Below are 56,486 nucleotides of genomic sequence, written 5' to 3' on the forward strand. Positions count from 1 at the left end.
CGTGCCGTCGACGAGCACCAGCGGCCGGTCACCGCCGACGGGCGCGACCGCCTCGACGTGCACGCCCGCCGGCCAGCGCCGGGAGAACAGGTCGAGCTCGGCGATCGCCTCGACCGCGAGCGGCATCGACCCGAGCGCGAGGACGTCGTGCGAGCGGTGGCGGCGCATGCCGGCGCGGCCCTCGGCGTCCGTCACCAGGTCGATGCGCGTGCGCCACGCGAGGCCGCCGCGCTCGTCGTCGCCCGGCGCGGCGTGCACGACGACGTCGCGCTCGACGTGCCCGAGGCGCTGCAGCTGCTCGCGCAGCACCGCGGCCTTCCACGCCCGCTGCGCCGGGAGCGCGACGTGCGCGAGCTCGCCGCCGCCGACCCCGTCCGGCCCGGCCGCCGGCCACGCACTCGCCACGCGGTCGGGCGAGGCGTCCAGGACCTCGACGGCGTCCGCGCGCCAGAACGTGGCGTCCGGCTCGGCGTCCGTGAGCCGCGCGCGCACGCGCTCGCCCGGCAGCGTGTGCCGCACGAACACCACGCGCCCCTCGTGCCGTGCGACGCAGTGGCCGCCGTGCGCGACCCGCTCGATCTCGAGCTCGATGACGGTCTCCTTCTGGTCCTCGGCGCGCGTGTCGGCGCCGTCGGGTCGGTCGGGCAGCTGCCCGTTCGGGCGGTCAGTCACGCGGCACCGCCGGACGCACGTGGTCCTCGAGGCCCGTGTGGCCCTCGGACGACGCGAGCTGCCACGGCACGGACGCGACGACCACGCCCGGCGTGAACAGCAGGCGCCCCTTGAGCCGCAGCGCGCTCTGGTTGTGCAGCAGCTGCTCCCACCAGTGCCCGACGACGTACTCGGGGATGTACACGACGACGAGGTCGCGCGGACTGTCGCGACGCACCGAGCGCACGTACTGCAGCACCGGGCGCGTGATCTCGCGGAACGGCGAGTCGAGCACGCGCAGCGGCACGGGCAGGTCCATCGCGTCCCACTGCTCGCGCAGCCGCGCGACGTCCTCCTCGTCGACACCCACGGTCACGGCCTCGAGCACCTGCGGCCGCGCCGCGCGCGCGTACGCGATCGCGCGCATCGTCGGGCGGTGCAGGTGCGAGACCAGGACGATCGCGTGCACCCGGCTCGGCAGGGCACGTGCCGCGGCCGCGTCCGCCCCGAGGGCGAGCTCGCGCCGCACGGCCGCGTAGTGCCGGTGGATCGCCTGCATGAGCACGAACACCACGATCATCGCGAGGATCGCGATCCAGGCGCCGTGCGTGAACTTCGTGACCAGCACGACCAGGAGCACGGTCGCGGTCATCCCCAGCCCGATCGCGTTGACGACGCGCGAGCGCTTCATGCGTGCACGCGTCGTCGGGTTCGGCTCGGTGCGCAGCGCGCGCGTCCAGTGCCGGACCATGCCGAGCTGGCTCAGCGTGAACGAGACGAACACGCCGACGATGTAGAGCTGGATCAGGCGCGTGACCTCGGCGTCGAACGCCCAGATGAGCCCGATCGCGACGACGGAGAGCGTGACGATGCCGTTGGAGAACGCGAGCCGGTCGCCGCGCGTGTGCAGCTGGCGCGGCAGGTAGCCGTCGCGCGCGAGGATCGAGCCGAGCACCGGGAACCCGTTGAACGCCGTGTTCGCCGCGAGCACGAGGATCAGGCCCGTGACGATCGCGATGACCGCGACCATGACCGGCATCCCCTCGAACACCGCCGACGCGAGCTGGGCGATCACGGGGTGCTGCTCGTAGTCGGGTCCCACCGGCACGCCGTCGCGCAGCAGCTGCTCGTGCGGGTCGTCGACGAACTTCACGCCCGTGGCGCGCGCGAGCATGAGGATCGACAGGATCATCGTCACCGAGATCGCACCGAGCAGCGCGAGCGTGGTCGCCGCGTTGCGGGACTTGGGCTTGCGGAACGCGGGCACGCCGTTGCTGATCGCCTCGACACCCGTGAGCGCCGCGCATCCGGATGCGAACGACCGCAGCACCAGGAAGAACCCGGCGAGGCCCGTGAGCCCGTTCTCGAACCCGGCCTCGGGCGCCACGTCGAAGCCGGCGCTCTCCGCGACGGGCAGCGTGCCGAGCGCGTAGCGCACCGACCCGACCACCGCGATCAGGCCGATCGCCAGCATGAACAGGTACACCGGGACCGCGAACGCGCTGCCCGACTCCTTGACGCCGCGCAGGTTGACGAGGGTCAGCAGCACGACGAGCCCGATCGCGAGCATCGCCTCGTGGCCCTTGAGGGCCGGGAACGCCGCGGCGGCGTACTGCGCACCCGACGAGATCGACACCGCGACCGTCAGCACGTAGTCGACGAGCAGCGCGCTCGCGACCGTGACGCCCGCGTTCGGCCCGAGGTTGACCGTCGCGACCTCGTAGTCCCCGCCGCCCGACGGGTACGCGTGCACGTTCTGCCGGTAGCTCGCGACGACCGTCAGCATGACCAGCGCGACGGCCACGCCGACCCACGGCGAGATCACGAGCGCCGACATGCCGGCCAGCGAGAGCGTCAGGAGGATCTCGTCGGGGGCGTACGCGACGGACGAGAGGGCGTCGGACGCGAACACCGGGAGGGCGATGCGCTTCGGCAGGAGCGTGTGGCCGAGCCGGTCGCTGCGGACCGGGCGTCCGAGCAGCAATCGCTTTGCGGCATCCGCGAGGTCCGACACGAGGCACCATCGTAGGCGCACCACGCGCGGCGCGTGCGGTGCGGACCCGTGGCTGCGGGCGCGCGAGCAGGGGTATAGCGTGACGCGCTGTGCACTTCGTCATCATGGGCTGCGGCCGGGTGGGCGCGAACCTCGCGCAGACGCTCGAGGAGCACGGCCACTCCGTCGCCGTGATCGACCAGAACCCGGAGGCGTTCCGACGCCTGTCGGGCTCCTTCGCGGGCCACAAGGTCACGGGTCTCGGCTTCGACCGGGACACCCTCGTGAAGGCCGGTATCGACGACGCGTACGGCTTCGCGGCCGTCGCCGACGGCGACAACTCGAACATCCTCGCCGCGCGCGTCGCGCGCGAGACCTACAAGATCGAGAACGTCGTCGCCCGCATCTACGACCCGCACCGGGCCGAGATCTACCAGCGGCTCGGCATCCCGACCGTCGCGACCGTCCGCTGGACCGCGCACCAGGTGCTGCGCCGCCTGCTGCCGCTGGGCGCGACGGACGAGTTCCGCGACTCGTCGGGGCAGCTCACGCTCGCGCAGGTCGACGTGCACAGCGGCTGGGTGGGCCGTCCCGTCACGCAGCTCGAGGCGGCCGCCGGCGTGCGCGTCGCGTACCTCACGCGGTACGGCGACGGCGTGCTCCCGGACACGACGACCGTGCTGCAGGAGAACGACGTCGTGCACGTCATGGCGCGCGTCGACGCGCTCCCGCACGTCGAGCGCGTGCTGACCGCCGAGCCGGGGGTGTCCGAGTGAGGGTCGTCATCGCCGGGGCCGGCTCGGTGGGCCGGTCGATCGCGCGCGAGCTGCTCGCGCACGAGCACGACGTCACACTCATCGACCGGCAGCCGACCGCGATGCGCGTCGCGCAGGTCGCGGAGGCCGACTGGCTGCTCGCCGACGCGTGCGAGCTGCCGACCCTGCGCGAGGCGCGGGCCGACGAGTGCGACGTCATGGTCGCCGCGACGGGCGACGACAAGGCCAACCTCGTCATCTCGCTGCTCGCGAAGACCGAGTTCGGCGTCCCCCGCACCGTCGCACGCGTGAACAACCCGAAGAACGAGTGGATGTTCGACGAGGCGTGGGGCGTGGACGTCGCGGTGTCGACGCCGCGCATCATGACGGCGATGGTCGAGGAGGCCGTCGCGGTCGGCGACCTGGTGCGCATCTTCACGTTCCACCAGTCGGGCGCGGACATCCTCGAGATCACCCTCCCCCAGGACGCTCCGCTCGTCGGCGTCCGCGTGGGTCAGGTCGCCTGGCCCACCGAGGTGGTGCTCGCGTGCATCGTGCGCGACGGCCGCCCGATCGCCCCGAGCGTGGACGACACGCTGGAGGGCCGCGACGAGCTGCTGTTCGTCACGAGCCGCGACGCCGACGAGGGTGCGCTCGAGGCGCTCCTCACGGGTGCGACGAAGGTTCCTGCTCCGGGTGCTCCTGCGCAGCCCGCGCCCTGACGAGCTGTTGCGCGGGGCGCACCAGCACCCAGCTGATCCACAGCACGAGCGCGGTCAGCGGGACGCCCATCGCGAGCTTGGCCGTGCCGAGCCACGCGACGTCGTCGTTGAGGTAGAGCGGGACCTGCACGACGAGCCGCAGTGCGAACATCGCGACCCACGGCAGCGTCGCGAGCGTGTAGATGCGACGCAGCTCGCGGTCCTCACGCCACGCGACGACGTTGCGCCACGGCCCGCCCGACAGCGGCCCGTCCGCGGCGAACAGCCCCATGACGAGACCGACGAGCGGCCAGCCGACCAGGACGGTCGCGAGCGTCCCGACGAGGTACGCCGCGTTGACCCACAGCCCGTACGCGAAGTAGTCGCTCGCGTCGCCCGTGCGCCACGCCCACACCACGCCGATGCCGACGCCGATCACGCCCGACAGCGCCTGCGTGACCGGCGTGCGCTGCACGAGCCGCACGACGACCGCGAGCAGCGCGGCACCGGCCGCCGCGATCAGGGCGGGCCGCAGCTGCTGACCCGTCGCGAGGTACACCACGACGAACAGCAGACCCGGCGCGACGGACTCGACGACGCCGCGCGCACCGCCGATCGCGTCCATCGCGGAGAACGTGTCGGACGTCAGCGCGCGCATGCCGCGGCCGCCCTCCTCGGGCGGGACCACGCCGTCGACCACGCCGTCCACCTTGCCGTCCACCGCGCCGCCCACCGTGTCGTCCACCTTGTCGAGCGGTGCGGCCGGCGGCCGCTCGTCGGGCGTGCTCACTCGCCCGGCCGGGGACGCAGCTCGTAGCGGGGGTTGAAGATCGTGCGCCGACCGTCGACGAGGCACACCATGCCCTCGGCCGTCAGACGGCGCCCGGGCACGATGCCCGCGATCTCGCGGCGACCCAGCCACACCAGCGACAGCGAGCCCGAGCCGTCGTACAGCTCGGCCTCGAGCGCGGGCACGCCCTGCCGGGGTCGGAACGTCACGGAGCGCAGCACGCCGCTCACCTTGGCGCGACGCCGCAGCGCGGCGCTGTCGACCGAGGTGCAGCCGACGGACCGCCCGGCCTCGACGCGCTCCTCGGCGGCCTCGACCTCGGCCTGGGAGGCCGAGAGCGAGTGCAGCAGCTCCTTGAGCGTCATCGGATCTCCGTGATCTCCGGACCCCGCGTCAGCGGGTCGAAGTCGGGCTCCTGCGCCGCGGGCGGCTCCTCGACCGCCGGGGCACCCGGCCCCTGCCGGTTCGGCAGGGTGAGGGTCAGCAGGTCGCGCGGCGGACGCGCGTCGGTCCCGCGCACCACGACGACCTCGCCGAACACGCGCTCGAGCACCTGCGCGGCGTCCGGCTCGACGGCGGCACGGCCCGTGATGACCCCGCGCAGGAACCAGCGCGGACCGTCGACGCCCAGGAACCGCGCGGGGCGGTGGGCGGTCCGACCCTCGGGTGTGCGCGCGGGGAGCCGCGCGAGCAGCTCGCGCCCGAACGGGCCGGGCAGGTCGTCGGCGGCACCGCCCTGCTGCACCACCGACTGCTGGATCTCCTGACGGATCTCGTCCCAGATGCCCTCGCTGCGGGGCGCGGCGTACGCCTGCAGCTGCAGCGTCGACCCGTCGATCGAGACGGCCGCGGCCGAGACCGCGTTGGTGGTCTTGTCGACCTCCATGCGCAGCTCCATGCCGGGCACCCCGGGGATGTGCAGCGCGCCGAGGTCGAGCCGCGGCAGCGCCGTGGCCTCGTCGGCGGCGTCCCACGGTCCGTGCGCCGGCCGGCCGTCGGTGCCGGTGCCCGCGGCCGTGGCCTCAGCGGCGTCGTCGTCGACGCCCTCGGCCTCCTGGCCCGCGCTCGCCTGCGCCTCGACCTGCTCCTCGGTCACCTGAGGCTCGTCGTCGCCCTTGGGGCGGCGCCGGAAAATCGCCACGTGTCACTCCTCCTCGAGCGCTCGCGCGCCCGTCGCGTGCCCGCGCCGTCCAGCGGCGGGCAGCCTGCACCGGTGCTCCTCGTTCGACACTAGCCCGCGCGGCGCCACGAACCTAGCCGCCCGCGGGGCCACGGTCAGGCGTCCGAGCCCGCGGCCTGCTCCGCGGGTGCCGAGCCCCCGACCTTCCAGCCGCCGCTCGACCCGAACCCGCCCTCGCCGCGGTGCGAGCCGGGCAGACGCTCGACCTCGACGAAGCGCACGCGCTCGACCTTCTGCACGACGAGCTGCGCGACACGGTCGCCGCGGTGCAGCTCGACCGGGTGCTCGACGTCCGTGTTGAGCAGGGTCACCGCGATCTCGCCGCGGTAGCCCGCGTCGACGGTGCCCGGCGCGTTGACGATCGTCAGGCCGTGGCGCGCCGCGAGCCCCGAACGGGGGTGCACGAACGCCGCGTACCCGTCGGGCAGCGCGATCGCCGTGCCCGTCGGCACCGTGACCCGGCCCTGCGGCGGGATCACGACGTCGACCCTGGTCACGAGGTCGGCACCCGCGTCGCCCGGGTGGGCGTACGACGGGACGGGCAGGTCGGGGTCGAGGCGCACCAGCAGCACCTCGAGCGCGGGGTCGGTCGTCACGGCGCCGACCCTACCGGCCCGGGTCTGGGATGCTGGTGCCATGTCCGCTGCCACGCCCGCGAGCCCCGACCCCGCACGCCCGGCACCTGCCGACGCGACGCGGAGCCCGCACACCCCGCGCACCCCTGCCGCGACGGGCGCGTCCTTCGACGAGGCGCTGAGCCTCGCCCCGCTGGGCTGGGTGGCGGTCGCCGGGCTCGTCGTGACGGTGTGGATCGCGCTGCTGCCGGTGGACCTCGTGCTCGCGACGGTCGTCGCGCTCGTCGTCGCGGTCGTCACGGTCGTGCTGGTGCTGCGGTGGACGCCGCGCGTGCGGGTGCACGGCGGCGAGCTGCACGCGGGACCGGCGCACATCCCGCTCGACCTCCTGCGCGACCCGGTCGCGCTCGAGGGACCCGCGCTGCGCGAGGCCCTCGGCCCCGGTCTCGACGCACGCGCCTACGTGTGCCTGCGCGGGTGGATCCGCACGGCGGTGCGCGTCGACGTCGACGACCCGGCCGACCCGACGCCGTACTGGGTCGTCTCGACGCGTCGCCCGGCGGCGCTCGTCGCGGCGCTCACGCGCGACTGACCCGCGACCGCGGGCGGGCCGGGTACGACGAGGGCCCGGTACGACGACGGCCGGCCCCGTCGGGACCGGCCGTACGTGTACGGAACGCGTGACGCCTGAGGTCAGGCGGCGCACTCCGAGCAGACCTGCTGGCCGTCGCGCTCGTACGCGAGCTGGCTGCGGTGATGGACGAGGAAGCAGCGCGAGCACGTGAACTCGTCCGCCTGGCGCGGCAGGACGCGGACCGAGAGCTCCTCGCCGGACAGGTCGGCGCCCGGGAGCTCGAACCCTTCCGCGGCCTCGGTCTCGTCCTCGTCGACCACGCCCGAGTTCTTGTCCGCACGTCGCGCCTGGAGCTCCTGCAGGGAGTCCTCGCTGAGGTCCTCCTCGGTCTTGCGCGGGGCGTCGTAGTCGGTAGCCATGTGGGGCGTCACACTCCGTCTTGGTGTTGCTTGGCTGATGAGTACGCGTGATCAATGCATGACTGGAGCCGTTTGTTCCCGCGCGGAGGGGATTGTGCACCACTTCCGGGACCGGTGCGAGTGCAACCTGCGCACTCGGTATCACTCGGACGAGTGATACCGGTCACGCCGTCGTGTCGGCACCCTTCGCCGCGAGGAACGCTACCAGCGGCTCCACGCCGCCGCGCGGCCCGGCGACGGTCATCTCCTGGTCCGCCGGACGCCCTCCCAGACCCGTGACGACCGCGCCCGCCTCCTGCGCGACGAGCGACGCCGCGGCGAGGTCCCACGGCTGCAGCCCGCGCTCGTAGTAGAGGTCGAGACCGCCCGACGCGACCGCGCACAGGTCGAGCGCGGCGGAGCCGAGCCGGCGGATGTCGCGCACGAGCGGGAGCAGCTCCGCGACGATCGCGGCCTGCGCCCGGCGCCGCTCCACGAGGTACCCGAAGCCCGTCCCGATGAGGCAGCGCTCGAGCGGCCTCGCCTCGTTCACGCGCACCGGCACGCCGTCACGCGTCGCGCCGAGCCCGCGCCCCGCGAGGAACGTGCGCCCCTCGACCGGTGCGTGCACCGCGCCCGCGAGGACCGTCCACGTCCGAGGCGTCGGCGCGACGTCGAGCGGCGCCCCGGGCTCGCCCACGACCGCGGCCACCGACACCGACCACGACGAGAGCCCGTACAGGTAGTTCACGGTCCCGTCGATCGGGTCGACGACCCACGTGACGCCCGTCGTGCCGGGCTCGTACCCCTGCTCCTCGCCGAGGATCCCGTCGCCGGGCCGCAGCTCGGCGATCCGGCGGCGCAGCAGCGCCTCCGACGCCAGGTCCATCGCGGTGACGACGTCCACCGGGCTCGACTTGGTCGCGTGCACCTGGACGGTGTCGGGGCGTCCGTCGTGGACGAGCGCGCCGGCCTCGCGCGCGAGGGTGGCGGCCGTGTCGACGAGGGCCTGGACGTCGTGCGGTGCGGGTGTCGTCATGGCGACCATCCTGCCTGCCCGCCCGGCCGCCCCCGCCACGGTCCCGGAGCGTGCAGCTTGAACCGCAGCGACAGCACGCGCAGCGCGAAGATGCCGACGACCACGGCGGACAGGACGACGGGCGAGCGCCACCCGGCGAACCAGCACGCCGCGACGACGACCGCGCCGAGCATCGAGGGGATCGCGTAGAGCTGGCGGTCGTGCAGCACCACGGGCACCTCGCCCGACAGCACGTCGCGCAGCACTCCCCCGCCCGCACCCGTCATGACGCCGACGATGACCGCGGCGACGGCCGTGGTGCCGTACTCGAGTCCCTTGACGGTGCCGACGACCGTGAACACGGCGAGCGCACCCGCGTCGAGCACCACGATGAACCGGCGGGCCCGCTGCAGGCGCGGGTGGAAGAAGTACATGACGAACGCGCCGAGCACGGCCGTCGTGATGAGCCGCCAGTCGGAGATCCCCACGGGCGGCACCGCGCCGATCAGGACGTCACGCAGCATGCCGCCGCCGAGTCCCGCGGCCCAGCCGAGGACGACGATCCCGAACACGTCGAACTGCTTGCGCACCGCGGCGAGGGCCCCGGACATCGCGCCGACGAGCACGCCGATGATCTCGAGCACCGGTTCGAACGGGATGTCCTGGACCACGAGGGCATGATGGCAGTCGGGGGGCGCGGGCGGCGTGACGACGCGGGACGTCGGCCGTGCCCGGGCCGACGCGAGGTGTGGCGAGATGTGACGATCGCGACGACCGGCGGCACACCGGGCGCACCTCCGCCGCGAGGCGTGCAGAAGGTGGCACCCTCGACCGTGACGCAGTAGGAGGACGCATGGACGAGCTCGAGCTGGTGGGCCTGCACGACGACGGCGAGCACCTGGTGCTCGCGCGCGCGGACGGCCAGCGCTTCCGCGTCCGCATCGACGAGCCGCTGCGCGCCGCGGTGCGCCGCGACCGCCCGCAGCTCGAGCAGCTGCGCGCCGAGGGCGCGGGCACGCTCAGCCCGCGCGAGATCCAGGCGCGCATCCGCGCAGGCGCGACCACGCAGGAGGTCGCCGACGCGTCGGGCCTGCCCGTCGCGCACGTGCGCCGCTACGAGGGCCCGGTCATCGCCGAGCGCGAGTACGTCGCGGAGCAGGCGCGCGCGACGCGTGTCGGCCGCGACCACGGCGCCCCGGTGCTGGGCGACCTCGTCACCGACCGCCTCGCGGCGCGCGGTGTGGACCTCGGCTCGCTCGCGTGGGACGCGGCCCGCGAGCCGCACGGGCCGTGGTACGTGCTCGCCCGGTTCACGGTCGACGACACGCCGCGCGAGGCGCGCTGGACGTTCGACCCGGGCGCGCGCACGCTCGTCGCGGACGAGGACGAGGCGCGGTGGCTGTCCGAGACGGAGCTGCCCGACGAGCCCGTCGCGCGCCGGCACCTGTCGGCGGTCCGCGACGTCGTGTTCGACTTCGAGTCGGTCGGCTCGGTGCGCCACGTCGGCGACGGTCCGTTGGACGACGACACGCACGAGCAGCCCGCGGTGGACGCGGACGCGCGCACGCACGCCCTGCTCGACGACCTGCAGGCGCGCCGCGGCGTGCGGCAGACCGTCGCCGAGGGTGAGGACGACGAGGAGGACGGCGCGTTCGAGGGGTTCGGGCCGCAGCACGCGTTCGACTTCACGCGCCTCGACGACGTCCCGGGCGCGCACCCGGCGGACGCCGACCCGCAGCGCGAGGCCGTCGTGCTGCACCCGCGTCGCCCCTCGATGCCTCCGGTGGGCTCGCCGGACGACCGCTCCGCCACCGAGGCGTCCGAGCGGTCGTCGGACAGGGCGCCGGACAGGGCGTCGGACAGGCCGTCGGGCGGGTCGCGGGCGAAGGCGCCGGGCAGGTCGACGGGTACGGCGGCGGGCAAGGCGTCGGACGAGGCCGCGTCGTCGGTGGCGGTGGCCGACGAGACCGCGCCCCCGGAGCCTGCCGAGACCGAGCCGGTCGCCGAGGAGCGCCCCCGCGCGCGCAAGGGCCGCGCGAAGGTGCCGAGCTGGGACGAGATCGTGTTCGGGGCCCGCCCCGAGTGACCCGACGCCCGGGGCGCTGACCCGGGCGCACGTCGTCAGACGTCGAGCGTCGGCTGCTCCGCGAGGAACGGCTCGGGCGTGGGTGCCGCGTCCGGAGCGAGCGCGCGCGACGCCGCGGCCGTCATGCGGCGCATGTGGTGACGGCGGCACAGCACCTCGTACTGCACCTCGCCGTGGTGCGGGTCGGACGCCCCGGCGACGTCACCGACGACGACCTGCTCGCCCTCGACGACCATGACGCCGTCGACGGTGCGCGCGTTGTGCGTCGCCCGCGCGCCGCACCAGCACAGGGCGCGCACCTGGAGGATCTCGACGCGGTCCGCGAGCTCGACGAGCCGCTGCGCCCCCGGGAACAGCCGCGCGCGGAAGTCCGAGGAGATGCCGAACGCGTACGCGTCGACGCCGAGCTCGTCGACGACGCGCGCGAGCTGCTCGACCTGCGCCGCGGTGTAGAACTGCGCCTCGTCGCCGATGAGGTAGTCCACGGGCCGGCCCTGCGTGCGCCGCCCGAGCACCTCGGCCCAGAAGTCGGTGCGGTCGTCGACCTCGTACGCGCGCTTGGTGAGGCCGAGGCGCGACGAGATCGTCGCGGAACCCGCGCGGTCCTGCCGCGTGAACAGCAGGCCGTCACGCCCGCGCGCGGCGTGGTTGTGGTGCATCTGGAGCGCGAGGGTCGACTTCCCGCAGTCCATCGTGCCCGAGAAGAACACCAGCTCGGCCACCGCTACGCCCACCCCTCGTGCCAGTCCTGGTCCGGGACGCACCGCGCGCGTCCCGGGTGCGCCGCACATCCTCCCAGACGCGCCGCGCCCGTCGTCATGCCACGACGATGCACGGCACGAGCATCTCCTGCGGCGTGAGCGACCCGTGCACGCCGACCATGTCGAGCGACGCGGCGGTCTGCGTGCGGGTGTCGACGACGGTCGCGGCGCCCGTCATGGCGACCATGAGGTCCCCGACGACGGGCAGCACGCGGTCCGTGACGGGGCCGAGCAGCCCGGCGCCCACGACCTCGTCGCGCGTGAGGACGAGCGCGGCGTCGCCGAGCACGTCGCGCCACGTGTCGCGCACGCGCTCGAGGGGCACACCCGGCTCGACGTGCACGTGGCTCGCGCGCGGCTCACCCGCGACGAGCGCGACGTCCGCGGCCAGGCGCGGGTCGGTCGCGACGTCCCAGCGCTGCGCCGGGTCGACGTCGACCATGCCGTGGTCGGCGGTCACGACGAGCACGGTGCCGCGCGGGAGCGACCGCGCGAGCCGGGCGATCTCGGCGTCGGCGTCCGCGAGGGCGTCGCCCCACGCGTGGGACCCGACGCCCTGGTGGTGGCCGACCTTGTCGACGTCCCCCCAGTACAGGTACGCCAGCCCGGGTTCGCGCAGCGCCCGCAGCGCGGCGTCGACGCGGTCGGCGAGCGACTCGGCGGGCACGTAGTGCGCGCCGCGCAGCGCGGCGCGCGTGAGCCCCGACCCCGCGAACCGCGCGGGTCCGACGCTCGTGACCGGTACCCCGGCGCCCACGAGCAGCTCGAGGGTGCTCGCGTGCGGCTGGAACTCCTCGGGCTCGGGCGCACCGCTCCACTGCACGAGGTTCGCGAGCGCACCGGTGCCCGGCACGCGCACGGTGTAGCCGAGCATCCCGGTGCCGCCGGGTGCGACGCCCGTGCCGAACGTGCCGAGCGCCGTGGCGGTCGTCGAGGGGAACGTGCTGGTGACGGGCTCGCTGCCCGCGCTCGCGCGGCGCAGGAACGGCGCGTGCCCGCTGCGCTCGGCCAGGTTGAGGTGGCCGAGCCCGTCGACGAGCACGACGCACACGCGCGGCGCGGTCGGCACGCCGAGGCGTTCCTGCGCGGTCGTCCACGCGCCGACGACGCCGTCGAGCGACGCCGCACCCGCGGGCGACGTGCCGGTCAGCACCGAGCCGGCGGCGGCGACGAGGACCGAGCCCAGCCCGGCACGCGCGTCGGCGCCGGGCAGCACGAACCCGTGCCGCTCGACGGCCTGCACGAGGGCCGTGGGCAGCGCACGGCCCTCCACGTCGGTCACCACGTCAGCGCCGCGCGCTCGCCGCGGACAGCGTGCGCGCGAACTGCGTCGCGGCGCGCACGGACTCGGAGCCCTCGGCCGCGGCGCTCACGCGGACCACGACGTCGTCGGGCGCGAGCGTGCCGGTGTAGCCGTGGTCCGCCTCGCACGCGGGGTCACCGCACGACGCGGGCTCGAGGTCGACGCGGGACACCGCACCCCACCCGATCGCGAGCGTGAGCTCGAGCGTCGGCTTGCCCGCGCTGTGCCGCTCGGGCCGCTCCACGACGTGCGTGAGGACGACCGAGCGCAGCTCGCTCAGCGGCACGGACTCGGTGGTGGCGGACGCCGCGGACGACGGGTGCTCGGAGTCGGCGGGGTGGTCGTCCACGTGCGCGCACACGAGGCGCGTGGGCGTCAGGACGAGCACCGTCACGTGCCGGCGCACCTCGGCGGAGTCGAACGTCGTCTCGGGGTGGACGAGGTGCGCCATGACCGGCTCGTCGGCGAGCGCGACGTCGAGGACGTCGGCGACGAGCTCCGGGTAGTACCCGGCGCGGTACAGGTCCTCGTGGAGGGAGCGAGAAGCTGCGGGCATCTGCACATCCTCGCACCGGTCGGCCGCTGCGCCCCAGCGTCCGGGACGTGCGTGTGGACACACGGGGGTCAGCCGCGCTGCAGGCGGCGGGTCGTGTCGGCGCGGTCGGCGTGCGCGAGCGTGGCCCGGGCCGCGAGCGCGACCGCGCCCCGTTCGGCGACGACGACCGGGTTGAGCTCGAGGCCGCGGATCTCGGGCAGCGCGTCGGACAGCACCGCGACGCGTGCGACGACGTCCTCGAGCGCCGCGACGTCGAGCGGCGGCAGGCCGCGGTACCCGAACAGCCGCGGCGCGGCGCGCGGCGCCCGCACGAGGTCGGCCACGTCCACGTCGGTGAGCGGCGGGATGCCGTAGGACACGTCCCCGAGCAGGTCGGACGCGTCGCCCGACATCCCGAGGCTGAGCACCGGCCCGTACAGCGGGTCCTCGACGGTGCGCAGCACGCACGACGAGCCGCGCGGCGCCATCGCCTGCACCTCCAGCGGCGCGGCGCCCGGCTCACCGCGGTGCTGCGCCGCGAGCGCGAGCACCTCCGCGACGTCGGCGCGCAGCTCCACGTCGTCGGCCACGTCGAGCCGGATGCCGCCGAGGTCGGCGCGGTGCCGCAGCGCCGGGACCGTCGTCTTGAGCGCGACGGGGTACCCGATCGCCCGGGCGGCGGCGACCGCCTCGTCGGCGTCGTGCACGGGGGTCGACGGCAGGACGTGCACGCCGACGGTCGCGAGGAGCTGCGCGGCCTGCGGTGCGGTCAGGACGACCTCGCGCTCCCCCGCCACCTCCGTCGCCGTGGCCAGCCACCCGCGCACGAGACGGCCCGCGGCGCGCAGGTCCGCGCCCTCGGGGTGCAGCGGCAGGCCGTGGTCGCGTGCGCGCCACGCGGCGTAGCGCGCGGCGCGGCCCAGCGCGAGCGCGGCGTCCTCGGGGGTCGCGTACGCCGGGACGGTGCGCGGCGTCCCGTCGGCGTCGGGTGCCGTGAGCGCGTCGGTCACGCCGTGCAGGCCGAGCATGCACGCCACGACGGTCTTGCCGCTGGTCGCGGCGACGCGTGCGACGGTCCGCGCGAACGCGAGGTCGGGCCCGCCGACGAGCGGGATCCGCACGACGATGACGACGTCCACGTCGTCGTCCTCGAGCGCGGCCCGCACCTGGGCCTCGGCGGCCTCGTCGGTCGCGTCCTCGGGCAGCACCTGGGCGCCCGCGACGACGAGCCCGGCGGAGGACGCCGCCTCGGCGACGAGCGCCGCGACCGACGACGAGCTCGACACCACGGCGACGCGCCGGCCGGCGGGCAGCGGCTGCGCGGTCAGCACCTGCGCGACGTCGAGCATCTGGTGCGTGTTCTCGACCCGGATCACGCCCGACTGGCGCATGAGCTCGTCGACGACGCGCGCGGGCGCCTGCGTCGCGCGGACCGCGTGCCCGGGCGGCACGACGTGCCCCGAGCGTCCGGCGGTCAGCACGATCACGGGCTTGGCGAGCGCGAGGCGCCGCGCGACGCGGGAGAACTTGCGCGGGTTGCCGATCGACTCGAGGTAGAGCCCGACGACGTCCGTGCCCTCGTCGTCGGCCCAGAACTGCATGAGGTCGTTGCCCGACACGTCCGCGCGGTGCCCGGCGGAGACGAACTCGGCGAGCCCGAGCCCCCGGCGACGCACGGCGGCCAGCAGCGGCACGGCGAGCGCGGCGGACTGGCTGAACAGGCCGAGGCGTCCGGGCTGCGGCAGCTCGTCGGCGAGCGAGGCGTTGAGCGCCCCGTCCTCACCGAGCGACACGACGCCGTAGGAGCCCGGCCCGATGACGCGCAGGCCGGCGCCGTGCGCGGCGGCGAGCACCTCGCGCTGCAGCGCGAGCCCGTCGGGTCCCGTCTCGGCGTACCCCGTGCTCGTCAGGACCACCGCACGCGCGCCCGTCTGCGCGACCGCGCGCACGACGGCGGGCGCGCTCGCCGCGGGGACCGCGAGGACGGCGAGGTCGACGGGTCCGGTGACGTGCGCGAACGCGGCAGCGATGCCTGCGGACCGGCCGGCGTCGGTGTCGGCGTCGCTCGGCTCGTCCGGCAGCGGGTCGGTGCCCACGGACTGCACGCGGACGTTCGGGTCCGCGAGCGCGAGGTGCGCGACGAGCGCGCGGGCGATCCCCACGTGCAGCGGCCGCGGGTGCGCGGTGCCCGGCAGCACGGGTCCGACGACGAGCACCGAGCGCGCGCCGAGCACGGCGCGCATCGAGCGGGCCTCCGAGCGGTGCTCGCGGTCCGCCATGACCGCGAGCGAACGGTCGGTGGGGTCGATGTCGAACCCGAGCGCGACCACACCGTCCTCGGCGTGCTGGCGGACCTCGTACCCCGCGTCGCGGAACACCGCGAGCATGCGGCCGTTCTGCGGCAGGACCTCCGCGACGAACCGGCGCACGCCGCGCTCGCGCGCCGCCGCGGCGAGGTGCTCGAGCAGCACCGACCCGACGCCGCGGCCCTGGTGCGCGTCGGACACGTTGAACGCGACCTCGGCCTCGTCGTCGTCGAGCCGGTCGTACCGGGCGACGCCGATGATCCGGTAGCCGGGCGGCTCGTCGTCCGCGACGGTCGCGACGAGCGCGACGCGCGCGTCGTGGTCGACCGTCACGAGCCGGCGCAGGTCCCTCTCGGGCAGTCGCTCGAGGTGCGCGAAGAACCGCAGGTACGTGGAGCGCTCGGACTGCGCGACGTGGAACGCCTGCAGCGCGTCCGCGTCCGACGGGAGGATCGGCCGCACGCGTGCGGTCCCGCCGTCCTGGAGGACGACGTCGGCCTCCCACGCGGCCGGGTACCGGGCCTCCGCCTCCTCGCGGGCCGCCTGCTCGTCCATCCCGTCAGGCTAGCGATCCCGCGCGCCTGGCACGGCCACCTCCCGGTTCGGGCGACAATGTGCGTCGACCGTGGGCCGGCCCGGCCCGGCCCACGCAGCCGTCCGTAGCACCCGAGGAGCGCATCCACCCATGGCGCGTCGCCCCGCGACCCCGAACCTCCCGCCCGAGGACCTCGTCGAGAAGATCGTCGACATCGACGTCGCGACCGAGATGGAGGGCTCGTTCCTCGAGTACGCGTACTCGGTCATCTACTCGCGCGCGCTGCCCGACGCGCGCGACGGCCTCAAGCCCGTGCAGCGGCGCATCCTGTTCCAGATGGCCGACATGGGCCTGCGCCCCGACCGGCCGTACGTGAAGTCGGCGCGCGTCGTCGGCGAGGTCATGGGCAAGCTGCACCCGCACGGCGACGCGGCGATCTACGACGCGATGGTGCGCCTCGCGCAGCCGTTCAGCCTGCGCCTGCCGCTGGTCGACGGGCACGGCAACTTCGGCTCGCTCGACGACGGCCCGGCCGCGCCCCGGTACACCGAGGCCCGCATGGCCCCGGCCGCGACCGCGATGACCGCGGACCTCGACGAGGACGTCGTCGACTTCGTGCCGAACTACGACAACAAGCTCACCCAGCCCGAGGTGCTGCCCGCGGCGCTGCCGAACCTGCTGGTCAACGGCGCGTCCGGCATCGCGGTCGGCATGGCGACGAACATGGCGCCGCACAACCTCGTCGAGGTCGTCGCCGCCGCGCGCCACCTCGTGATGCACCCCGACGCGACGCTCGAGGACCTCATGCGGTTCGTGCCGGGGCCGGACCTGCCGACGGGCGGCAAGATCGTCGGGCTCGACGGCGTGCGCGACGCGTACCGCACGGGACGTGGCGCGTTCCGCACGCGCGCGACCGCGCGCATCGAGAACGTCACGCCGCGCCGCAAGGGCATCGTCGTGACCGAGCTGCCGTACACGGTCGGTCCCGAGAAGGTCATCGAGAAGATCAAGGAGGGCGTGCAGGCCAAGAAGCTCTCCGGCATCTCGGACGTCGTCGACCTCACGGACCGCGCGCACGGCCTGCGCCTGGTCATCGAGGTCAAGACGGGCTTCGACCCCGACGCGGTGCTCGAGCAGCTGTACCGCGCGACGCCGCTCGAGGACTCGTTCTCGATCAACAACGTCGCGCTCGTGGACGGCCAGCCGCGCACGCTCGGCCTGCGCGAGCTGCTCGAGGTGTGGGTCGGGCACCGGCTCTCGGTCGTGCGCCGCCGCTCGCAGCACCGGCTCGACAAGCGCCTCGAGCGCCTGCACCTCGTCGAGGGCCTGCTGGTCGCGATCCTCGACATCGACGAGGTCATCCAGGTCATCCGCTCGTCCGACGACGCCGAGGCCGCGCGCTCGCGCCTGCGCGTCGTGTTCGACCTGTCCGAGCCGCAGGCCGAGTACATCCTCGAGCTGCGCCTGCGCCGCCTCACGAAGTTCTCGCGTCTCGAGCTCGAGCGCGAGAAGGAGCAGCTGGAGTCGGAGATCGCCGAGCTGCGCGCGGTGCTCGCCGACGACGCGCGCCTGCGCACGCTGGTGTCCGACGAGATGGAGCAGGCCGCCGCGACGTACGGCACGCCGCGCCGCACGATCCTGCTCGAGTCCGCGGGCGGCACCGCGCTGACCGGCGCGCCGGCCGCGAAGGGCTCGCGCGCGGCGGCGGCGCCCTCGCTCGAGATCGCCGACACCCCGTGCTGGGCGCTGCTGTCCGGCACCGGCCTGCTCGCGCGCACCGCGACCGACGAGCCCGTCGAGCGCGCGGCCGACGCGCGCCGCTCGAAGCACGACGTGCTCGCCTCGGTCGTCGCGACGACCGCGCGCGCCGAGATCGGGGTGGTCACGTCGCGCGGGCGCATGGTCCGCCTGTCGGTGCTCGACCTGCCGGCGCTGCCCCCGACGAACGGTGCGCCGTCGCTCGGCGGCGGCGTGCCGCTCGGCGAGGTCGTCGCGCTCGAGCCGGGTGAGCGCGTCGTCGCGCTCGCGTCCCTCGCCGACGACGCCCCGACGCTCGCGCTCGCCACCGCGCAGGGCGTGGTCAAGCGCGTCGCCGCCGGCGACGTGCCGAACAACAAGGACGCGTGGGAGGTCGTCTCCCTCAAGGACGGCGACGAGGTCGTCGGCGCCGCGCACGTCGCGGACGACGACGAGCTCGTGCTCGTCTCGTCGGACGCGTCGCTGCTGCACTTCGCGGCCTCGCAGGTCCGGCCGCAGGGCCGTTCCGCCGGGGGCATGGCGGGCATCAAGCTCGCCGCGGGCCAGCGCGTCGTGGCGTTCGCGGGCGTGCCCGCCGCCCGCGTCGGCGAGGCCGTCGTCGTGACCGTCGCGGGCTCGTCGTCGGCGCTGCCCGGCACGCAGGCCGGCTCGGCGAAGGTCTCGCCGTTCGAGGTCTACCCGGGCAAGGGCCGCGCGACGGGCGGTGTGCGTTCGCACCGGTTCCTCAAGGGCGAGGACGCGCTCCTGCTCGCGTGGGTCGGCGTGGCGCCCGCGTGGGCGTGCGGTTCGGCGGGTCAGCCCGTCGAGCTGCCGGCCCTCGACCCGCGACGTGACATGTCGGGCGTCGCGCTCCACGCGCCCGTGCACGCCATCGGCTGAGCCTCACCGCACCCCGGTGCGCCGCGGCGGGCTCGTGCTCAGACCCGTAGGCCGCGGCGCACCGCGACGAGCGCGACCACGTTGTCCACGTCGCGCGGCGACGCCGGGCGCACCACGCGGACGACGGGACGCGCGCGGCGACGCTCCCGGTTGTCGCGTGCGACCGCCACGACGAGCAGCGCCTGACCGACGGTGTAGGTGAGCATGACCCACACGTCGTGCCCCGCGAGGTCCCAGCCGGGCACGAACCGACCGAGCGCGATGAGCGCGTCCGACACCAGGAACACCGCGCCGCCGACCGCCCCGACCCGCCCGAGCCCCGTCGCGAGCACCGCCATCGCGGTCAGCACGCCGCCGTACACGGCGACGGGCACGAGCAGCGTCCCCGCGTGCGGCGCGCACACCGCCACGAGCACGACGAGCACGACGGCGTACGCCGCGAGCCACGCCGGTGCCGTGCGCACGACGCTGCGGCGCACGCGCGGCGCGAACGCGACCACGTACGCGACCTGCGCGAGAAGGAAGCACCCGACCATCGCGAGGAACGCCGCGTCCCCCGTGAGCAGCCGCGGCACCGCGTCGCCGAGGAACGACGCCCCGAGAGCCGCGAGCGCCCACGTCACCACGTGCCCCCGCGGCCAGCGGGTCGCGGCGACGAGCACACCGGCGAGGGCGGGCATCAGGAGGCACTGCGTCACGTCGGCGAGCGGGTCGGCGTCCGCGAGCAGCGCACCGAGGTGCGTCGCGACGAGCACGACGTAGGCGACGGACCACGACCGCAGCACGGCCGACGAGGGCATCGGGCGTCCTTCCCGCCGGTACCCCGGCAGCACGACGGCGGACCTCGTCGTCCGCCGGACGCGATGCTACCTCCGGCACCCGGGACGACGGCACGCCTGGTCAGGGCGTGCCGTCGCGCGTCGCTCAGAGCTCGATCGAGTACAGCTTCGAGCCGTGGAACGCCTCGAAGCCGAGCCCGGTGTACAGCCCGAGGGCCCCCGAGCGGTTCTCCGTGTCGACGCCGAGCTCCGCGAACTGGATCCCCTCGTCGCGCAGCCGACCCATGAACGCGGTCAGCAGCGCCGGCGCGATCCCCCGCCCGCGCCACGCGGGGCGCACGCCGAGCAGCTCGACGTAGCCCGAGCTGTAGCCGGCGACCTCCCAGTCCTGCTCGTAGCGTCCGGCGACCAGGTAGCCCGCGACCTCGTCGCTCGCCTCGTCGACCGCGAGCAGGCTCCACGCCGGCGCGAACTGGGCGCGCCCCTCCTGCCACGACTCCGGGGTGCGCGGCTGGCTCCCCCAGTGCGACGCGAACGCCTCGTTGTGCGCGAGCCGCGTGGGCTCGTCGCGCGCGTCGGACCAGCTCTCCACGCGCACCCCGTCGGGCATCGTCGCGTCCGGGAGTGCGACGTCGAGCGGTCGGCGCATCTCGTGGTAGGCGCGCACGGGCGTCAGTCCCGCAGCCTGCAGGAGGGCGATCGTGGCGGTCGCCTGCTCCGACGCGAACGCTCCGATGCGCCCCGGGACGTCCTTGCCCGTCGCGGCGAGCAGCTGCCGCGCGCGGTCGACCTCCCACGCGAGCAGCTCGCGCCCGATGCCGCGGCCGCGCCACTGCGGGTGCACCCCGCCCTCGAGGAACGTCCGCACGACGCTCACGTCACCGGACGGCTGGACGACGAACGCCCACGCGCGCAGCTCACCGGACGCGTCGACCCCCGCGAGCGTGTCCTTCGCGATGTCCTTGTCGGAGCCCTCGAACCGTTCGGCGACCTCCTCGGTCGAGGTGCGGAACGGCTCGGCGTCGGCGACCTCGATGTCGTTGACCAGCCGGGTCAGCGACGGGATGTCGGACGGCGCGAGCGGACGCCAGGACAGCCCGGACGCGTCGGACGGCACCCGGACCGTGGCGGGCGCCTGGGCGCGCTCGGCGATCGGGCGCAGCGCGGTGGTGTCGGTGGACATGGGCACAGCCTCGGTCCCGGGGCGCGTCCTGGGCAACCGGATAAGGCGAAGCGTCAGGCGTCGATGCGTGCGCGGTCGAGCGCGTGCGCGCCCGCGACGATGAAGTCCTTGCGCGGCGCGACGTCCGATCCCATGAGGAGCTCGAAGATCTCCTCGGCGCGCTGCGCCGCCTCGACCGTCACCCGGCGCAGCGTCCGGTGGCGCGGGTCCATCGTCGTCTCCGCGAGCTGGTCGGCGTCCATCTCACCGAGGCCCTTGTAGCGCTGGATGTCGTCCTTGTAGCGCTTGCCGGCCTTGTCGAGCTTCTTGAGCGTCGCCGCGAGCTCGGCCTCGGAGTACGTGTAGATGTACTTGTCGCCGTCGCCGCGCACGCCCGTGAGCTCGATGCGGTGCAGCGGCGGGACCGCCGCGTACACGCGGCCGTTCTCGACGAGGGGGCGCATGTACCGGAAGAACAGCGTCAGCAGCAGCGTGCGGATGTGCGCGCCGTCGACGTCGGCGTCCGTCATCAGCACGATCTTCCCGTAGCGCGCCGCCTCGAGGTCGAACGTGCGCCCCGACCCCGCGCCGATCACCTGGATGATCGCGGCGCACTCCGCGTTCTTCAGCATGTCCGTGACGGACGCCTTCTGGACGTTGAGGATCTTGCCGCGGATCGGCAGGAGCGCCTGGAAGTCCGACGAGCGCGCGAGCTTGGCCGTGCCGAGCGCCGAGTCCCCCTCGACGATGAACAGCTCGCTGCGCTCCACGTCGTCGATCCGGCAGTCCGCGAGCTTGGCCGGCAGCGACGACGACTCGAGCGCGTTCTTGCGGCGCGAGATCTCCTTCTGCTTGCGCGCGGACAGGCGCGCGCGCATCTCACCGACGACCTTCTCGAGCAGCGCCGCCGTGTGCGCCTTGTGCTCGCGCTTCGTCGAGGAGAACAGCGCGGTGATCTCCTTCTCGACGACCTTGCTCACGATCCCGCGCACGGGACCGGTGCCCAGGACCTCCTTGGTCTGGCCCTCGAACTGCGGCTCCGCGAGGCGCACCGTGAGCACCGCGGTCATCCCCGCGAGCACGTCCTCCTTCTCGATGCGCTCGGTCGCCGCGTCCTTCGCGCTGATCTTCAGCTTGCGTGCGTTGGCCTCGACCTGCTTGCGCAGCGTCTTGAGCAGCCCGGACTCGAACCCGGCCTGGTGCGTGCCGCCCTTGGGCGTCGAGATGATGTTGACGAACGTCCGCAGCTCGGTGTCGTAGCCCGTCCCCCAGCGCAGCGCGACGTCCACCTCGCACGTGCGCTGCACCTCGCGCGGCGTCATGTGGCCCTTCTCGTCGAGCACGGGGACCGTCTCGGTGAACGACCCGGAGCCCGTCAGGTGCCACGTCTCGGTCACGGGCGCGTCGGGCGCGAGGTGGTCGACGAAGTCCACGACGCCACCCGTGTGGCAGAACGTCTCCTCGTGCGGCCCGTGCTCGCCCGGGGTGCCCGCGAGCCCGCGCTCGTCGCGCACGACGATCGTCAGCCCCGGCACCAGGAAGCTCGTCTGCCTCGCGCGCGTGACGAGCTCGTCGTACGCGAACACCGCGGACTTGGGGAAGATCTGCCGGTCCGCCCAGTACCGCACGCGCGTCCCGGTGCGGGCCTTGGCGACCTTGCCGACGACCGCGAGCTCGGAGCCCGAGACGAACGGCTCGAACGGCGACTCGGGCGTGCGCCCCGCCGCGTCGTCGTAGACGCCCGGCTCGCCGCGGTGGAACGTCATGCAGTGCGTCCTGCCGTCGCGGTCGACCTCGACGTCCAGGCGCGACGACAGCGCGTTGACGACCGAGGCACCCACGCCGTGCAGACCGCCCGACGCGCCGTACGACCCGCCGCCGAACTTGCCGCCCGCGTGCAGCTTCGTGAACACGACCTCGACACCCGTCAGACCGGTCTTCGGCTCGACGTCGACCGGGATGCCGCGTGCGTTGTCGCGGACCTCGACGGAGGTGTCGGCGTGCAGCACGACCTCGATCCGGTCGCCGTGCCCGGCGAGGGCCTCGTCGACCGCGTTGTCGATGATCTCCCAGAGGCAGTGCATGAGCCCGCGGCTGTCGGTCGTGCCGATGTACATGCCGGGGCGCTTGCGGACGGCCTCGAGACCTTCGAGCACCGACAGGTGCCGAGCGGTGTAGTCCGAGCGCGAGGAGGTCGTCGTCACGCGTGCGATGGTAGCCGCGCCCACCCACCCTCCCTCGCCGCCATGCCGCACGGCGTGCGGCTCGGCGGTGCGCACGACGCCCGGCCGGGCCGTCCCGACCTGCGCGACCCCGTGCCGAAGGTCCCTTGCGTGTCGCGTCCGTCACGATCGTGTGACGTTTGGGTACGCGGTGAGCGAACCACCCGCCTCCGAGGGGATGGATCTCGCCCCCGGATGGTTGTATGGGAGCGTGACAGCGACGACGACCCAGCCCCTCACCGCCGCCGACCGCTGCGACCGGTGCGGCGCACAGGCCTATGTCCGCGTGGTGCTCCCCGTGGGCGAGCTGCTGTTCTGCGCGCACCACGCGCGCGAGCACGCGCCCAAGTTCGCCGCCCTGGCGACCGAGGTGCACGACGAGACCGACCGACTCCTCGAGGAGCACGGCGCCGGCGCAGCCCGCTGACGCGACCTCGACGACGGGGCCCGGACCGCACAGGTCCGGGCCTCGTGTCGTTCGGCCTCTCCTCACGCACGTCCGCCTAGGCGTCGCCGGGCCCGGACGGTTCGCGGGCGTACAGGTCCGTCCACTCCAGCACCCGGTAGCGCACCAGCCCCTCGCGCACGAACGGGTCACCCTCGACGAATCGCCGCGCGGCGTCCAGCGACACCAGCACCGTCATCGCACCGTCCGCCTGCGGGTCGGCGAACGTCCCGATGCTGACGAGCTCCCCCGACGCGGCGAGCCGCTCGAAGTTGGCGACGTGCTCGGCCATGTACGGCTCGGTCCGCCGCACGATGTCCGGTCCCGACTCGTACAGCACCACCCAACGCTTCGCCCGCATCGCCCGCTCCTCACGCGCCACCTGTGCCGCACCCCGTGTGCGCCGGTCGACGACGGCCCCGTCACGACCTTGGCACGCACCTCGGGACGCACGCGAGCCCCCGCACCCGTGGGTGCGAGGGCTCGCGACGTGCGACACGCGCGGGGCGACCGCGCGGTCGTCGATCAGTCCAGGTAGTCGCGCAGGACCTGCGAGCGCGACGGGTGGCGCAGCTTCGACATCGTCTTCGACTCGATCTGACGGATGCGCTCACGCGTCACGCCGTAGACCTTGCCGATCTCGTCGAGCGTCTTCGGCTGGCCGTCGGTGAGGCCGAAGCGCATCGAGACGACGCCCGCCTCACGCTCGGAGAGCGTGTCGAGCACCTGGTGGAGCTGCTCCTGCAGGAGCGTGAAGCTCACCGCGTCCGCGGGCACGACGGCCTCGGAGTCCTCGATGAGGTCACCGAACTCGCTGTCGCCGTCCTCACCGAGGGGCGTGTGCAGCGAGATCGGCTCGCGGCCGTACTTCTGGACCTCGACGACCTTCTCGGGCGTCATGTCCAGCTCCTTGGCCAGCTCCTCCGGCGTGGGCTCGCGGCCCAGGTCCTGGAGCATCTGGCGCTGCACGCGCGCGAGCTTGTTGATGACCTCGACCATGTGCACCGGGATGCGGATGGTGCGCGCCTGGTCGGCCATCGCACGCGTGATGGCCTGGCGGATCCACCACGTGGCGTACGTCGAGAACTTGTAGCCCTTGGTGTAGTCGAACTTCTCGACCGCGCGGATGAGGCCCAGGTTGCCCTCCTGGATCAGGTCCAGGAACAGCATGCCGCGGCCGGTGTACCGCTTGGCGAGCGAGACGACGAGGCGCAGGTTGGCCTCGAGCAGGTGGTTCTTGGCGCGACGGCCGTCACCCGCGATCCACTCGAGCTCGCGGCGCAGCTTGGGCTCCATCGCGACGCCCGAGCCGAGGCGCTCCTCCGCGAACAGGCCGGCCTCGATGCGCTTGGCGAGCTCGACCTCCTGCTCCGCGTTCAGCAGCGCGACCTTGCCGATCTGCTTGAGGTAGTCCTTGACCGGGTCAGCCGTGGCACCCGCGGTGACGACCTGCTGCGCGGGGGCGTCGTCGTCGTCCGCGTCGGAGTAGACGAAGCCCGAGTCCTCGGACTCCTCGGTCGCCTTCGCCGCCGCCGGCGCGGCCGGCTTCTCCTCCTCGGCGTCGTCGTCGCTCGCGTCGGCGTCCGCCTCGACCTCGGCCTCGGCGTCGACCTCGAGGTCCGCCTCGTCGATCTCCTCGATCTCGACGTCCTCGTCGTCCTCGGCGGGCTCGTCGTCGTCCTTGCCCTTGGCCGCGGTCTTCGCGCCCTTGGCGGTGGTCTTCGTGCCGCCCTTCGCCGCCGACTTGGCAGCGGGCTTCGCCTTCGCGGCACGCGCGGCGGCGGGCGTGGCGCCCGTCTCCTCCTCGTCGGCGGCAGCAACCGCCTTGACGGCCTTCGCGGCCGGCTTCGTCGCGGTCTTCGCGACGGCGGCCTTCGCGGTGGTGCGCGTCTTGGCGCTCGTCGCGGCGGCGACCTTCGGCGCGACCGCGTCGCTCACCGTGACGCCGGCGGTGGCGAGGCCACGCACGACGGCCTTCAGCCGCTTGGCGTCCTCGACGCCGGCCTGCTCGCACGCCGAGCGGACCTCGGCGGCTCCGACGGAGCCGTGGGTACGGCCCCTGACCACGAGGTCCTGCAGCGCAGGGTGCTCGAACTCACGAGGGAGTGCGGGATGCGGGGTCTGGGACGACACGAACGACCTTTCGGCAGCACGACACCGGCGACGAGGCCGGGTGGTAGACGGATATTGTACCGAGCCGCGGCCACCGCCGAGTCGTCCTGCGCACACGTGTGCGCGACGACCGGGTGGGAGCGCTCGGCAGGATGCTCGTCGCGGCCGCGGGGGGACGAGCGGGGCGAACCCTCGTCGGCGCGCGCGGCGCACGGGTGGCGTCCTCTCACGCGGCCGGGTCGGTGGCGACGCCGGGACGTCCACCCCACCCAACGCGCGGACCGCCCGCAGGATTCCCGACGGGCTCGGGTACCCGCGCGTTCACCCGAACGGCCCAGCCGGCGCTCCGGTGCGCGTCCCGGAGCGAGCATCCGCGCCAGTCCTCGCGGTCAGTCCTTGCGGTCAGTCCTTGCGGTCAGTCCTTGCGGTCAGTCCTTGCGGTCAGTCCTTGCGGTCAGTCCTTGGGCTTGACCGTCAGGACCGGGCAGGGCGCGTCGAACAGCACGCGCTGCGCGTTCGCCCCGAGGATGAGCTTGCCCACGGGGCTGCGCTGGCGCAGCCCGATCACGACGAGCTCGGCCCCGGTCTCCTCGGCGGTCGCGATGAGGTCGTCGGCGACGTCGCCGCCGTCGAGCAGCCGCACCTCGTGCGGCACGCCGCGCTCCGTGAGGTCCGCGTCCACGCCCGCGAGCTCCGACTCGAGCAGGGCACGCTGCTCGGCGCGCTCGTCGGCGCGCGAGCTCACCACGACCACCACGCTCCGGCCGCGGATGCTCGCCTCCTGCACCGCCGCGTCCAGCGCGGCGCGGCCCTCCGGCGTCGCCAGGTAGCCGACCACGATGCCCATGCTGAGCCCCTTCCGTCGCCCGTGCGAGGACCGTACCGCCGCGCGGCCCCCGGCTCCACCTGCGCTGACGCGCGTCGTTCCCGCCGCGGACGGTCGACTCGTCCCGCCTCGTCCGGCTACACCGGCGGCCCGCCCCGGTCCCCGGGGTCCGGCGCGTGGTCGTCGTGGCCCGCGTCCGCGCCGGTCACGGCGTCACCGGGGTCCGGCTCGTGGGCGTCGTCGCGCGTCCACCCCGGCCCCAGCCCGGCCGAGAGGGCGGAGCCCAGCAGGACCGCGAGCCGGTAGTCCGGGTCGTCGTGCAGCGCGCGGTCGAGGAGGATCTGCGCCCGTGCCCCGTCGCCGCGCCACCACGCGAGCAGCGCGAGCAGGCACAGCGCGGGCGCCTGGGTGTCGCGCCGGCCGTGCGCCACGAGCGCCTCGAGCGTCTCCTCGTGCAGCCGGACCAGCGGCTCGGGCGGCGGGAGCGCCGAGCCCGAGCGCACGATCCGGGCGGTGACCTGCTGCATCGCCGCGTCGACCGCGACGCTCGGCCGCTCGCCGCGGACGCTGCGCTCAGGCAGGTCACCGACGCCGGGCACGAACGACGCGAGCACCGCGTCACGGACCCGACGGTCCTGCAGGCCCGCCTCGAGCCTGCCCCACGGCGCGGGAGTCCCCGCCGGCGCGCGACCCGCGACGAGGTCGACGGCGGACCGCCAGGCCGCGACGGCACCCAGGCGCCACTGCTCGCACGCGGCCGGGCCGTCGGCGCGCGCCTGCGCGGCGCGACGCTCCCAGCGCTGCCGGGCGCGCGCCACGACGCGCCGGCGCTGCGGGTCCGCGAGCGGGATGCGCACGAGGTCGTCGCGCGAGCTCGCGACCGTCGCGCCCTCGAGCACCATGCGCGCCGAGACCTGCGTCGACTCGAGCTCGCGCAGCGGCCGGCCACCGGGCGGGCAGCACGAGCGCGCGCAGTCGTACGACAGGTACCCGGTCGACGTCACGACCCACACCGCGACCTCGCCGAGCGGAGCGTCAGCGGCCTCGCGGTAGTGCGCGACCGCTCGTGCGAGCGCGCGGGCCTCGTCGTCGTCCGCCATGCGGGGGTCCGCGTCGGTGTAGACGACGAGCAGCGTGCCCTGCGCCCGGTCGCGCCCCATGACCGCCACGGTCGCGCGGGCCACCTGCGCGCCCACGTCGGGGTCGGCGAGCGCGGGCAGGTCGACGCGCATCACGACGCCGACACGACCGCGGGGTGCGCGCAGGCTCACCGCGACCGCGCTGTCGCGCGGTCGGAAGCCGAGCCGGTACGGGAGCAGGGAGAGGATCTCGCGGGGCTCGTTCACCCGCAGCGTCGTGGTCGCCGTCATGACGGCAGCCCACCGCACCCGGGTCGCGCATGGGGCGCCGCTCCCCCGACCTGTGGAACGTGCGCACGGCACGGCGGCCTGGGGTCGGGTCGCGGCTAGGCTGTCGCGGTGCTCCGGACCACGACCCGCACCGCCGCCGTGGCGGTCGCCGCACTGCTCGCCGTGAGCGGGTGCGCGAGCTCGCAGCCCGCGCGCCTGGACCCGACGCTCGACGCCGACGAGCACTCCCTGCTGGCCGAGCCCGAGGCCACGCCCGAGGCGACGTTCGAGGCGCCCGACGACGAGCACGCGGTCGTCGGTGAGCTCGCCGAGGACTTCCCGCCGGACCTGGTGCCGCTGCCGTCCGACGCGCAGATCCTCGTGTCGTCCGCCGAGCCGGACGGCGACGACGGGACGACGACGCTCAGCCTCAACCTGCGCACGTCCCTCGCGGCCGACGAGCTCATGGCCGACCTGCGGGAGGCGCTCACGAAGGCGGGCTTCACGGAGGCGCCGGTCGCGACGCCGCCGACGGGCGTCGCGGCGGAGTCCACGTTCGCGCGCGAGTCCGGCGAGGTCCTCACCGTCGCGGTGCTCGACCGCGACGGGGTCCGCACGCTCACGCTCGGCGGCCGCGTGGTGGTCCCCTAGGCTGCCGTGGTGAGCAGCCCCGCGCAGTCCCCGACGTCCCCGGCGTCCCCGGCATCCCCGTCCGGCGCGAGCGACGTCCGCACGCTCGTCGACCTCGAAGGGGTCCGCGGCGTGGTCGACGAGCTGCTCGCGCAGCACGTCGTCCAGCTGCGCGGCACGCTCGACGCGATCAGCTCCGACGCCCACCGCCTCGCCGACGCCGTCGAGGGGATGCTGTCGGGCGGCAAGCGCCTGCGCGCCGCGTTCTGCTGGTGGTCGTGGCGCGCGCACGGCGGCGACCCCACCGGCCCGGACGCCGCGGCCGTCCTGCGCGTGGGCGCGGCGCTGGAGCTGTTCCAGGCGGCCGCGCTGTTCCACGACGACGTCATGGACGACTCGGACACGCGCCGAGGCCGGCCCGCCGCCCACCGTGCGTTCGCCGACCTGCACGACGAGCTCGGCCTGCAGGGCGACGCGGTCCGGTTCGGCGCGTCGGCGGCGATCCTCCTGGGCGACCTCGCGCTCGTCGCGAGCGAGCAGGAGTTCGCGCTCGCGGTCGAGACGCTCCCCCGCGCGCGGCAGCAGCGGGCGCGCGCGGTCTTCGACCTCATGCGCACCGAGGTGACCGTGGGTCAGTACCTCGACGTCCTCGCGCAGTCCCAGCCGTGGGGCCGCGACCCGGCGGCCGACGAGGAGCGGGCGCGCGAGGTGATCCGCGCGAAGTCGGCGCGCTACAGCGTCGAGCACCCGCTCTCGCTCGGCGCGGCGCTGGCGGACGCCGACGACGACCGGCTCGCGACCGTGCGCGCGATCGGCCTGCCGCTCGGTGAGGCGTTCCAGCTGCGCGACGACGTGCTCGGCGTGTTCGGCGACCCGGCGACGACGGGCAAGCCCGCGGGCGACGACGTCCGCGAGGGCAAGCGCACGGTCCTCGTCGCACGCGCCGTGCGACGCGCGCGCGAGCACGGCGACCCCGCGACGGGCGACCTGCTCGGCGCGTGCCTCGGCGACCGCACGCTCGACGACGCGCGGGTCGCGCGCGTGGCCGAGGCGATCCGGGCGACGGGTGCGGTCGACGAGGTCGAGCGCCTCATCGGCGAGCTCGCGGGCGAGGCGCTCGCGCTCGTCGCCGCGCAGCCGTGGCCGACGGACGCCGCGGACGTGCTCACGCGCCTCGCGCACGCGGCGGTCGACCGGCACGTCTGACGGCGACCGGTGTGCGTCCCGGCCCCCGCCGGCGGGGCTAGAGCTCGGCCTGCGCGCGGCGCCGGATCTCGGTCTTCTGACCGGCGCGCAGCGCGTCGATCGGCGTGCCCGGGAGCGTGTCGTCAGGCGTGAAGAGCCACGCGATCGCCTCGGCGTCGGAGAACCCGGCGTCGGCGAGGACGGTGATCGTGCCCTGCAGCCACGGCAGCGGGCTCCACGCGCCCACCGCAGCCGGGTGGTCCGACTGCCCCTCGACGAGGAACTTCTCCGGGACGGACAGGACGCGCGGCTCTCCGCGCCGGATCCCGACGAGCTTGCGCTCCTGGACCAGGCGCCGGACCTTGCCGACGTCCAGGCCGACGCGCTCGGCGACGTCGGGCAGGGTCAACCAGGAGTCGACGAGGGCGTCGGCGGCAGCCGCGTGCGGGTCGAGGGTCTCGCTCACGGGGTCAGCCTACGCAGCGCGCGCCCGCGTCGGGAGCACGGGAGCGGCGCGCCGCAGGGGCCCGGCGGGTGCGTGAGAGGCGGTCGTGGCGTGCCGCCGTCCGGGTGGCACGCGACACGCGGGGTTTCGCGCTCTCGGCGTGTCGGCTAGTTTCACTTCTGTCACATCAGCCACACCAGTCACGTCTCTTGACTCGTGTCACATCGTTCAGGGGGGCGTCATGGCCTCGAGCACCGCAGCCGCACGCCGTGAGCAGGACCGCTCCGAGCGTGCCGGTCGTCGTCGGACCGCACGCCGGGCCGCGAGCGGCACGGGCGCCACGCTCGCGCTCGTCGCGATCTCGGTCTCCACGTCCGGGGCGGCCCACGCGGACGACTCGTACACCGTGCGCGACGGCGACACCGTGAGCCACATCGCGACGCGCACCGGGTCGAGCATCGCCGCCATCACGCGCGCCAACGCGCTCGCCGACCCCTCGCGCATCCGCGCCGGGCAGGTCCTCACCATCCCGAGCGCCACCTCCCGCTCGACCGCGCGCACGCCGAGCGCGCCCCCGCAGGCGGCACGCCACGTCGTGCGCGCCGGCGAGACCGTCTCCGGCATCGCGGCGCGGACCGGCACGACCGTCAGGGCGATCATCGCGGCGAACCACCTGCGCGCCGACGGCCTCATCATCGAGGGCCAGACGCTCACCATCCCCGGCACCGGCTCCGGCGCCGCTCCGCGCGCCCGCACGAGCACGCCGTCCTCGACCTACACGGTCCGTGCGGGCGACACGGTCTCGGCCATCGCGGCGCGGTTCGGCACGAGCGTCTCGGCGGTCGTCTCGGCCAACGGGCTCGGCCCGAACGCGATGATCCGGATCGGCCAGACGCTGCGCGTGGGCGGGACCGCGTCCTCCTCGCCCGCGCCCACGACGGGCCGCCCGCTCGTCGGGTCGACGTTCGAGGGCCGCACGTACGCGCGCGACGTCGTCGACGCCGCGAACGCCAACAAGCGCGCCCTGCTCGCGGCCGGCGTCCCGTCCAAGGCGCAGATGCAGGCCAAGGTCGCCGCGACCGCACGCGCCTACGGGCTCGACCCCGCGCTGGCGCAGGCCATCGCGTTCCAGGAGTCGGGGTTCAACCACACCGCGGTCTCCCCCGCCAACGCGATCGGCACCATGCAGGTCATCCCGAGCTCGGGCGACTGGGCGTCGAGCATCGTCGGACGCCAGCTCAACCTGCTGGACCCGGACGACAACGTCACGGCCGGCGTCGTGATCCTGCGCGCCCTGGTGCGCATGTCCCCGGACCTGCCCAGCGCGATCGCGGGCTACTACCAGGGTGCCGCGTCGGTGCGGAAGTACGGCATGTTCTCGGACACGCGCCGCTACGCCGCGAACGTCCAGACCCTGATGGCCCGCTTCCGCTGACCGGTCCCGTGACCGGTCACCGCACGGCACGGCACGGGACGACGACGCGCGCGTGACGCTCGCCCCAATACCCGGACCGGGCGCCCGCCGAACGTAGACTCGCCGCGTGGGAACCGCCGTCACCGATCCGCTCGTCGGCCGTCTGGTCGACGGCCGGTACGAGGTCGTGTCCCGCATCGCGCGCGGCGGCATGGCGACCGTGTACCTCGCGGTGGACCGTCGGCTCGACCGTGACGTCGCGCTCAAGGTCATGCACCCGCACCTCGCGGAGGGCTCGTCCGGCGCGGACTTCGTCGCACGGTTCCGGCGCGAGGCGCGCGCGGCCGCCCGGCTGACCCACCCGGGCCTCGTCGCGGTGTTCGACCAGGGGGTCGACGGCGAGACCAGCTACCTCACGATGGAGTACGTCGACGGGTCCAACCTGCGCCGACGGCTCGCCGAGCAGGGTGCGCTCACGGTCGCCGAGGCCCTGCGCATCACCGAGTCGGTGCTCGACGCGCTCGCCGCGGCGCACCGGGGCGACCTCGTGCACCGCGACATCAAGCCCGAGAACGTGCTGCTCGCGACGGACGGGCGCATCAAGCTCGCCGACTTCGGGCTCGCCCGCGCCGTCACCGAGGTCACGTCCACCACGACCGGCACGGTCCTGGGCACGGTCGCCTACCTCGCACCCGAGCTCGTGGTGCGCGGAGCGAGCGACGCCCGCACCGACGTGTACGCGTGCGGGATCCTCCTGTTCGAGATGCTCACCGGCCGGCAGCCGTTCGTCGGCGAGACGCCCATCCAGGTCGCCTACCAGCACGTCAACAGCGACCTGCCCGCGCCGTCCGACGACGCCGACTGGCTGCCGGTCGAGATCGACGACCTGGTCCGCGCACTCGCCGCGCGCGACGCCGACGACCGCCCCGTCGACGCCGCGGCCGCAGTGGGCCTGCTGCGCCGCGCGCGCGCCGAGCTCGACGACGCGACGCTCGCACGGCGTGCCGACGTCGCCCCGTCGATCGTGCTGCCCGCCGCGACGGACCCCGACGAGACGCCGCTGCCCGACGACGAGCGCACCGAGTCCGACGACAGGTCCGACGACAGGTCTGACGAGCACGCCGACGGCTCGACCGTCCGCATCGCGGACCTGCCGCGCGGCTCGACCGTCGCGCTGCCGATCGGGCTCGGCGGGCCCCGCGCCGTCACGCCCCGCGCGATCACGCCCGCCACCCCGCCCCCACCGCCCCCGCCCGCGCGCCGCGCTCGCCGGCGGCTGCTCGCCGCGGTGCTCGCCGTCCTGGTGGCCCTCGGGCTCGGCGGCGCCGGCTGGTGGTACGTCGCGGCCGGGCCCGGCGCGTACACGACCGTGCCCGAGATCGCCGGGACGAGCGCGGAGGCGGCACGCGCCGCGCTCCACGCGGTCGGCCTCGAGTCCACGACGACCTCGGAGTTCTCGAGCGACGTCGACAAGGGGCTCGTCGTCACGAGCGTGCCCGCGCCCGGCGACAAGGTCCGCAAGGACGGCACGGTCGAGGTCACGATCTCCAAGGGTCCGGACTACGTGGACCTGCCCGACGGCGTCGTCGGCGCGCTCCAGGCCGACGCCGAGGCGGCCCTCGTGGACGCGGACCTCGAGGTCGACTACGCCGACCCGGTGTACGACGACAAGGCGGGGCTCGGCGTCGTCGTCTCGGCGGTGCTCCCGGACGGGACATCCGCCAAGGCGGGCGAGCGCACCGTCCGCCACACCGTCGTCACCCTCACGACCTCCAAGGGCCCCGCGCCGGTGACGATCACGTCGCAGGTCGGCGCCGACGCCAAGACCGCCTCCAAGCAGCTCAAGGAGGACGGCCTCAAGGTCAGGACGACCGAGGAGTTCAGCTCGACGGTGAAGGCCGGGGCGGTGATCCGGCAGTCCCCCGAGGGCGGCACCAAGGGCCACCGCGGCGACACCGTGACGCTCGTCGTGTCGAAGGGCCCCGAGCTGTTCGAGGTGCCGAACGTCATGCGCAACGGCATCGGGTCCGCGACGGACACGCTCAAGGCGGCCGGGTTCGAGGTCGAGGTCCGGCACGCGGCGACGTACTTCGGCCTCGGCTTCGTGGTCGGTCAGGAGCCCGGCGGCGGGTCCATGCACCCCAAGGGAACCGTCATCGTCCTCACCATCACCTGACGACCCCGCGAAGCACCCGACGGCTGGGACGACGATGGGCCGGACCCGCCCGGGAGCGGATCCGGCCCTGTGCCGTTCGTGCCGTTCGTCGTGCCGCCCGTCGGAGGTCAGGACGAGCGCAGCAGCTCCCCGACCTGGAACGCGAGCTCGAGCGACTGCTGGTGGTTGAGCCGCGGGTCGACGAGCGTCTCGTACCGCTCCGCGAGCCGCTCGTCGTCGATCTCGACCGAGCCGCCGAGCACCTCGGTCACGTCGTCACCGGTGAGCTCGATGAGCAGACCACCCGGGACCGTGCCGAGCGCGCGGTGCACCTCGAAGAACCCCGCGACCTCGTCCATGACGTCCGAGAAGCGGCGGGTCTTGTACCCCGTCGCGGACGTGATGCCGTTGCCGTGCATCGGGTCGCACACCCACGTGACCGGGCGGCCGTCGGCCGCGACCTTCTCGACCAGGCCCGGCAGCAGGTCGCGGACCTTGCTCGCACCCATGCGGGTCACGAACGTGATCCGGCCGGCCTCACCCGTCGGGTTCAGCTTGTCGAGCAGCGCGAGCGCGTCGTCCGCCGATGCCGTCGGGCCGAGCTTCACGCCGATCGGGTTCTGCAGACGCGAGAAGAAGTCCACGTGCGCGCCGTCCAGCTGACGCGTGCGCTCGCCGATCCACACGAAGTGCGCCGAGCAGTCGTACGGCAGGCCCGTGCGCGAGTCGATCCGCGTGAGCGGACGCTCGTAGTCGAGCAGCAGCCCCTCGTGGCTCGAGTAGAAGTCAACCGTGCGCAGCTGGTCGAAGTCGGCACCGCACGCCGCCATGAACCGGATGGCCCGGTCGATCTCGGCGGCCAGCACCTCGTACCGTGCGTACGCGGGCGTCTGCGTGAAGCCCCGGTTCCACTCGTGCACCCGCAGCAGCGACGCGAAGCCCCCCGTGGTGAACGCCCGGATGAGGTTCAGCGTCGCCGCCGACGTGTGGTACGCCTCCAGCAGCCGCTGCGGGTCCGGCGTGCGCGCCTCGGGCGTGAAGTCGAACCCGTTGACGATGTCGCCGCGGAACGCCGGCAGCGTCACCCCGTCGCGCGTCTCGGTGTCCGACGAGCGCGGCTTGGCGTACTGCCCCGCCATGCGCCCGATCTTCACGACCGGCATGCTCGCGCCGTACGTCAGCACGACGGCCATCTGCAGGATCGTCTTGATCTTGTTGCGGATGTTGTCGGCCGTCGCGTCGGCGAACGTCTCGGCGCAGTCCCCGCCGACGAGGACGAACGCCTCACCCCGGCCCGCGGCGGCGAGCTGAGCGCGCAGCGCGTCGGCCTCGCCCGCGAAGACGAGCGGCGGCAGCGACGCGAGCTTGTCGGTCGCGCGCCTCAGCGCGTCCTTGTCGGGCCAGACCGGCTGCTGGAGCGTGGGCAGCGACCGCCAGGCGTCGAGGCCCTCGACGACCGTGGGGTCGGGCGTGACGCTCATGCGTGACTCGCCGGGACCAACGGCTGGCCGATGTCCGCCAGCAGCTCACCGAACCAGGGCTGCGAGACGTCGAACGCCTTGCCGCCCGCGATGCGCGGGAACTCGATCGCACGCAGCACGTCGCCGCGCTCCTCGTCGTGACCGATGACGCCGGCCTCGCCGCGCAGCGCGCACTCGACCGCGAGGTCCGTCATGGACTTGATGAGGCGCAGGTCCTCGGCGTTGGCCGCCGCGGCGCGCGAGTAGTAGCCGGACTTCTGGACCATGACCTTCTCGGCGCCCAGCTTCTCGGCGAACTGCTTCGCGAACCACTGACCCGGGTTGATCGTGTCGAGCTTGACGTGACCGAACGGGTCGCGCTCCGGGGGCGTGCCCGCCGCGGTGAGCTGGTCGACGATCTCGTGCATGCCCGCACCCTCCGACAGGAAGATGTTGACGTTGCCCTGCGAGTCCATGATGCCCTTGAGGCGCTCCGCCTCGGCGTCGATGTCGATCGCGAGCTCGGGCACGAAGACGGCGTGCACGTCCCAGCGCTCGCGCGACAGGCCGATGCCGGGCACCCACTCCTGCTGGTCGAGCCACTTGCGGTACTCGACCGCGGCCGCGGCGGTGAGCCAGCCGCAGTGCCGGCCCATGACCTCGTGCACGATCAGCATGCGCGGGCCGCTGCGGTGCTCGCCGATGATGTTCGCGGCGAAGCCCGCGGCCTCCTCGGCGGCGGTCCAGGCGCCCAGCGACTGGCGGATCGGCACCACGTCGTTGTCGATCGTCTTCGGCAGGCCGACGACGGTCAGCCCGTAGTCGTTCTCCGCGAGGTACGCCGCGAGGTCCGCCGCGGTGGTGTTCGTGTCGTCGCCGCCGATCGTGTGCAGCACGTCGACGCCGTCCGCCTTGAGCTGCTCGGCGGCGACCTGCAGCGGGTCCTGGCCCTCGGCGACGAGGCCGCGCTTGACGCAGTCCTTGGCGTTCGTGAGCTTGACGCGCGAGTTGCCGATCGGCGAGCCGCCGAAGCGGTGCAGGATCCCGGCCTTCTTGCGGGTCTCCGCGTCGATGACGATCTTGTCGCCGCGCAGCAGCCCGTAGTACCCGTGCTCGTACGCGATGATCTCGACGTCCGGAGCGATCTCGGTGTAGCGCTCGATGAGGCCACCGACGGCGGACGAGAGGCACGGGGCGAAGCCACCCGCGGTGAGGAGGGCGACGCGACGGACCGACATGACAGGCACCTTCCGTTGAGCTGCAGGACGACCCTGCGGGACGCCGGTGACCCTAGGCGGCGGACGCGAGGCGCGACCGGGACCTTCTACGGGGGACGGCGGGACTAGCGGGACTATCGGCTGGACACGGGGCCGGGCACGCGGTCACGTCCCGCGGCTCGACGACGACGACCGTGCGCGACGGGCGTCCGGGTCATCCTACTGACGGCTCGCCCTCGTCCTTCGGAGGGACCGGAACCTGGACGTCGGGCACGGGGCGACCGCCCGGCGCGGCCGCGCGCGGCTCGGTGTCCGCGGGCTTCTCGTCGGCGACACCCGCCGCGATGCGGGCCTTCTGGGTCGCCGCGTACACGTCCACGTACTCCTGGCCGGACAGGCTCATGATCGCGTACATGATCTCGTCGGTGACCGACCGCAGGATGAAGCGGTCGTTCTCCATGCCCTTGTAGCGCGAGAAGTCCAACGGCTCGCCCACGACCATGCCGATGCGCATGATCTTCGGGATCGTGCGCCCCAGCGGCTGCGCGACGTTCGTGCCGATCATCGCCACGGGGATCACGGGCGCACCCGACTCGAGCGCGAGGCGCGCGACACCGGTCTTCCCGCGGTACAGCCGGCCGTCGGGGCTGCGGGTGCCCTCGGGGTAGATCCCGAACAGGTCTCCCTCCTGCAGGCGCCGCAGACCCGTGCGCAGGGCCGCCTCGGACGCCTTGCCGCCGCCGCGGTCGACCGGGATCGTCCCGACCCCGCGCATGAAACCCGCGGTGAGCCGGCCCTTGATGCCGCGGCCGGAGAAGTACTCCTGCTTGCCGATGAACACGAGCTCTCGGTCCAGCATCAGCGGCAGGAAGAACGAGTCGATCACCGCGAGGTGGTTGCTCGCCAGGATCGCCGCGCCCTCCGCGGGGATGTTCTGCTCACCGCGGATCCACGGCCGGTACACGAGGTGCAGCAACGGACCCACGAAGATCCGCTTCATCAACCAGTAGAACAAGGGTTCACCTTCCTGCACCGTCGGCGGCGCTCGCCGCCGGACGACCCTCGGCCGCCCGTGCGGACCGCCAGGACCGCTGGTCCGACTCTAGAGTGCTCTCATGGCTGCTCGCTCCGACCGACCCGACGAGCGCCCGGACGACAGCCCGGACGAGCCCTGGGACGAGCGCTCGGACGAGCGTGTCGAGCCGGCGCCCGAGGCGGGCTCCGGGCAGGACGCCGCGGACGTCCCCACCGCCGACGCGGCCGGCACCACCCGTCCGGACCCGGACGCGCCGGTCGACGACGACGACTGGGCGCGGATCGTCGCGCAGCTCGAGGACGTCGAGAGCGCGGCGGAGACCGCGTCCCGCGGCGGCCTCGACTTCCCGGTGGCGCCGGGCGTCGACTCGCCGTTCGACCGGGCGCGCGTCGTGCGCCCCGCCCCCGGGCCCGACGCGCCGAGCGACCCGCTCGCGTCGGCGAGCGGTCGCGACTGGGACGGCACCTCCCAGTACGACGACGCCGAGGACGACGTCGACGCGCAGGAGGGTTTCGTGCCGCCCGAGCCGGGCCCCGTGCTCGGCGGCGACCCGCTGCTCACCATGGCCTGGTTCGCGGCAGCCGGGATGCCCCTGCTGCTGCTCGTCATCCTCATCGTGTGGCGCGACGCCCCCGCCGCCCTCGTGCAGGCCGCGTGCATCGTCTTCGTCCTGGGCGTCGCGGTGCTGCTGTGGCGGATGCCGCAGCGCCGCGAGCGCCAGGACGACGACGGCGCGGTCGTCTGACCGCCGGACCGGCGGGCGTCAGAGCCGGGCGAGGTCGGCCGCGCCGACGATGCCCGCGTCGTTGCCCATCGACGCGACGACGATCGTCGCCTCGGGACGGTGGCCGCGCGCCGAGAGCTGGTCGGCGAAGCCCTTGCGCGCAGGCTCGAGGACGAGGTCCCCGGCTGCGGCCACGCCGCCACCGATCACGATCATCGCGGGGTCGAGCAGCGCCGCGACGGACGCCGCGCCCTCGCCGACCCACCGGCCCAGCTCCGCGAGGAGCTGCACCGCGAGCTCGTCGCCCTCCTGAGCCGCCTGCGTGACGTGGGGGCCGACGATCTTCTCGGCCGAGCCGCCCGCGAGCTCGAGGATGCGGACCGCGCGGTCCGGGTACGCCACGGCGGCGGCCTGCGCGTCGCGCACGAGCGCGCTGCCCGACGCGTACTGCTCCCAGCAGCCCTCGTGGCCGCAGCCGCAGTAGTGCCCGCCGGGGACGACGCGCATGTGGCCGACCTCGGCCGCGACGCCGGCGAAGCCGCGCACCAGCGTGCCGTTGGACACGACCGCACCGCCGAGGCCCGTGCCGATCGTCAGCGTCAGCATGTCGTCCACGTCGCGCGCCGCGCCGAAGCGGAACTCGGCCCAGCCCGCGGCGTTCGCGTCGTTCTCGACGACGATCTCGACCCTGTCCTCGACGAGCGCCGCGATCCGGTCGCGCAGCGGGTACTCGCGCCACGCGATGTTCGGCGCGAACAGCACGCCCGACCGGTCCGCCGCGACGAACCCGGCGGCGGCGAGGCCGATCGCACCGACCTTGTGCTGGGCCGCGAGCTCCGCGTACGCGTCCGCGATCGCCGCGTCGATGCTCGCGACGTCGTCGGGCTCGGTGTCACGGCGCGTCTTCGCCAGGATCCGACCCTCGTCGTCGACCACACCGACGGCGATCTTCGTCCCGCCGATGTCCACCCCGATGGCGTGCATGCGTCTCGTGCTCCCGATGAAGTGTGTGCTGCGGCCGCGGCTGACGCCGTGGCCGGTGGTTCGGCCGGTCGTCCGGCCGGTGGTTCCGCCGGTGACGCCGGTGGTTCGGCCGCGACGGCTGCGAGGCCGTCGTTGACGGCGTGCGCCCGGCGCCCCCACGCTAGCGCCAACCCGGGCACGCTCGTACGCGAGTCCGTCCGGGCGACCACGCGAGGTTAACGCGTGCGGGTGGCCGACGACCTGGACGGACGTCCCGTATCCTCGTCGGACCCGTCGCCTCTGCCAATGGAGCCAGAATGGTCGAGTTCAGCACACCGTTGCTCGTCGAGATCCCGCGCGATCGCAACCTCAACGACCTGTTCGCGGAACGGCTCGCGGCCGACCCGGACGGCGTGGTCGTGGAGCACAAGACCGAGCAGAGCGGCCCCTGGATCCCGATCACCACGCGCGAGCTCGACGCCGAGATCGTCGCCGTCGCGAAGGGCCTGGTCGCCAAGGGCGTCGCACCGGGCGACCGCGTCGGGATCATGTCGCGCACGCGCTACGAGTGGACGCTCCTCGACTGGGCGATCTGGGCGGCGGGCGCCGTCACCGTGCCGATCTACGAGACGTCGTCGGCCGAGCAGGTCTCCTGGATCCTCACCGACGCGGGCGTGTCCGTGCTCGTCGTCGAGAGCGCCGCCAACGCCGCGACCGTCGACGAGGTCCGCGCGGAGGCGCCCGACCTGCGCGAGGTCCTGACGATCGACGACGGTGCGATCGAGACGCTGGTCGCCGCGGGGGCGGAGGTCGCCGACGACGAGGTCGCGCGCCGCCGGTCGGTCGCGGACCTGTCGAGCATCGCGACCGTCATCTACACCTCCGGCACGACCGGCCGCCCCAAGGGCGTCGAGCTGACGCACGGGAACTTCTACGAGCTCACCGTCAACGCGGTCGAGGGGCTCCAGGAGGTCGTCTCCGACCCGGGCGCGCGCACGCTGCTGTTCCTGCCGATGGCGCACGTGTTCGCGCGGTTCATCCACGTGCTGTGCATCCCCGCGGGCGCGGTCCTCGGGCACTCGTCCGACACGCGCACGCTGATCGAGGACCTCGGCAGCTTCCGGCCGACGTTCGTGCTGGCGGTCCCCCGCGTGTTCGAGAAGGTCTACAACGGCGCCGAGCAGAAGGCCGCCGCGGGCGGCAAGGCCGCGATCTTCCAGCGCGCGGCGAAGACCTCGATCGTCTACTCGCGCGCCCTGGACGACCCGAAGGGCCCGAGCCCGTGGCTGCGCCTGCAGCACAAGGTCGCCGACGTGCTGGTGCTCCACAAGATCCGGGCGCTGCTCGGCGGCCAGGCACGCTGGGCGATCTCGGGCGGCGCGCCGCTCGGCGAGCGCCTCGGGCACTTCTACCGCGGCGTCGGCCTCCACGTGCTCGAGGGCTACGGCCTCACCGAGACGACCGCCCCCGCCACGGTGAACCTCCCCGCGCGGACGAAGATCGGGACCGTCGGCGTGCCGCTGCCCGGCACGTCCGTGCGGATCGCGGAGGACGGCGAGGTCGAGGTCAAGGGCATCCAGGTGTTCCGCGGCTACCACGACAACGAGGCCGCGACCGCGGAGTCGCTGACGGACGGGTGGTTCCGCACGGGCGACCTCGGGTCGCTCGACGACGAGGGCTTCCTGGCCATCACGGGCCGCAAGAAGGAGATCATCGTCACCGCCGGCGGCAAGAACGTCGCACCCGCGGTGCTCGAGGACCGGCTGCGCGGGCACCCGCTCATCAGCCAGGTCGTGGTCGTCGGCGACCAGCGCGCGTACATCGGGGCGCTCGTGACGCTCGACCCCGAAGGTGTGCCCGGCTGGCTGACGGCGCACGGCAAGCCGGCCCTCACGCTCGAGGAGGCCGCGAAGGACCCCGACGTGCTCGCGTCCATCGACAAGGCCGTCGCGCGCGCGAACAAGGCCGTCTCGCGCGCCGAGTCGATCCGCCGCTACCGCATCCTCGACACCGACCTCACGATCGCGAACGGCTACCTCACGCCCAAGCTCAGCGTGAAGCGCGCCCTCGTCCTCAAGGACTTCGCCGCGGACGTCGAGGCGCTGTACGACCCGACGACCGGCGGGCACGACGTCGGCTGACGGCGCGTCGAGAGCGAGCCCCGGACGGGCGGGAGGTCCACGGACCTCCCGCCCGTCCGGCGTCTTCGCCGTACGGCCTCACCCGCCCTCGGCCATCCGCAGCGGCGGCACGAGCCGCAGCTGCGACAACGTGCCGAGCGCCGCTCGCTCCGCCTCGTCGAGCTCGAACACCGGCGGCCGCTCGCGCACGTCCGCGACCCGACCGTCGTCCCCGCCCGCACCGCCGGCGCCGCGTCGTCGCGGCACCTCGAGCACGAACGTGACGACGCAGTCGCCGCACGCGGCCGGTCCGGCGACACACCCCTCGCAGTCGATGATCATGAGCCGGACGCTAGGACCGACCTCCGACACGCCCGGTGACACGCCGCGCGGACGTCCGTCGGACGGACCCCGCGCTCCCGTCAGGAGTGCCGCAGCCGCGCGACGAGCGTCGCCGACGGCACCACGTACGCGCCGCGGGCCTCGACGTCGCGGGCGACCTCCTGGTCGCTCGTCACGACGACCACCACGCGACCCACGGGCTCGGCCTGCACGAGCCGGCGGATGAGGTCGTCGGCGATCTCCCCCACCGAGAACCGCACCCGCACGCCGTGCGCGAGGGTGCCCGGCGCGAGCGGCGTCGGCCGGCCGTCGAAGCAGCACGTGACCTCCGCACCCGTGCGCGTCGCCAGGCCCGCGAGACCGTCGACGAGCAGGCGCCGCTGACGCTCCAGCGTGAGCTCGGCGTAACCCGTCTTCGTCACGTTGTACCCGTCGACGACGAGGTGCGCGCGCGGCTGGCGCAGCAGCTCGTCCAGCAACCCCGGGTCGTCGACGTGCCGGCCGCGCGAGCCGAGGCGTGCCGGAGCGGCCTCCTGCGGCGGCGCGACGAGGTCGGCGGGCAGGTCGGTGGTCGGCGGGAGGGCGAGCTCGGTGCGCAGCCCGCTCGCGGCGTCCACGATCGTGTCGAGCAGCAGCCGCACGCGTGCGTCCGCGAGCTTGCGGGCGACCCGGAGCTCGGCGCGTGCCGCGGTCCGCTCCGCGTCGGCCGCGCGCCGCTCGTCGCCCGCGACCTCGAGCGCCGTCGCGGCCTCGTCCCGCGCCGCGCGCGCCTGCGCGAGCTCCTCGGCGGCCTGCTCGAGCGCGCGGCGGCCCTCCGCACGCGCGCGGTCCGCGTCCGAGCGCAGCTTGCGGGCCTGCTTGCGCAGCGTCGCGACCTCCTCGAGCGCGGCGTCGCGCTCGGCTCGGGCCCGGTCGAGCTCGTCGGACAGCCGCGCCACGGTGTCGGACGGCGCACCGGCCCCCGCGGCTCGGGCCTCGGGTGCCGCGGCCGGGAGCAGCGCCCGCCAGTCCGCGCCCAGGAGCCACGCCCCCGCCGCCGCGGCGAGCGAGGGCTGCGGTGCAGCCGGAGGCGCGGGAGCGTCCTCGCCTGCACGCTCGTCGTCGGGCCGGGCCGGCTCGCCGTCCGGCTCGCCGTCGCCGGACCCGTCCTCACGGTCTTCGGGCCCGACGGCCTCGTCGTGCTCGGCGACACCCAGCGCCGCCGCGAGGTCCGGGTGCTCCCCCGCCCAGGTCCGCGCGGTGCGCGAGCGGAAGTGCTCGTCGGCCAGGGCTCCCCACAACGGGACGGCCCCCGCCGTCGCGCGCTTCGCCGGGGCGAACGCCGCGACGCGCCGGAGCGCGGGCGGCACCGCGCTCGGGTCGTACCCCGCGAGCGTGCGCGCGGCGACCGCGACGAGCTCGGCCCGCAGCGACGCCGGGACCTGCGCGTCGTCGACCATGGCGTCACCCTAGGGCGCGCGGTGCGCGACACGCGCGGCGGGGCCGACGGGGCGTGTCGGAACGCCGGGGTACGGTCCGGGACATGCGTTCGAGCCTGCACCGCCTGCGCCCCGTCTGGGTGGGCGACCCGGTGCCGGGGCCGGGAGAGGGCGGCGCGACGACGGGCGGTCCGACGACGGGCGGACCGAAGACGGGCGGCCCCACACCCGTGCAGCTCGCGCTCGACGAGATCGGCACCCCGCTCGCCGAGGTGACGTTCGTGGTCGTCGACCTCGAGACGACGGGTGGGACCCCCGCGGAGTGCGGCATCACCGAGATCGGCGCGGTCAAGGTGCGCGGCGGCGAGGTGCTCGGCGAGTTCCAGACGCTCGTCGACCCAGGCGGGCCGGTCCCCCCGTTCATCCAGGTGCTCACGGGCATCACGTCGTCCATGCTCGTCGGCGCACCGCCGATCGAGGAGGTCCTGCCCTCGTTCCTGGAGTTCGCGCACGGCAGCGTGCTCGTGGCGCACAACGCGCCGTTCGACGTGGGGTTCCTGCGCGCCGCCGCGGCCCGCACCGGGCACGCGTGGCCGGGCTACCGCGTGGTCGACACGGTGCGGCTCGCGCGCCGCGTCGTGACGCGCGACGAGGCGCCCAACCACAAGCTCGGGACGCTCGCCGCGCTGTTCGGCGCGCAGGTCACGCCCAACCACCGCGCGCTCGAGGACGCCCGCGCCACGGTCGACGTGCTGCACGCGCTGCTCGGCCGCCTCGGTCCGCTCGGCGTCACCCACCTCGAGGACCTCGCGACCGCGACCGACCCGGTACCGCAGGAGGTGCGGCGCAAGCGCACCCTCGCGGACGGCCTGCCCGACGCGCCCGGCGTGTACCTGTTCCGCGGCCCGAACGAGGAGGTCCTCTACGTCGGGACGTCGACGACGTCGCTGCGCACCCGCGTGCGCTCGTACTTCACGTCGTCCGAGAAGCGCGGCCGCATCCAGGAGATGGTGCGCATCGCCGAACGCGTCGACCCGGTGGTGTGCGCGACGCCGCTCGAGGCACGCGTGCGCGAGCTGCGGCTCATCGCGGAGCACTCCCCCCGCTACAACCGCCGGTCCCGCTTCCCCGAACGGATGCCCTGGGTCCGGCTGACGAGCGAGCCCTACCCGCGCCTGTCCGTCGTGCGCGAGGTTCGCGACGAGCCGGGCGCCGCGTACATCGGCCCGTTCGGCTCGCAGGGCTCCGCGCAGCTCGCGCTCGAGGCGCTGCAGGAGTCCTTCCCGGTGCGGCAGTGCACACGCCGGCTGCCGCTCGTGGCCGCTCCCGGGGCGTCCGCGTGCGCGCTCGCCGACATGGGGCGGTGCGGCGCGCCGTGCGTCGGCGGGCAGGACGCCCATGCCTACGCCTCGGTGACCGACCGGGTGCGGGCCGCGATGCTCGGCGACCCCGCGCCCGTCGTCGGGGCCCACGCCGAGCGCATCGAGGCACTCGTCGCGCAGCAGCGCTACGAGGAGGCCGCGACCGTACGCGACCGCCTGGGGGCGTTCCTGCGCGGCGCCGCCCGCGCGCAGCGCGTGGGTCCGGTCGCGCGCTGCGCGGAGGTCGTCGCGGCGCGCCGCAGCGACGACGGGGGCTGGGAGATCGTCCTCGTCCGCCACGGCCGGCTCGCGGCGACCGCACGCGTCGACCGGACGACCGACCCGCGGCCGACCATCGCGACGCTGCGGGCGACCGCCGAGCACGTGCCCGTGCCGGTCGCCCCGGCCGCTGCCGCCCACCCCGAGGAGGCCGACCTCGTCCTCGACTGGCTCGAGCGGCCCGGCGTGCGGATCGTCGACGTCGTCGGGGTGTGGGCACTGCCGGTGCGGACCGCACTCGGCGACGTCGAGCCCGCAGCCGCGATCGCGGCGCACGCGGCGGCGGTGACGGGCCGTGCCGTGCCGCCCCACGGCCGGGTCGCGGGTCGCGACGACGCGGCGACGCCCGTCGACCTCGAGCGGGTCGTCGCCGACGCGCCGGACGCGATGCCGCGCACCGCCTGACCCCCGCGCGGCATGATGGCGCTCATGCTGACCGCCATCGTCCTCATCGAGACCGACGCCGCCCGGATCCCCGAGGTGGCCTCGCAGATCGCCGACATCCGCGGCGTCAGCGAGGTCTACTCGGTGACCGGCGAGGTGGACCTCATCGCCCTCGTCCGCGTGCGCGAGCACGACGACCTCGCCGATGTCATCGCCGACCGGGTGAGCAAGGTCGAGGGCGTGCTGCGCACGCAGACGTACATCGCGTTCCGCACGTACAGCCAGCACGACCTCGACCAGGCGTTCGCGCTCGGGCTCGAGGACTGACCGCGGCGCGGTGCGCGCGGGCGGACCCGCCGCGCACCGCGACCCACGCCGGTCCTGGTCCTCGTCCCCGGTCGCTGAGGCCGAGTCGGCTCAGGCGCTCGCGCGGCGCCAGCGCTCGAGCGACTCGCGTGCGGCTCCCGAGTCGACGGCCGTGCGCGCGTGCTCCACGCCCGCGGCCAGCCGCTCGAGGAGCGTGCCCTCGCCCGTGCCGGGCAGGGTGCCGTCCGCGACGAGCGCCGCGGCGGCGTTGAGCAGCACGGTCTCGCGCACCGGTCCCGGCTCTCCGTCGAGCAGCGCTCGGGCGACCCCCGCGTTGTGCGCCGCGTCGGCGCCCCGCAGCGAGGCCAGCTCGACGCGCGCGACCCCGAGGTCCCCCCAGTCGACGACGTGCTCGTCGACCCGCCCGTCGGCGACCTGCCAGATGCGTGTCGCGGCGGTCGGCGCGATCTCGTCCAGACCGTCCTCGCCACGGAACACGAGCGCGCTCACGCCCCGGCGGGCGAGCACGCCCGCGATGAGCGGTCCCATGCGGCCGTCACCCACGCCGATCGCGGCGGCCGGAGGCTGCGCGGGGTTGGTGAGCGGGCCGAGGAAGTTGAACGCCGTCGCGATGCCCAGCCCCGCGCGGGCGACCGCGGTGTGCCGGAACGACGGGTGGAACACCTGCGCGAAGCAGAACGTGATGCCGGCCTCGGTCGCGATCTGCGCGACCCGCTCGGGAGTGTGGTCCAGCCGGATGCCGAGCTGCTCGAGGACGTCCGCGGAGCCCGACGACGACGACGCCGCGCGGTTGCCGTGCTTGACCACGCGCAGGCCCGTGCCCGCGATGACGAGCGACGCCATCGTCGAGATGTTCACCGTGTGCGCGCGGTCGCCGCCGGTCCCGACGATGTCCACCGTGCGCCCGGGCACCTCGATGCGGTGCGCGTGCGCGAGCATCGTCTCGGCGAGCCCGATGAGCTCCTCGACCGTCTCCCCCTTGGCGCGCAGACCCACGAGGAAGCCCGCGATCTGCACGGGCGACGCCTCGCCGCGCATGATCTCGTCCATCGCCCACGACGTCTGCTCCGCCGTGAGGTCCTGACGCGCGACGAGACCCGTCAGCAGGTCGGGCCAGGTGGTGGCGGGGCTCATCCGGCGACGGCCTGCGCGGCGAGCAGCTCGACGACCGTGCGGTGCAGCTCCAGCGGGTCGAGGGGGCGGCTCACGGTCGCGTCGGCGTTCGACCACGAGGCGAGCCACGCGTCCTGCGGGCGCCCCGTGAGCACGAGCACCGGAGGACAGCGGTAGACCTCCTCCTTGAGCTGACGGCCCAGGCCCATGCCGCCGAGCTTGTCGGCCTCGCCGTCGAGCACGAGCAGGTCGACGCCGCCGGCCTCGGTCGCGGCGACGACCGCGGCCGGGGTGGCCGCCTCGACCCAGTCGATCGCGGGCGCGCCGTGCTGCAGGCGCGGGCCGAGCGCGAGCCGCACCTGGGCGCGCACGTCCACGTCGTCGCTGTAGAGGACGATCCGCGGTCCGTGGGTCGCGGCGGCCTGGTCCTGGGCGGTGCTCATGGTGCTTCCTCACTCGTCGTCGACGTGCGTCGAAGGAATCTTGGCACGACGTGACGCAGGACACGACGACCCGGACGGGAGGTGGACCGTGTGGGGCGCGTCACGTGCACCCGCGACGGGCCGCACCCCGTGTTCACCTCGTCTCCACGGGCGACGCACGGCCGCTCCGCGGCCCCGTCGCGACGTCCGGAAGGCCCCGAGATCATGACGGTGTGACATTTACCGCCCGCCGCGCCTGGGCCCAATGACCCATGCGGACCTCGGATCGGCCATAATGGCGACCGTGTCGACCGCAACGGCTGCCCCTCGCTCTGCCCCCCACGTGAGCGTCAACCGACCGAACCCTGTGTCGGTCGGCACGATCGTGTGGCTCGCCAGCGAGCTGATGTTCTTCGCCGGCCTCTTCGCCATGTACTTCACGGTGCGCGCCGCGGTGCCCGAGGAGTTCGCGGAGCAGACCGCCAAGCTCAACCTGACCTTCGCGGCGATCAACACGACCGTCCTGGTGCTGTCGTCGGTGACGTGCCAGATGGGCGTGTGGGCCGCCGAGCGCTTCCAGCCCGTACGCAGCGGCTCGCTCCTGCAGGTCAACCGCTGGGGCATGAACGAGTGGATGACGCTCACGTACGTCATGGGCGCGTTCTTCATCGGCGGCCAGGTCTACGAGTACGCCGAGCTGGTGCACGAGGGCCTGACGATCTCGTCCAGCCCGTACGGCTCGGTCTTCTACCTGACGACCGGCTTCCACGGCCTGCACGTCGTGGGCGGTCTCATCGCCTTCCTGTTCCTGCTGGGCCGCTCGTTCTCGGCCAAGCGGTTCGGTCACCACGAGGCGACCACCGCGATCGTGACGTCGTACTACTGGCACTTCGTCGACGTCGTGTGGATCGCGCTGTTCGCGGTCATCTACCTGCTGCGCTGACTACCCGCTGCGCTGACGCAGCCCCGCCCCTGCCCCCTTACTTGCGAGACGAGGATCGATCCGTGAAGGCACTCGCAGCCCGCAGGCACGACCGGCGTGCACCGGCCTTGCTGCTCCTGCTGGCGCTGCTGCTGGTCGGTGCGGTGTACGCCGTGGTCGCCCCTTCGTCGGCCCAGGCCGCCACGAAGACCGCGACCGCTGACGACATCGCCGCCGGCGAGAAGCTGTTCCAGGCCAACTGCTCCACCTGCCACGGACCGTCCGCGGCCGGCACCGACAGCGCCCCGTCGCTGATCGGTGTGGGCGCCGCAGCCGTCGACTTCCAGGTCGGCACCGGTCGCATGCCGATGCAGATGAGCGGGCCGCAGGCCCAGGCGAAGCCCGTGCAGTTCACGGACGAGCAGATCGCGCAGCTCGCGGCGTACGTCGCGTCGCTCGGCGCGGGCCCGTCCATCCCGACGGCGGAGATGGTCGACCCCGCCCTCGGCGACTCGGCCTCCGGCATGGCGCTCTTCCGCACCAACTGCGCGATGTGCCACAACGCCATCGGCGCGGGCGGTGCCCTCTCGCAGGGCAAGTTCGCCCCGAACCTGTGGGACACCACGCCGACGCACCTCTACGAGGCGATGCTCACGGGCCCGCAGTCGATGCCGGTGTTCAACGACGCGAACCTCACGCCCGAGGAGAAGCGCGACATCATCGCGTTCATCGACGAGCAGGGCAACGGCTCGCCCGGCGGTCTCGACCTCGGCTCGCTCGGCCCCGTGAGCGAGGGCCTGTGGGCCTGGGTCGTCGGCCTCGGCCTGCTGCTCGGCATCTCTGTCTGGATCGGAGCGAAGTCCTCGTGAGCACCCCCCACGACTCCCACCAGGAGATCACGGTCTCCGGCGCGCAGGGCGCGGCGCCCGCGCGGTTCGAGAACCCGGGTCTGCACGAGCACAAGCCGCGCCAGGCCGACGTCGACCCCCGCGTCTCGAAGCGCGTGGAGCGCCAGGTCCTCCTGCTGCTGACCCTGTCGATCCTCGGCACCATCGCGGTGATCTGGGCGTACTTCGCGCTCCCGCCCGGCGAGACCGTCGGCTCGATGCGCCTGTCCAACCTCGTCCTCGGCGTGGGCCTCGCGGTCTGCCTGCTCGGGATCGGCATCGGCGGCAACTACTACATCAAGCTGCTCATGAGCAACCGCGAGTACGTCGAGGAGCGGCACGAGCTGCGCTCCTCGGACGAGACCCGCGAGGTCGCCGTCCAGATGCTCAAGGACGGCGGCGAGGACTCCGGCCTCACGCGCCGTGGCGCGATCATCGGCGCGGGTGTCACGGCGCTCGCACTCTTCCCGCTGTCGATCCTCGTCCCGCTGATCGGCAACGTCGGCGAGGACTGGAACGTGCGCAAGTTCAAGCACACGATCTGGAAGAAGGGCACGCGCCTCGCGACCGACCCGACCGGCCGCCCGATCAAGGCGTCGGACGTCACGATCGGCGACGTGTGGCACGTCATCCCCGAGGGCCTCAACGACCTGCACGAGGGCAAGCTCGACGAGAAGGCCAAGGCCGTCGTCCTGCTGGTGCGCCTCGACCCGCGCGACCTCAAGTCCGACCAGTCGCCCGAGGGTGAGACCTGGTCGCACGACGGCATCGTCGCCTACTCGAAGATCTGCACGCACGTGGGCTGCCCCGTGGCCCTGTACGAGCAGCAGACCCACCACCTGCTCTGCCCCTGCCACCAGTCGACGTTCGACGTGGCCGACAGCTGCAAGGTCGTCTTCGGCCCCGCCAAGCGTCCGCTCCCGCAGCTGCCGATCACCGTGGACGACGAGGGCTACCTCGTCGCGCAGGGCGACTTCGCCGAGCCCATCGGCCCGAGCTTCTGGGAGCGTGCGACCAAGTGAGCGAGCTCAAGACTGCCCCCACGCGCGGCGCCAAGGCCGCGGGCGCCACGGCGGACTACCTGGACCAGCGCACCGGCATCGGCAACGCGGTCAAGTTCTTCGCACGCAAGGTCTTCCCGGACCACTGGTCGTTCTTCCTCGGTGAGATCGCGCTCTACAGCTTCGTCACGCTGCTCGTCTCGGGCGTGTTCCTGACGCTGTTCTTCGTGCCGAGCATGGCCGAGACGCACTACGAGGGCCCCTGGCCGTCGATGAACGGCGTCGAGATGTCCGAGGCGTTCTCCTCGACGCTGCGCCTGTCGTTCGAGGTCCGCGGCGGTCTGCTCATGCGGCAGATCCACCACTGGGCGGCGCTGATCTTCATGGCGTCGATCGTGGTCCACATGTTCCGCGTCTTCTTCACCGGCGCGTTCCGCAAGCCGCGCGAGATCAACTGGCTCGTCGGCTTCGTGCTGCTGATCCTCGGCCTCGCCGCCGGCTTCTCCGGCTACTCGCTCCCCGACGACGTGCTCTCCGGCAACGGCCTGCGCATCACCGACGGCGTCGTCAAGGCGATCCCGATCATCGGGTCGTACCTGTCGTACTTCGTCTTCGGCGGCGAGTTCCCCGGCACGGACCTCATCCCGCGCCTGTTCACCGTGCACATCCTGCTCGTGCCCGGCCTGATCCTCGCGCTCATCGGCCTGCACCTGTTCCTCATGGTGATGCACAAGCACACGCAGTACCCGGGCTCGGGCCGCACCAACACCAACGTCGTGGGCTACCCCGCCCTGCCGGCGTACGCGGGCAAGCTGCTGTTCAACTTCTTCGTGGTGTTCGGCGTCATCGCGCTCATGGCGGGCACGATGTCGATCAACCCCGTGTGGAACTACGGACCGTACGACCCGTCGCCGGTGTCCGCGGGTGCCCAGCCCGACTGGTACATGCTGTTCCTCGAAGGGTCCCTGCGACTGATGCCGGGGCAGACGGAGATCATGCTCGGCAGCTACACGCTCAGCCTGAACGTGATCATCCCGGCCATGGTGGTCCCCGGCATCCTCTTCACGCTGCTGGGTGCGTACCCGTTCATCGAGTCGTTCGCCACCGGCGACAAGAGCGAGCACCACGTGCTCGACCGCCCGCGCAACCGCCCGTTCCGCACCGCGTTCGGCGTCTCGCTCCTCGTGGCGTTCGCGATCCTCGTGCTCGCGGGGTCGAACGACCTCATCGCGACGCACTTCCACCTGTCGATCAACGACATCACGTGGGCGTTCCGCGTGCTGATCTTCCTCGGCCCGTGGTTCGCGTTCGTCGTCACCAAGCGCATCTGCCTCGGGCTCCAGCGCAAGGACCGCGAGCTGGTGCTGCACGGCCACGAGACCGGACGCATCGTGCGCTACGCGTCCGGTGAGTACATCGAGGTCCACAAGCCGCTGGACGCGCACGAGCGCTGGCTCCGCGTGCAGCACGAGGCCATCCGCCCGCTCGAGATCGAGCCCGCCGAGGACTCGCGCGGCGTGCGCCGCAAGGGGTACAAGGCGGACCGCCTGCGGCAGCGGCTCTCGCAGCTGTTCTACGAGGACCGTGTCGAGCCCGTCACGCCGGCCGAGCTGGCCGCCGCGCACGCGGCGCACGGCCACCACGACGACCACGCCGTCGAGGGCTCCCACGGGGTCCCCGCGCAGGTCGGCGCCGGGTCTCCAGCATCCGAGACGACCGCCGACGAGCGGAATCACTGATCCCGGACGAGAGTTGACTGGGTCGGGCGGCTCGCCACTCCGGCGGGCCGCCCTACTCGTACCCAGCGGGAGCTGCTCGTTCCCGCACGACGCAGGAGAGGTACTCACGCATGGCTGACTACACGCTTCCGGACCTGCCGTACGACTACGCGGCCCTCGAGCCGCACATCTCCGGCCGGATCATGGAGCTGCACCACGACAAGCACCACGCCGCCTACGTCACCGGCGCCAACACGGCGCTCGAGAAGCTGGCCGAGGCACGCGAGTCCGGTGACCTCGGTGCGGTCAACCTCCACGAGAAGAACCTCGCGTTCAACCTCGGTGGCCACGTGAACCACTCGGTCTTCTGGCAGAACCTCTCCCCCGAGGGCGGCGACAAGCCTACGGGCGAGCTCGCCGCGGCGATCGACGAGTTCTTCGGGTCGTTCGACGGCTTCCAGAAGCACTTCGCCGCCAACGCCGTGGGCATCCAGGGCTCCGGCTGGTCGATCCTCGGCTGGGACTCGGTCGGGCAGAAGCTCGCGATCTTCCAGCTCTACGACCAGCAGAGCAACTTCCCGCTCGGCCTCGTGCCGATCGTCGTGCTCGACATGTGGGAGCACGCGTTCTACCTCGACTACGTCAACGTCAAGGCGGACTACGTCAAGGCGTGGTGGAACATCGTCAACTGGGCGGACGCTGCTGCGCGCTTCGAGCGTGCGCGTTCGCAGACTGCGGGCCTCATCGTCCCGACCGTCTGACGCACTCCTCTCGAAGGCCGCCACGCACCGTGTGGCGGCCTTCGGCGTCCCCGAGCACCGGGAGACCACATCTGGCCGTCCTGACGGGCCGCAGCGGCGCCAGCGGGCCGCCCACACCCGCCCACCCCGCGATTCCTCCGGCTCCAGGGGCGCTGAGCCGGAGGAAGGACGGGGTCGCCGGCCAGGGTCCCGACGACCCCGCGGTTGCTCCGGCTCCGGCCGGGCTGAGCCGGAGGAAGGACGGGATCGACGGTCAGGGATCCCCACGACCCTGCGATCGCTCCGGCTTCGGGCGCGCTGAGGCGGCGGAAGGGCGGGGTGGACGGTCAGGGCGTCGAGCTCGAGTGAGCCGACGACGACACGAATGACGAGGCCCCGGCCGGCCTAGCCGGTCGGGGCCTCGTGAGTCGTGCTGACGTCAGTGCGCGTGCTGTCCGCGAGAGAACTCGAACACCCAGCCGACGAGACCGATCACGCCGATCACGGCGCCGACGCCGACCAGCCACCACCCGACCGCGAGGCCGAGGAACGTGATCGCGGACGCGGCGCCGATGGCGAGCGGCCACCAGGACCACGGCGCGTACACGCCCTGGTCGCCGGCGCCCTGCTCGATCTCGCCGTGCTCGTCGTCCTCGGGGCGAGGGTCGATGCGCCGCGCGAGGAGCGCGAAGTACGCGCCGATCATCCCGACGAGGCCGCCGACGAGCGGGATGGCGACGGTGCCGACGGGCTCGCCGTCGCTCCAGAGCGCGTAGACGAGGCCGACGGGGACGAAGAACGCGATCCCGTAACCGAAGAGCTTGGCCTCGAGCTTCACTTCGTGCCCTCCTCGTTCGGGTTCGTGCGGGGCTCGTCGACGATCGTCGTCGTGGACTGCTCGGGCTCACCGGTGCCGTTCGCGACGCGCTCGGCGGCCGTGCTGACCTCACCCGTGCGCTGGGCCTCCCAGTCGAGCGGGCCCGGGTCCGGCTCGACGAAGTCCATCGCGGCGACCTCCGGGTGGTGCAGGTCGAACGCGGGGCGCTCCGAGCGGATGCGGGGAAGCGACGTGAAGTTGTGCCGCGGCGGCGGGCAGGACGTGGCCCACTCGAGCGAGGCGCCGAAGCCCCACGGGTCGTCGACGGTGACCTTCGGCGCGTTCCGCGCCGTGGTGTACACGTTCCAGAAGAACGGCAGCATCGAGGCGCCGAGGATGATCGCACCGACGGTCGACAGCTGGTTCATCCACGTGAAGCCGTCGGCCTCGGCGTAGTCCGCGTACCGACGCGGCATGCCGATGACGCCGAGCCAGTGCTGCACCAGGAACGTGGTGTGGAAGCCGATGAACAGCGTCCAGAAGTGGATCTTGCCGAGGCGCTCGTTCAGCATCTTCCCGGTGAACTTCGGCCACCAGAAGTAGAAGCCGGCGAACATCGCGAACACGACCGTCCCGAACACGACGTAGTGGAAGTGCGCCACCACGAAGTAGGTGTCGGACAGGTGGAAGTCGAGCGCCGGGCTGGACAGGATGATGCCCGTCAGGCCGCCGAAGAGGAACGTCACGAGGAAGCCGATGGCCCAGAGCATCGGGGTCTCGAACGTGAGCTTCCCGCGCCACATCGTGCCGATCCAGTTGAAGAACTTCACACCGGTCGGCACCGCGATCAGCATCGTCATGAACGCGAAGAACGGCAGCAGCACCGAGCCCGTGACGTACATGTGGTGGGCCCACACGGTCACCGAGAGGGCCGCGATCGCGATGGTGGCGTAGACGAGACCCTTGTAGCCGAAGATCGGCTTGCGGCTGAACACCGGCAGGATCTCGGTCACGATGCCGAAGAACGGCAGGGCGATGATGTAGACCTCGGGGTGCCCGAAGAACCAGAACAGGTGCTGCCAGAGCAGCGCTCCCCCGTTCTCGGGGTTGAAGACCTGCGCGCCGAGGCGGCGGTCGGCGCCGAGCGCGAACAGCGCGGCGGCCAGCGGCGGGAACGCCATGAGCACGAGCAGCGACGTCACGAGGGTGTTCCACGTGAAGATCGGCATCCGGAACATCGTCATGCCGGGCGCACGCATCGTGACGATCGTGGTGATGAAGTTGACGGCACCGAGGATCGTGCCGAAGCCACCGAGGGCGAGACCGAAGACCCACAGGTCACCGCCGAGGCCCGGCGAGTACACGGTGTTCGACAGCGGAGCGTAGGCGAACCACCCGAACGACGCGGCGCCCTGCGGCGTGAGGAAGCCCCCGGCGGCGATGAGGCCACCGAAGAAGAACAGCCAGAACGCGAACATGTTCAGGCGCGGGAACGCCACGTCGGGCGCACCGATCTGCAGCGGCATGATCACGTTGGCGAAGCCCGCGAACAGCGGTGTCGCGAACAGCAGCAGCATGATCGTGCCGTGCATCGTGAACGCCTGGTTGTACTGCTCCTTGGACTGGAACAGGTCCATGCCGGGCGTGAACAGCTCGGCGCGGATGAGGAGCGCCAGGAGGCCGCCGACGACGAACCAGATCACGCTCGTGATCAGGTACATGTACCCGATCGTCTTGTGGTCGGTGGACGTGACCCACTTGACCACGGTGCGACCGAGGCTCTGGCGCGACGGCGCCAGGCCCGGGATGTTCTCCACGACCGCGGCCATCAGTTCTCGTCCTCCCACTTCGTGCTGTTCAGGTCCTGCTTGCGGCTGTACTCGAGCCCCAGCGCACCCGTCTGCCCCTTCTCACGGAGCTCGTCGATGTGCGCGTCGTACTCCTCGCGCGAGACGACCTTCACGTTGAAGAGCATCGAGGAGTGCTCCTCGCCGCAGAGCTCGGCGCACTTGCCGCGGTAGAGCCCCTCCTGCTCGGGCGTGACCTGGAAGTGGTTCGTCTTCCCCGGGATCATGTCCATCTTGTAGAGGAACGCCGGCACCCAGAACGAGTGGATGACGTCGCGCGAGTCGAGCGTGAACTCGACCGTCTCGCCGACGGGCAGGTAGAGGGTGATCTGGTCGTCGAGGACGCCCTCGGTCGTGCCGACGTTCTGGGCGTGCTGGCCCGTGTCGAACACGTCGTCGTCGAGGTAGTTGAAGTCCCAGCTCCACTGCTTGCCGATGGCCTGCACGTGCACGTCGGCCTCGCCGGACGTGTCGTTGATCTCGGTCATGTCGCGGTTCGTGTAGTAGAACAGCACGCCGATCATGACGATCGGGAGGATCACGTACATGATCTCGAGCGGCACGTGGTAGCGGAGCTGGACCGGCAGCACGTCGTCCGACTTGCGCTTGCGGTACACGGCGACGCACCAGAGCATCAGGCCCCACGTGATGAGGCCGACGATCAGCGCGGCGATCCACGAGCCGACCCACAGGTCCGCGATGCGGCCCGTCTGGTTCGTGACCTCGGCGTCAGAGCTGCCGGGCAGCCAGCCGCGCTCGACCTGCTCGGAGCATCCGCTCAGTGCCACAGCTGCGACGGCCGCGATGCCTGCCCACTTCAGGGCCGGGCGCCGCGTCCGGCGGGGGGTTTCCGGGTGCAACGGGGGACCTCTCGCTCGCGTCCCGCGGTCCGCGGCACCCGGGAGGGCGTCACGCACCTGGGACCTTCGTCCTCGACCCGAGCAGCCTAGCGCGCGAACCGACCTGTCCGTCGCTCGTGGCGCGCGATGACGACGCCGTGTCAGCACCGTCACACTTCACCCGCACGGGTCGGTCGCGTGCTCGACCGCCGGTACACCTGTGCACGCGTACGCATGCCCCGGCCCGGTGATGGCCCGGCTACGGTGTCGCCGTGGACGAGGAGCAGCCGGCGGACCTCGGCGCGTCGCGTGCCCCGGGCACGGGTCCCGACGACGACCGCCCCGACGACCGCCCTCACGAGCGGACCGACCTCCGGTCGGCTCCCGCTCCCCGGCGCGTCGTGCTCGACGCAGGCGGCCGTGCTCCCCTGCTGCCGAGCGCACGGGCCGCGTTCGTCGAGGCCCTCGACCAGGGCTGGGCGGACCCGCGGCGGCTGCACGCGGAGGGCCGTCGCGCCCGCGCGTTGCTCGACGGGGCGCGCGAGGCGATCGCGGGTGCGCTCGGCGCGCGCACGCAGGACGTCGACCTGGCCCCGTCGCACACGGCCGCGCTGCACGCCGCGGTGCTGATGGTCGCGCGCGGCCGGCGGCGCGTGGGCGCCGACGTGGTGACGAGCGCCGTGGAGCGCGCCGCGGTGCTGCACGCGGCGGGCTTCGTGGCGCAGCGCGCGCAGGGCGAGCACCGCACGGTGCCGGTGGACCGCACGGGCGCCGTGGACCCCGACACGTTCGCCGCCGCTCTGCGGGCGCCCGGCGTGGCGCTCGCCGCCCTCCAGCACGCGAACGGCGAGGTCGGCACGCTCCAGCCCCTCGACGCCGTGCACGCGGCCGCCCGGGAGGCGGGCGTGCCGCTGCTCGTCGACGCGGGCGCGAGCGTGGGGCACGTGCCCACGGGCTCGTCGTGGGACCTGCTCGCGGCGGACCCGGGCGACTGGGGCGGCCCCGGCGGTCTCGGCGTGCTCGTCAC

General features: G+C 73.6%; 52 protein-coding genes (2 of these 52 running past the window's edge). 20 read left to right on the plus strand and 32 right to left on the minus strand.

Features of this window, described 5'->3' with window-relative positions; genetic code table 11:
* On the minus strand, positions 1–648 hold the 5' portion of the coding sequence (locus tag F1D97_RS12690; RefSeq protein WP_236123600.1) for a class I SAM-dependent RNA methyltransferase. 639 nt of this gene lie to the left of the window's left edge; only the first 648 of its 1,287 coding nucleotides appear in the window; its start codon is at positions 646–648; its stop codon lies beyond the left edge, outside the window.
* A 16-nt stretch (positions 649–664) separates the two neighbouring features.
* Positions 665–2,665, minus strand: a complete 2,001-nt coding sequence (locus tag F1D97_RS12695; protein ID WP_236120853.1) for an APC family permease — start codon at positions 2,663–2,665, stop codon at positions 665–667.
* A gap of 104 nt (positions 2,666–2,769) precedes the next feature.
* On the opposite strand from F1D97_RS12695, the gene F1D97_RS12700 reads away from it, so the two are divergent.
* Positions 2,770–3,420, plus strand: a complete 651-nt coding sequence (locus F1D97_RS12700; RefSeq protein WP_236123601.1) for a potassium channel family protein — start codon at positions 2,770–2,772, stop codon at positions 3,418–3,420.
* A complete protein-coding gene (locus F1D97_RS12705) occupies positions 3,417–4,121 on the plus strand; it encodes a potassium channel family protein (RefSeq protein WP_236120854.1) in 705 nt (234 codons plus the stop codon). Before F1D97_RS12700 ends, F1D97_RS12705 begins: the two co-directional genes overlap by 4 nt.
* Here the strand turns inward: F1D97_RS12705 and F1D97_RS12710 are convergent.
* The 4 genes from F1D97_RS12710 to dut form a co-directional block, all read right to left on the minus strand.
* Complete coding sequence (locus tag F1D97_RS12710) at positions 4,066–4,890, minus strand: DUF3159 domain-containing protein (RefSeq protein WP_317618871.1); 825 nt, start codon at positions 4,888–4,890, stop codon at positions 4,066–4,068. The two genes, F1D97_RS12705 and F1D97_RS12710, sit on opposite strands and share 56 nt — an antisense overlap.
* Positions 4,887–5,255, minus strand: a complete 369-nt coding sequence (locus F1D97_RS12715) for an OB-fold nucleic acid binding domain-containing protein (protein ID WP_236120855.1) — start codon at positions 5,253–5,255, stop codon at positions 4,887–4,889. Before F1D97_RS12715 ends, F1D97_RS12710 begins: the two co-directional genes overlap by 4 nt.
* Positions 5,252–6,031 (minus strand): DUF3710 domain-containing protein, encoded by a 780-nt coding sequence (locus F1D97_RS12720; protein WP_236120856.1) that lies wholly within the window; start codon positions 6,029–6,031, stop codon positions 5,252–5,254. The genes F1D97_RS12715 and F1D97_RS12720 overlap by 4 nt, the downstream gene beginning before the upstream one ends.
* A 134-nt stretch (positions 6,032–6,165) precedes the next feature.
* Positions 6,166–6,708 carry a dUTP diphosphatase gene (gene dut, locus F1D97_RS12725; RefSeq protein WP_396022518.1) on the minus strand — a complete coding sequence of 181 codons (543 nt, stop codon included), beginning with the start codon at positions 6,706–6,708 and terminating at the stop codon, positions 6,166–6,168.
* On the opposite strand from dut, the gene F1D97_RS12730 reads away from it, so the two are divergent.
* Positions 6,707–7,237: a DUF3093 domain-containing protein gene (locus tag F1D97_RS12730; protein ID WP_236120858.1), complete on the plus strand. Its 531-nt coding sequence runs from the start codon at positions 6,707–6,709 to the stop codon at positions 7,235–7,237. The two genes, dut and F1D97_RS12730, sit on opposite strands and share 2 nt — an antisense overlap.
* A gap of 101 nt (positions 7,238–7,338) precedes the next feature.
* On the opposite strand, the gene F1D97_RS12735 is transcribed toward F1D97_RS12730, so the two are convergent.
* The 3 genes from F1D97_RS12735 to F1D97_RS12745 all read right to left on the minus strand — a co-directional run bounded on the left by F1D97_RS12735 (position 7,339) and on the right by F1D97_RS12745 (position 9,306).
* A complete protein-coding gene (locus tag F1D97_RS12735) occupies positions 7,339–7,638 on the minus strand; it encodes a DUF4193 domain-containing protein (protein WP_013883495.1) in 300 nt (99 codons plus the stop codon).
* Positions 7,639–7,801: 163 nt separating this feature from the next.
* Positions 7,802–8,665, minus strand: a complete 864-nt coding sequence (locus F1D97_RS12740) for an inositol monophosphatase family protein (protein WP_396022519.1) — start codon at positions 8,663–8,665, stop codon at positions 7,802–7,804.
* Positions 8,653–9,306 carry a trimeric intracellular cation channel family protein gene (locus F1D97_RS12745; protein ID WP_236120860.1) on the minus strand — a complete coding sequence of 218 codons (654 nt, stop codon included), beginning with the start codon at positions 9,304–9,306 and terminating at the stop codon, positions 8,653–8,655. The genes F1D97_RS12740 and F1D97_RS12745 overlap by 13 nt, the downstream gene beginning before the upstream one ends.
* 182 nt (positions 9,307–9,488) lie before the next feature.
* Between F1D97_RS12745 and sepH the strand changes: the two genes are divergently transcribed.
* Complete coding sequence (sepH, locus tag F1D97_RS17380) at positions 9,489–10,721, plus strand: septation protein SepH (protein ID WP_255701575.1); 1,233 nt, start codon at positions 9,489–9,491, stop codon at positions 10,719–10,721.
* 35 nt (positions 10,722–10,756) lie between these two features.
* Here sepH and F1D97_RS12755 read toward each other — a convergent pair whose 3' ends face one another.
* The 4 genes from F1D97_RS12755 to F1D97_RS12770 all read right to left on the minus strand — a co-directional run bounded on the left by F1D97_RS12755 (position 10,757) and on the right by F1D97_RS12770 (position 16,181).
* Positions 10,757–11,443 carry a thymidine kinase gene (locus F1D97_RS12755; protein WP_236120861.1) on the minus strand — a complete coding sequence of 229 codons (687 nt, stop codon included), beginning with the start codon at positions 11,441–11,443 and terminating at the stop codon, positions 10,757–10,759.
* A gap of 94 nt (positions 11,444–11,537) precedes the next feature.
* Complete coding sequence (locus F1D97_RS12760; RefSeq protein WP_317618872.1) at positions 11,538–12,764, minus strand: alkaline phosphatase family protein; 1,227 nt, start codon at positions 12,762–12,764, stop codon at positions 11,538–11,540.
* Between the two features lie 4 nt (positions 12,765–12,768).
* Positions 12,769–13,341, minus strand: coding sequence for a DUF5998 family protein (locus F1D97_RS12765; protein WP_236120862.1), 573 nt, complete (start codon positions 13,339–13,341; stop codon positions 12,769–12,771).
* A gap of 68 nt (positions 13,342–13,409) precedes the next feature.
* On the minus strand, positions 13,410–16,181 hold the full coding sequence (locus F1D97_RS12770) for a GNAT family N-acetyltransferase (protein ID WP_236120863.1): 2,772 nt from the start codon (positions 16,179–16,181) through the stop codon (positions 13,410–13,412).
* Positions 16,182–16,311: 130 nt separating this feature from the next.
* Here F1D97_RS12770 and F1D97_RS12775 point away from each other — a divergent pair, with 130 nt between their 5' ends.
* Positions 16,312–18,798 (plus strand): DNA gyrase/topoisomerase IV subunit A, encoded by a 2,487-nt coding sequence (locus F1D97_RS12775; RefSeq protein ID WP_236120864.1) that lies wholly within the window; start codon positions 16,312–16,314, stop codon positions 18,796–18,798.
* 38 nt (positions 18,799–18,836) lie between these two features.
* Here the strand turns inward: F1D97_RS12775 and F1D97_RS12780 are convergent, their stop codons facing one another.
* From F1D97_RS12780 to F1D97_RS12790, 3 genes are all read right to left on the minus strand, one after another.
* Positions 18,837–19,598, minus strand: coding sequence for a lysoplasmalogenase (locus F1D97_RS12780; RefSeq protein WP_236120865.1), 762 nt, complete (start codon positions 19,596–19,598; stop codon positions 18,837–18,839).
* 124 nt (positions 19,599–19,722) lie between these two features.
* Positions 19,723–20,760 carry a GNAT family N-acetyltransferase gene (locus F1D97_RS12785; protein ID WP_236120866.1) on the minus strand — a complete coding sequence of 346 codons (1,038 nt, stop codon included), beginning with the start codon at positions 20,758–20,760 and terminating at the stop codon, positions 19,723–19,725.
* Positions 20,761–20,813: 53 nt separating this feature from the next.
* The gene (locus F1D97_RS12790) at positions 20,814–22,943 is read right to left on the minus strand and encodes a DNA gyrase/topoisomerase IV subunit B (RefSeq protein ID WP_236120867.1); all 2,130 of its coding nucleotides are present in this window, start codon (positions 22,941–22,943) and stop codon (positions 20,814–20,816) included.
* A 196-nt stretch (positions 22,944–23,139) separates the two neighbouring features.
* Between F1D97_RS12790 and F1D97_RS12795 the strand changes: the two genes are divergently transcribed.
* Positions 23,140–23,388 carry a DUF7455 domain-containing protein gene (locus tag F1D97_RS12795; protein WP_236123604.1) on the plus strand — a complete coding sequence of 83 codons (249 nt, stop codon included), beginning with the start codon at positions 23,140–23,142 and terminating at the stop codon, positions 23,386–23,388.
* A gap of 76 nt (positions 23,389–23,464) precedes the next feature.
* On the opposite strand, the gene F1D97_RS12800 is transcribed toward F1D97_RS12795, so the two are convergent.
* The 4 genes from F1D97_RS12800 to F1D97_RS12815 all read right to left on the minus strand — a co-directional run bounded on the left by F1D97_RS12800 (position 23,465) and on the right by F1D97_RS12815 (position 27,714).
* The gene (locus tag F1D97_RS12800; protein WP_236120868.1) at positions 23,465–23,767 is read right to left on the minus strand and encodes a YciI family protein; all 303 of its coding nucleotides are present in this window, start codon (positions 23,765–23,767) and stop codon (positions 23,465–23,467) included.
* A 164-nt stretch (positions 23,768–23,931) separates the two neighbouring features.
* A complete protein-coding gene (locus tag F1D97_RS12805) occupies positions 23,932–25,539 on the minus strand; it encodes an RNA polymerase sigma factor (RefSeq protein ID WP_236120869.1) in 1,608 nt (535 codons plus the stop codon).
* 433 nt (positions 25,540–25,972) lie between these two features.
* Positions 25,973–26,365, minus strand: a complete 393-nt coding sequence (locus F1D97_RS12810; RefSeq protein ID WP_236120870.1) for a universal stress protein — start codon at positions 26,363–26,365, stop codon at positions 25,973–25,975.
* A gap of 116 nt (positions 26,366–26,481) precedes the next feature.
* The gene (locus tag F1D97_RS12815) at positions 26,482–27,714 is read right to left on the minus strand and encodes a DUF4192 domain-containing protein (protein ID WP_236120871.1); all 1,233 of its coding nucleotides are present in this window, start codon (positions 27,712–27,714) and stop codon (positions 26,482–26,484) included.
* 108 nt (positions 27,715–27,822) lie between these two features.
* On the opposite strand from F1D97_RS12815, the gene F1D97_RS12820 reads away from it, so the two are divergent.
* The gene (locus F1D97_RS12820) at positions 27,823–28,344 is read left to right on the plus strand and encodes a hypothetical protein (protein ID WP_236120872.1); all 522 of its coding nucleotides are present in this window, start codon (positions 27,823–27,825) and stop codon (positions 28,342–28,344) included.
* A gap of 9 nt (positions 28,345–28,353) precedes the next feature.
* Positions 28,354–29,529, plus strand: a complete 1,176-nt coding sequence (locus F1D97_RS12825; protein ID WP_236120873.1) for a polyprenyl synthetase family protein — start codon at positions 28,354–28,356, stop codon at positions 29,527–29,529.
* 37 nt (positions 29,530–29,566) lie between these two features.
* Here the strand turns inward: F1D97_RS12825 and F1D97_RS12830 are convergent, their stop codons facing one another.
* Positions 29,567–29,974, minus strand: coding sequence for an Rv2175c family DNA-binding protein (locus tag F1D97_RS12830; protein WP_236120874.1), 408 nt, complete (start codon positions 29,972–29,974; stop codon positions 29,567–29,569).
* Between the two features lie 220 nt (positions 29,975–30,194).
* Here F1D97_RS12830 and F1D97_RS12835 point away from each other — a divergent pair, with 220 nt between their 5' ends.
* The gene (locus tag F1D97_RS12835; RefSeq protein WP_236120875.1) at positions 30,195–31,388 is read left to right on the plus strand and encodes a LysM peptidoglycan-binding domain-containing protein; all 1,194 of its coding nucleotides are present in this window, start codon (positions 30,195–30,197) and stop codon (positions 31,386–31,388) included.
* A gap of 106 nt (positions 31,389–31,494) precedes the next feature.
* The gene (gene pknB, locus F1D97_RS12840) at positions 31,495–33,543 is read left to right on the plus strand and encodes a Stk1 family PASTA domain-containing Ser/Thr kinase (protein WP_236120876.1); all 2,049 of its coding nucleotides are present in this window, start codon (positions 31,495–31,497) and stop codon (positions 33,541–33,543) included.
* A 107-nt stretch (positions 33,544–33,650) separates the two neighbouring features.
* Here the strand turns inward: pknB and F1D97_RS12845 are convergent, their stop codons facing one another.
* The 3 genes from F1D97_RS12845 to F1D97_RS12855 all read right to left on the minus strand — a co-directional run bounded on the left by F1D97_RS12845 (position 33,651) and on the right by F1D97_RS12855 (position 37,214).
* Positions 33,651–35,003, minus strand: coding sequence for a class II 3-deoxy-7-phosphoheptulonate synthase (locus tag F1D97_RS12845; protein ID WP_236120877.1), 1,353 nt, complete (start codon positions 35,001–35,003; stop codon positions 33,651–33,653).
* On the minus strand, positions 35,000–36,220 hold the full coding sequence (locus F1D97_RS12850) for a pyrophosphate--fructose-6-phosphate 1-phosphotransferase (RefSeq protein WP_236120878.1): 1,221 nt from the start codon (positions 36,218–36,220) through the stop codon (positions 35,000–35,002). The genes F1D97_RS12845 and F1D97_RS12850 overlap by 4 nt, the downstream gene beginning before the upstream one ends.
* A 193-nt stretch (positions 36,221–36,413) precedes the next feature.
* Positions 36,414–37,214 (minus strand): lysophospholipid acyltransferase family protein, encoded by an 801-nt coding sequence (locus F1D97_RS12855; protein ID WP_236120879.1) that lies wholly within the window; start codon positions 37,212–37,214, stop codon positions 36,414–36,416.
* 100 nt (positions 37,215–37,314) lie between these two features.
* Between F1D97_RS12855 and F1D97_RS12860 the strand changes: the two genes are divergently transcribed.
* Entirely contained in the window at positions 37,315–37,980 is a 666-nt protein-coding gene (locus F1D97_RS12860) for a hypothetical protein (protein WP_236120880.1), read from the plus strand.
* Between the two features lie 18 nt (positions 37,981–37,998).
* On the opposite strand, the gene F1D97_RS12865 is transcribed toward F1D97_RS12860, so the two are convergent.
* Positions 37,999–38,943 carry an ROK family glucokinase gene (locus F1D97_RS12865; RefSeq protein WP_236120881.1) on the minus strand — a complete coding sequence of 315 codons (945 nt, stop codon included), beginning with the start codon at positions 38,941–38,943 and terminating at the stop codon, positions 37,999–38,001.
* A gap of 296 nt (positions 38,944–39,239) precedes the next feature.
* Between F1D97_RS12865 and F1D97_RS12870 the strand changes: the two genes are divergently transcribed.
* A complete protein-coding gene (locus tag F1D97_RS12870; RefSeq protein ID WP_236120882.1) occupies positions 39,240–41,063 on the plus strand; it encodes an AMP-dependent synthetase/ligase in 1,824 nt (607 codons plus the stop codon).
* A gap of 78 nt (positions 41,064–41,141) precedes the next feature.
* On the opposite strand, the gene F1D97_RS12875 is transcribed toward F1D97_RS12870, so the two are convergent.
* Together F1D97_RS12875 and F1D97_RS12880 are read right to left on the minus strand one after the other, a co-directional pair.
* Positions 41,142–41,384, minus strand: coding sequence for a hypothetical protein (locus F1D97_RS12875; RefSeq protein WP_236120883.1), 243 nt, complete (start codon positions 41,382–41,384; stop codon positions 41,142–41,144).
* 80 nt (positions 41,385–41,464) lie between these two features.
* Complete coding sequence (locus F1D97_RS12880) at positions 41,465–42,823, minus strand: NYN domain-containing protein (protein ID WP_236120884.1); 1,359 nt, start codon at positions 42,821–42,823, stop codon at positions 41,465–41,467.
* Between the two features lie 83 nt (positions 42,824–42,906).
* Here F1D97_RS12880 and F1D97_RS12885 point away from each other — a divergent pair, with 83 nt between their 5' ends.
* Together F1D97_RS12885 and F1D97_RS12890 are read left to right on the plus strand one after the other, a co-directional pair.
* Entirely contained in the window at positions 42,907–44,847 is a 1,941-nt protein-coding gene (locus F1D97_RS12885; RefSeq protein ID WP_236120885.1) for a DEDD exonuclease domain-containing protein, read from the plus strand.
* A 24-nt stretch (positions 44,848–44,871) separates the two neighbouring features.
* Positions 44,872–45,153, plus strand: a complete 282-nt coding sequence (locus F1D97_RS12890) for an Lrp/AsnC family transcriptional regulator (protein WP_094180219.1) — start codon at positions 44,872–44,874, stop codon at positions 45,151–45,153.
* Between the two features lie 90 nt (positions 45,154–45,243).
* Here F1D97_RS12890 and trpD read toward each other — a convergent pair whose 3' ends face one another.
* Positions 45,244–46,287, minus strand: a complete 1,044-nt coding sequence (trpD, locus tag F1D97_RS12895) for an anthranilate phosphoribosyltransferase (RefSeq protein WP_236120886.1) — start codon at positions 46,285–46,287, stop codon at positions 45,244–45,246.
* Entirely contained in the window at positions 46,284–46,709 is a 426-nt protein-coding gene (locus F1D97_RS12900) for a response regulator (protein ID WP_236120887.1), read from the minus strand. Before F1D97_RS12900 ends, trpD begins: the two co-directional genes overlap by 4 nt.
* 274 nt (positions 46,710–46,983) lie before the next feature.
* On the opposite strand from F1D97_RS12900, the gene ctaE reads away from it, so the two are divergent.
* From ctaE to F1D97_RS12925, 5 genes are all read left to right on the plus strand, one after another.
* The gene (ctaE, locus tag F1D97_RS12905; RefSeq protein ID WP_236120888.1) at positions 46,984–47,631 is read left to right on the plus strand and encodes an aa3-type cytochrome oxidase subunit III; all 648 of its coding nucleotides are present in this window, start codon (positions 46,984–46,986) and stop codon (positions 47,629–47,631) included.
* A gap of 62 nt (positions 47,632–47,693) precedes the next feature.
* Positions 47,694–48,479 carry a cytochrome bc1 complex diheme cytochrome c subunit gene (qcrC, locus tag F1D97_RS12910; RefSeq protein ID WP_236120889.1) on the plus strand — a complete coding sequence of 262 codons (786 nt, stop codon included), beginning with the start codon at positions 47,694–47,696 and terminating at the stop codon, positions 48,477–48,479.
* A complete protein-coding gene (gene qcrA, locus F1D97_RS12915) occupies positions 48,476–49,519 on the plus strand; it encodes a cytochrome bc1 complex Rieske iron-sulfur subunit (protein ID WP_396022520.1) in 1,044 nt (347 codons plus the stop codon). The genes qcrC and qcrA overlap by 4 nt, the downstream gene beginning before the upstream one ends.
* Entirely contained in the window at positions 49,516–51,237 is a 1,722-nt protein-coding gene (qcrB, locus tag F1D97_RS12920; RefSeq protein WP_236120890.1) for a cytochrome bc1 complex cytochrome b subunit, read from the plus strand. The genes qcrA and qcrB overlap by 4 nt, the downstream gene beginning before the upstream one ends.
* A 110-nt stretch (positions 51,238–51,347) precedes the next feature.
* A complete protein-coding gene (locus F1D97_RS12925; RefSeq protein WP_236120891.1) occupies positions 51,348–51,977 on the plus strand; it encodes a superoxide dismutase in 630 nt (209 codons plus the stop codon).
* 418 nt (positions 51,978–52,395) lie between these two features.
* Here F1D97_RS12925 and F1D97_RS12930 read toward each other — a convergent pair whose 3' ends face one another.
* The 3 genes from F1D97_RS12930 to ctaC are packed head-to-tail and all read right to left on the minus strand — an operon-like array spanning position 52,396 to position 55,480.
* Positions 52,396–52,794: a cytochrome c oxidase subunit 4 gene (locus F1D97_RS12930; RefSeq protein ID WP_236120892.1), complete on the minus strand. Its 399-nt coding sequence runs from the start codon at positions 52,792–52,794 to the stop codon at positions 52,396–52,398.
* Complete coding sequence (gene ctaD / locus F1D97_RS12935) at positions 52,791–54,602, minus strand: aa3-type cytochrome oxidase subunit I (RefSeq protein ID WP_236120893.1); 1,812 nt, start codon at positions 54,600–54,602, stop codon at positions 52,791–52,793. The genes F1D97_RS12930 and ctaD overlap by 4 nt, the downstream gene beginning before the upstream one ends.
* Entirely contained in the window at positions 54,602–55,480 is an 879-nt protein-coding gene (gene ctaC / locus F1D97_RS12940; protein ID WP_236120894.1) for an aa3-type cytochrome oxidase subunit II, read from the minus strand. Before ctaC ends, ctaD begins: the two co-directional genes overlap by 1 nt.
* Before the next feature lie 251 nt (positions 55,481–55,731).
* Between ctaC and F1D97_RS12945 the strand changes: the two genes are divergently transcribed.
* A protein-coding gene (locus F1D97_RS12945) for a cysteine desulfurase family protein (protein WP_317618874.1) crosses the window boundary here: on the plus strand, positions 55,732–56,486 show its 5' portion. It continues 499 nt past the right edge of the window; 755 of the gene's 1,254 nt are visible here — the first part of the coding sequence; the start codon lies at positions 55,732–55,734; its stop codon lies beyond the right edge, outside the window.

This window comes from Cellulomonas palmilytica (assembly GCF_021590045.1).
GTDB lineage: Bacteria > Actinomycetota > Actinomycetes > Actinomycetales > Cellulomonadaceae > Cellulomonas > Cellulomonas palmilytica.

Excerpts from the sequence above, each read along its gene's own strand:
- F1D97_RS12715 (WP_236120855.1), bottom strand. The coding sequence starts at position 5,255 with ATGACGCTCAAGGAGCTGCTGCACTCGCTCTCGGCCTCCCAGGCCGAG.
- F1D97_RS12730 (WP_236120858.1), top strand. The coding sequence starts at position 6,707 with ATGTCCGCTGCCACGCCCGCGAGCCCCGACCCCGCACGCCCGGCACCT.
- F1D97_RS12880 (WP_236120884.1), bottom strand. The coding sequence starts at position 42,823 with ATGGTCGACGACGCGCAGGTCCCGGCGTCGCTGCGGGCCGAGCTCGTC.
- ctaE (WP_236120888.1), top strand. The coding sequence starts at position 46,984 with ATGGCGACCGTGTCGACCGCAACGGCTGCCCCTCGCTCTGCCCCCCAC.
- ctaD (WP_236120893.1), bottom strand. The coding sequence starts at position 54,602 with ATGGCCGCGGTCGTGGAGAACATCCCGGGCCTGGCGCCGTCGCGCCAG.
- F1D97_RS12700 (WP_236123601.1), top strand. The coding sequence starts at position 2,770 with ATGGGCTGCGGCCGGGTGGGCGCGAACCTCGCGCAGACGCTCGAGGAG.
- F1D97_RS12885 (WP_236120885.1), top strand. The coding sequence starts at position 42,907 with ATGCGTTCGAGCCTGCACCGCCTGCGCCCCGTCTGGGTGGGCGACCCG.
- F1D97_RS12900 (WP_236120887.1), bottom strand. The coding sequence starts at position 46,709 with ATGAGCACCGCCCAGGACCAGGCCGCCGCGACCCACGGACCGCGGATC.
- trpD (WP_236120886.1), bottom strand. The coding sequence starts at position 46,287 with ATGAGCCCCGCCACCACCTGGCCCGACCTGCTGACGGGTCTCGTCGCG.
- sepH (WP_255701575.1), top strand. The coding sequence starts at position 9,489 with ATGGACGAGCTCGAGCTGGTGGGCCTGCACGACGACGGCGAGCACCTG.
- F1D97_RS12890 (WP_094180219.1), top strand. The coding sequence starts at position 44,872 with ATGCTGACCGCCATCGTCCTCATCGAGACCGACGCCGCCCGGATCCCC.
- F1D97_RS12780 (WP_236120865.1), bottom strand. The coding sequence starts at position 19,598 with ATGCCCTCGTCGGCCGTGCTGCGGTCGTGGTCCGTCGCCTACGTCGTG.
- F1D97_RS12925 (WP_236120891.1), top strand. The coding sequence starts at position 51,348 with ATGGCTGACTACACGCTTCCGGACCTGCCGTACGACTACGCGGCCCTC.
- F1D97_RS12850 (WP_236120878.1), bottom strand. The coding sequence starts at position 36,220 with ATGTCGGTCCGTCGCGTCGCCCTCCTCACCGCGGGTGGCTTCGCCCCG.
- F1D97_RS12815 (WP_236120871.1), bottom strand. The coding sequence starts at position 27,714 with ATGACGGCGACCACGACGCTGCGGGTGAACGAGCCCCGCGAGATCCTC.
- F1D97_RS12835 (WP_236120875.1), top strand. The coding sequence starts at position 30,195 with ATGGCCTCGAGCACCGCAGCCGCACGCCGTGAGCAGGACCGCTCCGAG.
- F1D97_RS12775 (WP_236120864.1), top strand. The coding sequence starts at position 16,312 with ATGGCGCGTCGCCCCGCGACCCCGAACCTCCCGCCCGAGGACCTCGTC.
- F1D97_RS12875 (WP_236120883.1), bottom strand. The coding sequence starts at position 41,384 with ATGATCATCGACTGCGAGGGGTGTGTCGCCGGACCGGCCGCGTGCGGC.
- F1D97_RS12870 (WP_236120882.1), top strand. The coding sequence starts at position 39,240 with ATGGTCGAGTTCAGCACACCGTTGCTCGTCGAGATCCCGCGCGATCGC.
- F1D97_RS12765 (WP_236120862.1), bottom strand. The coding sequence starts at position 13,341 with ATGCCCGCAGCTTCTCGCTCCCTCCACGAGGACCTGTACCGCGCCGGG.
- F1D97_RS12860 (WP_236120880.1), top strand. The coding sequence starts at position 37,315 with ATGGCTGCTCGCTCCGACCGACCCGACGAGCGCCCGGACGACAGCCCG.
- F1D97_RS12800 (WP_236120868.1), bottom strand. The coding sequence starts at position 23,767 with ATGCGGGCGAAGCGTTGGGTGGTGCTGTACGAGTCGGGACCGGACATC.
- F1D97_RS12810 (WP_236120870.1), bottom strand. The coding sequence starts at position 26,365 with ATGGGCATCGTGGTCGGCTACCTGGCGACGCCGGAGGGCCGCGCCGCG.
- F1D97_RS12865 (WP_236120881.1), bottom strand. The coding sequence starts at position 38,943 with ATGCACGCCATCGGGGTGGACATCGGCGGGACGAAGATCGCCGTCGGT.
- F1D97_RS12845 (WP_236120877.1), bottom strand. The coding sequence starts at position 35,003 with ATGAGCGTCACGCCCGACCCCACGGTCGTCGAGGGCCTCGACGCCTGG.
- F1D97_RS12770 (WP_236120863.1), bottom strand. The coding sequence starts at position 16,181 with ATGGACGAGCAGGCGGCCCGCGAGGAGGCGGAGGCCCGGTACCCGGCC.
- dut (WP_396022518.1), bottom strand. The coding sequence starts at position 6,708 with ATGGCACCAGCATCCCAGACCCGGGCCGGTAGGGTCGGCGCCGTGACG.
- F1D97_RS12735 (WP_013883495.1), bottom strand. The coding sequence starts at position 7,638 with ATGGCTACCGACTACGACGCCCCGCGCAAGACCGAGGAGGACCTCAGC.
- F1D97_RS12785 (WP_236120866.1), bottom strand. The coding sequence starts at position 20,760 with ATGTCCACCGACACCACCGCGCTGCGCCCGATCGCCGAGCGCGCCCAG.
- F1D97_RS12740 (WP_396022519.1), bottom strand. The coding sequence starts at position 8,665 with ATGGTCGCCATGACGACACCCGCACCGCACGACGTCCAGGCCCTCGTC.
- F1D97_RS12795 (WP_236123604.1), top strand. The coding sequence starts at position 23,140 with ATGGATCTCGCCCCCGGATGGTTGTATGGGAGCGTGACAGCGACGACG.